Annotated in this window: 47 protein-coding genes (2 of these 47 running past the window's edge); 25 read left to right on the top strand and 22 right to left on the bottom strand. The window is 71.8% G+C overall.

Going from position 1 to position 57,671, the window contains the following annotated elements:
- The 5 genes from ABH941_RS02290 to ABH941_RS02270 form a co-directional block, all read right to left on the bottom strand.
- A protein-coding gene (locus ABH941_RS02290; RefSeq protein ID WP_370126818.1) for a hypothetical protein crosses the window boundary here: on the bottom strand, positions 1-178 show its 5' end (the start). It extends 437 nt beyond the left edge of the window; only the first 178 of its 615 coding nucleotides appear in the window; it begins with the start codon at positions 176-178; its stop codon lies off the left edge, out of view.
- 328 nt (positions 179-506) lie between these two features.
- Positions 507-2,210 (bottom strand): allophanate hydrolase, encoded by a 1,704-nt coding sequence (locus tag ABH941_RS02285; protein WP_370126817.1) that lies wholly within the window; start codon positions 2,208-2,210, stop codon positions 507-509.
- Complete coding sequence (locus ABH941_RS02280; protein WP_370126816.1) at positions 2,207-5,785, bottom strand: 5-oxoprolinase/urea amidolyase family protein; 3,579 nt, start codon at positions 5,783-5,785, stop codon at positions 2,207-2,209. The genes ABH941_RS02285 and ABH941_RS02280 overlap by 4 nt, the downstream gene beginning before the upstream one ends.
- Position 5,786: 1 nt before the next feature.
- Positions 5,787-6,404 carry an urea amidolyase associated protein UAAP2 gene (locus ABH941_RS02275; protein WP_370126815.1) on the bottom strand — a complete coding sequence of 206 codons (618 nt, stop codon included), beginning with the start codon at positions 6,402-6,404 and terminating at the stop codon, positions 5,787-5,789.
- Positions 6,405-7,208, bottom strand: a complete 804-nt coding sequence (locus ABH941_RS02270; RefSeq protein WP_370126814.1) for an urea amidolyase associated protein UAAP1 — start codon at positions 7,206-7,208, stop codon at positions 6,405-6,407.
- 214 nt (positions 7,209-7,422) lie between these two features.
- Here ABH941_RS02270 and ABH941_RS02265 point away from each other — a divergent pair, with 214 nt between their 5' ends.
- On the top strand, positions 7,423-8,142 hold the full coding sequence (locus tag ABH941_RS02265; protein ID WP_370126813.1) for a TetR/AcrR family transcriptional regulator: 720 nt from the start codon (positions 7,423-7,425) through the stop codon (positions 8,140-8,142).
- A gap of 9 nt (positions 8,143-8,151) precedes the next feature.
- On the opposite strand, the gene ABH941_RS02260 is transcribed toward ABH941_RS02265, so the two are convergent.
- The 5 genes from ABH941_RS02260 to ABH941_RS02240 form a co-directional block, all read right to left on the bottom strand.
- Positions 8,152-9,726, bottom strand: a complete 1,575-nt coding sequence (locus ABH941_RS02260) for an amino acid permease (RefSeq protein WP_370126812.1) — start codon at positions 9,724-9,726, stop codon at positions 8,152-8,154.
- Positions 9,727-10,098: 372 nt separating this feature from the next.
- Entirely contained in the window at positions 10,099-11,385 is a 1,287-nt protein-coding gene (locus ABH941_RS02255; RefSeq protein WP_370126811.1) for an FAD-binding protein, read from the bottom strand.
- Positions 11,386-11,478: 93 nt separating this feature from the next.
- Complete coding sequence (locus tag ABH941_RS02250; RefSeq protein ID WP_370126810.1) at positions 11,479-12,144, bottom strand: NAD(P)H-binding protein; 666 nt, start codon at positions 12,142-12,144, stop codon at positions 11,479-11,481.
- Positions 12,145-12,166: 22 nt separating this feature from the next.
- The gene (locus ABH941_RS02245) at positions 12,167-12,808 is read right to left on the bottom strand and encodes a pentapeptide repeat-containing protein (protein WP_370126809.1); all 642 of its coding nucleotides are present in this window, start codon (positions 12,806-12,808) and stop codon (positions 12,167-12,169) included.
- An 82-nt stretch (positions 12,809-12,890) separates the two neighbouring features.
- Positions 12,891-13,841, bottom strand: a complete 951-nt coding sequence (locus ABH941_RS02240) for a helix-turn-helix domain-containing protein (protein WP_370126808.1) — start codon at positions 13,839-13,841, stop codon at positions 12,891-12,893.
- Positions 13,842-13,927: 86 nt separating this feature from the next.
- Here ABH941_RS02240 and ABH941_RS02235 point away from each other — a divergent pair, with 86 nt between their 5' ends.
- From ABH941_RS02235 to ABH941_RS02180, 12 genes are all read left to right on the top strand, one after another.
- A complete protein-coding gene (locus ABH941_RS02235) occupies positions 13,928-14,116 on the top strand; it encodes a hypothetical protein (protein ID WP_370126807.1) in 189 nt (62 codons plus the stop codon).
- Between the two features lie 52 nt (positions 14,117-14,168).
- On the top strand, positions 14,169-15,173 hold the full coding sequence (locus ABH941_RS02230) for an alpha/beta fold hydrolase (protein WP_133997971.1): 1,005 nt from the start codon (positions 14,169-14,171) through the stop codon (positions 15,171-15,173).
- Between the two features lie 244 nt (positions 15,174-15,417).
- Entirely contained in the window at positions 15,418-15,621 is a 204-nt protein-coding gene (locus ABH941_RS02225; RefSeq protein ID WP_030252428.1) for a cold-shock protein, read from the top strand.
- A 245-nt stretch (positions 15,622-15,866) separates the two neighbouring features.
- On the top strand, positions 15,867-17,438 hold the full coding sequence (locus ABH941_RS02220; RefSeq protein ID WP_370126806.1) for an APC family permease: 1,572 nt from the start codon (positions 15,867-15,869) through the stop codon (positions 17,436-17,438).
- 125 nt (positions 17,439-17,563) lie between these two features.
- Entirely contained in the window at positions 17,564-19,324 is a 1,761-nt protein-coding gene (locus ABH941_RS02215) for a SpoIIE family protein phosphatase (protein WP_370126805.1), read from the top strand.
- 134 nt (positions 19,325-19,458) lie between these two features.
- Complete coding sequence (locus tag ABH941_RS02210; RefSeq protein WP_370126804.1) at positions 19,459-20,448, top strand: Ig-like domain-containing protein; 990 nt, start codon at positions 19,459-19,461, stop codon at positions 20,446-20,448.
- 821 nt (positions 20,449-21,269) lie between these two features.
- A complete protein-coding gene (locus tag ABH941_RS02205) occupies positions 21,270-22,115 on the top strand; it encodes a class I SAM-dependent methyltransferase (RefSeq protein ID WP_370126802.1) in 846 nt (281 codons plus the stop codon).
- A gap of 10 nt (positions 22,116-22,125) precedes the next feature.
- On the top strand, positions 22,126-22,899 hold the full coding sequence (locus ABH941_RS02200) for an alpha/beta fold hydrolase (RefSeq protein WP_370126801.1): 774 nt from the start codon (positions 22,126-22,128) through the stop codon (positions 22,897-22,899).
- A 90-nt stretch (positions 22,900-22,989) separates the two neighbouring features.
- Positions 22,990-23,373 (top strand): VOC family protein, encoded by a 384-nt coding sequence (locus ABH941_RS02195; protein WP_370126800.1) that lies wholly within the window; start codon positions 22,990-22,992, stop codon positions 23,371-23,373.
- A 57-nt stretch (positions 23,374-23,430) separates the two neighbouring features.
- Positions 23,431-24,030: an ArsR/SmtB family transcription factor gene (locus tag ABH941_RS02190; protein ID WP_370126799.1), complete on the top strand. Its 600-nt coding sequence runs from the start codon at positions 23,431-23,433 to the stop codon at positions 24,028-24,030.
- 2 nt (positions 24,031-24,032) lie between these two features.
- The gene (locus ABH941_RS02185) at positions 24,033-24,806 is read left to right on the top strand and encodes an SRPBCC domain-containing protein (RefSeq protein ID WP_370126798.1); all 774 of its coding nucleotides are present in this window, start codon (positions 24,033-24,035) and stop codon (positions 24,804-24,806) included.
- Entirely contained in the window at positions 24,803-25,645 is an 843-nt protein-coding gene (locus tag ABH941_RS02180) for an alpha/beta fold hydrolase (RefSeq protein WP_370126797.1), read from the top strand. Before ABH941_RS02185 ends, ABH941_RS02180 begins: the two co-directional genes overlap by 4 nt.
- A 78-nt stretch (positions 25,646-25,723) precedes the next feature.
- Here the strand turns inward: ABH941_RS02180 and ABH941_RS02175 are convergent, their stop codons facing one another.
- A complete protein-coding gene (locus tag ABH941_RS02175; RefSeq protein WP_370126796.1) occupies positions 25,724-27,508 on the bottom strand; it encodes an MFS transporter in 1,785 nt (594 codons plus the stop codon).
- Between the two features lie 232 nt (positions 27,509-27,740).
- On the opposite strand from ABH941_RS02175, the gene ABH941_RS02170 reads away from it, so the two are divergent.
- Entirely contained in the window at positions 27,741-28,148 is a 408-nt protein-coding gene (locus ABH941_RS02170; protein WP_370126795.1) for a YciI family protein, read from the top strand.
- Positions 28,149-28,181: 33 nt separating this feature from the next.
- Here ABH941_RS02170 and ABH941_RS02165 read toward each other — a convergent pair whose 3' ends face one another.
- The 3 genes from ABH941_RS02165 to ABH941_RS02155 form a co-directional block, all read right to left on the bottom strand.
- Entirely contained in the window at positions 28,182-29,273 is a 1,092-nt protein-coding gene (locus tag ABH941_RS02165; RefSeq protein ID WP_370126794.1) for a hypothetical protein, read from the bottom strand.
- An 84-nt stretch (positions 29,274-29,357) separates the two neighbouring features.
- Positions 29,358-30,551 (bottom strand): transglycosylase family protein, encoded by a 1,194-nt coding sequence (locus tag ABH941_RS02160; RefSeq protein WP_370126793.1) that lies wholly within the window; start codon positions 30,549-30,551, stop codon positions 29,358-29,360.
- Between the two features lie 27 nt (positions 30,552-30,578).
- The gene (locus ABH941_RS02155) at positions 30,579-33,854 is read right to left on the bottom strand and encodes a LysM peptidoglycan-binding domain-containing protein (protein WP_370126792.1); all 3,276 of its coding nucleotides are present in this window, start codon (positions 33,852-33,854) and stop codon (positions 30,579-30,581) included.
- A gap of 165 nt (positions 33,855-34,019) precedes the next feature.
- On the opposite strand from ABH941_RS02155, the gene ABH941_RS02150 reads away from it, so the two are divergent.
- Positions 34,020-34,652, top strand: a complete 633-nt coding sequence (locus tag ABH941_RS02150) for a pyridoxamine 5'-phosphate oxidase family protein (protein WP_370126791.1) — start codon at positions 34,020-34,022, stop codon at positions 34,650-34,652.
- 120 nt (positions 34,653-34,772) lie between these two features.
- A complete protein-coding gene (gene nagB / locus ABH941_RS02145) occupies positions 34,773-35,555 on the top strand; it encodes a glucosamine-6-phosphate deaminase (RefSeq protein ID WP_370126790.1) in 783 nt (260 codons plus the stop codon).
- A gap of 6 nt (positions 35,556-35,561) precedes the next feature.
- Here the strand turns inward: nagB and ABH941_RS02140 are convergent, their stop codons facing one another.
- Positions 35,562-35,834 (bottom strand): hypothetical protein, encoded by a 273-nt coding sequence (locus ABH941_RS02140; protein WP_370126789.1) that lies wholly within the window; start codon positions 35,832-35,834, stop codon positions 35,562-35,564.
- A 57-nt stretch (positions 35,835-35,891) separates the two neighbouring features.
- Entirely contained in the window at positions 35,892-36,809 is a 918-nt protein-coding gene (locus tag ABH941_RS02135) for a S41 family peptidase (RefSeq protein ID WP_370126788.1), read from the bottom strand.
- Positions 36,810-36,910: 101 nt separating this feature from the next.
- On the opposite strand from ABH941_RS02135, the gene ABH941_RS02130 reads away from it, so the two are divergent.
- Complete coding sequence (locus ABH941_RS02130) at positions 36,911-37,462, top strand: ArsR/SmtB family transcription factor (protein ID WP_370126787.1); 552 nt, start codon at positions 36,911-36,913, stop codon at positions 37,460-37,462.
- Positions 37,459-37,896: a protein-tyrosine phosphatase family protein gene (locus tag ABH941_RS02125; protein WP_370126786.1), complete on the top strand. Its 438-nt coding sequence runs from the start codon at positions 37,459-37,461 to the stop codon at positions 37,894-37,896. Before ABH941_RS02130 ends, ABH941_RS02125 begins: the two co-directional genes overlap by 4 nt.
- 589 nt (positions 37,897-38,485) lie before the next feature.
- Here ABH941_RS02125 and ABH941_RS02120 read toward each other — a convergent pair.
- From ABH941_RS02120 to ABH941_RS02100, 5 genes are all read right to left on the bottom strand, one after another.
- Positions 38,486-40,450, bottom strand: a complete 1,965-nt coding sequence (locus ABH941_RS02120) for a glycoside hydrolase family 9 protein (RefSeq protein ID WP_370126785.1) — start codon at positions 40,448-40,450, stop codon at positions 38,486-38,488.
- Positions 40,451-40,547: 97 nt separating this feature from the next.
- Positions 40,548-41,654 carry a glycerate kinase gene (locus ABH941_RS02115; RefSeq protein WP_370126784.1) on the bottom strand — a complete coding sequence of 369 codons (1,107 nt, stop codon included), beginning with the start codon at positions 41,652-41,654 and terminating at the stop codon, positions 40,548-40,550.
- Positions 41,651-42,499, bottom strand: a complete 849-nt coding sequence (locus ABH941_RS02110) for a sugar phosphate isomerase/epimerase family protein (RefSeq protein ID WP_370126783.1) — start codon at positions 42,497-42,499, stop codon at positions 41,651-41,653. The genes ABH941_RS02115 and ABH941_RS02110 overlap by 4 nt, the downstream gene beginning before the upstream one ends.
- Positions 42,496-43,599 (bottom strand): dihydrodipicolinate synthase family protein, encoded by a 1,104-nt coding sequence (locus tag ABH941_RS02105; RefSeq protein ID WP_370126782.1) that lies wholly within the window; start codon positions 43,597-43,599, stop codon positions 42,496-42,498. The genes ABH941_RS02110 and ABH941_RS02105 overlap by 4 nt, the downstream gene beginning before the upstream one ends.
- Positions 43,600-43,607: 8 nt before the next feature.
- Positions 43,608-44,759, bottom strand: coding sequence for a Gfo/Idh/MocA family protein (locus tag ABH941_RS02100; protein WP_370126781.1), 1,152 nt, complete (start codon positions 44,757-44,759; stop codon positions 43,608-43,610).
- Between the two features lie 187 nt (positions 44,760-44,946).
- Between ABH941_RS02100 and ABH941_RS02095 the strand changes: the two genes are divergently transcribed.
- The 7 genes from ABH941_RS02095 (at position 44,947) to ABH941_RS02065 (ending at position 56,634) form a co-directional block, all read left to right on the top strand.
- Positions 44,947-45,984 (top strand): LacI family DNA-binding transcriptional regulator, encoded by a 1,038-nt coding sequence (locus ABH941_RS02095; RefSeq protein WP_370126780.1) that lies wholly within the window; start codon positions 44,947-44,949, stop codon positions 45,982-45,984.
- Positions 45,985-46,080: 96 nt separating this feature from the next.
- Complete coding sequence (locus tag ABH941_RS02090) at positions 46,081-46,755, top strand: ThuA domain-containing protein (protein ID WP_370126779.1); 675 nt, start codon at positions 46,081-46,083, stop codon at positions 46,753-46,755.
- Between the two features lie 57 nt (positions 46,756-46,812).
- Positions 46,813-47,535 (top strand): peptidyl-tRNA hydrolase, encoded by a 723-nt coding sequence (locus ABH941_RS02085; RefSeq protein ID WP_370126778.1) that lies wholly within the window; start codon positions 46,813-46,815, stop codon positions 47,533-47,535.
- 388 nt (positions 47,536-47,923) lie between these two features.
- The gene (locus tag ABH941_RS02080) at positions 47,924-49,126 is read left to right on the top strand and encodes an FAD-dependent oxidoreductase (RefSeq protein WP_370126777.1); all 1,203 of its coding nucleotides are present in this window, start codon (positions 47,924-47,926) and stop codon (positions 49,124-49,126) included.
- Positions 49,127-50,019: 893 nt separating this feature from the next.
- Complete coding sequence (locus tag ABH941_RS02075) at positions 50,020-54,324, top strand: discoidin domain-containing protein (protein WP_370126776.1); 4,305 nt, start codon at positions 50,020-50,022, stop codon at positions 54,322-54,324.
- A gap of 93 nt (positions 54,325-54,417) precedes the next feature.
- On the top strand, positions 54,418-56,175 hold the full coding sequence (locus ABH941_RS02070) for an MFS transporter (protein ID WP_370126775.1): 1,758 nt from the start codon (positions 54,418-54,420) through the stop codon (positions 56,173-56,175).
- 39 nt (positions 56,176-56,214) lie between these two features.
- Complete coding sequence (locus ABH941_RS02065; RefSeq protein WP_370126774.1) at positions 56,215-56,634, top strand: DUF1003 domain-containing protein; 420 nt, start codon at positions 56,215-56,217, stop codon at positions 56,632-56,634.
- A gap of 28 nt (positions 56,635-56,662) precedes the next feature.
- Here ABH941_RS02065 and pgm read toward each other — a convergent pair whose 3' ends face one another.
- A protein-coding gene (gene pgm, locus ABH941_RS02060; RefSeq protein ID WP_370126773.1) for a phosphoglucomutase (alpha-D-glucose-1,6-bisphosphate-dependent) crosses the window boundary here: on the bottom strand, positions 56,663-57,671 show its 3' portion. 635 nt of this gene lie beyond the right edge of the window; 1,009 of the gene's 1,644 nt are visible here — the last part of the coding sequence; its start codon lies beyond the right edge, outside the window; its stop codon occupies positions 56,663-56,665.

The following is a 57,671-nucleotide window of genomic DNA, read 5'->3' as shown; positions in this document are numbered from 1 at the left end:
AGCACAGGCCCAGGCCCGCGAAGAAGGCCAGCATCGCGAAGGCGACCGCGGTCTCGCCGAGCCAGCGCTCGCGGAAGTCCGCGCCCCAACGGCGTCGGCGTGCCCGGAACCACTCGCCGTCGAACTCCATGATCACCGACCCGCCGGGCTCGGCCCGGACCCCCCGTATCTCCCGCATGAGCGGTGAGCATACCGACTGCCCGGTCAGGGCAACGATGCGGCCGGAGGCCGTGACTGCCCCCGGTCGCGTCGCTCCCCCGTGCCCCCTCGCCCTTCCCCCGCGGGGCGATTCAGCCGGCGTGACGGCCGGAGCGCCCCGTGACGCTCCAGGCTGTGCGGCGGCGCCCGCCGGGCCGGTCGCCGGCCGGTCCGGAACTCCCCGCCGCAGAAGCAAAGTTACGCGCGTCACGACCCCGGCCGCGTCAGACCGGGGTAGGAACACCGGCTAGCTGAGCCTGGCGAGCAGGGCCCAGGACGTTCTATGAGAACGGGCTGGTGACGCCGGGTCAGGACGAACCGGACGACCCACCGGGGCCGGCGGTCGCCGCCAGGTAGGCGCGCCAGCCGCCGTAGGCGGTGATGTCGGGGGCCTCGTCGGGCTTCCGGACAGCTGCGGGTTCGCAGAGGAAGCCGGCCACCGCGCTGCCGTCCGCGAGTCGCACGCTGCCGATGGCCATCGGCGCGGGCAGCCCCGCGACCAGCCGCCCCAGGCCCGCCGCGGGCAGCTCCCAGACCTCGGCCGCGACGGCGGCACCGCCCTCCGCTACCCGGACCAGGCCCGGCTTGGGCGGGCTGGTGGCCAGGGCATGCAGCCGGTACTCCGCCGCCGTGGTGGTGACGGACACCAGTCGTGCTCCCAGCTCCAGGAGTTGGCCGTTGAGCGGTTCACCGCTGAGGTGCGCGCCGACCACCGCGAGGCGTACCGGTGCGGCGGGGGCCGACTGCCGGGCGATGGCGCCGAGTCGAGCCTCGGTGTGCGGACGGCCGATCAGCATCACCCCGAACGGCAGTCGCGGTGTGCCGGGCACGGTTCCGGCCGGGACGGCCAGGGCGCACAGACCGAACAGGTTGGTCGAGTTGGTGAAGCGTCCCATCCGGGAGTTGGTGCCCACGGGGTCGGCGGCGACCTCGGCCAGGGTGGGGTGCCCGGGCGTGGTGGGCAGCAAAAGGGCGTCGGCGTCCCCCAGTTCGGCCAGCGCGGCGGCGCGCAGCCGGGCCAGCTCCTCCTGGTCGGCGAAGAGCCGGTGGGCGGGGATGTCGCGGGCGGCGCCGATGATGCCGGCGACGACCGGGTCGACGCCTGCGTCGGGGTCACCGGCGTGCTTGTCGATGAAGGCGCCGACGGCGGTGTAGCGCTCGGCGACGAAGGCGCCCTGGTAGAGCAGTTCCGCCGCGCGGCTGAAGGGCTCCAGGTCGATCGGCAGCAGTTCGACCCCGGCGGCGGCGAGGCCGGCCACCGCGGCGGCCCAGGCGGCATCCCAGCCCGGGTCGAGCTCGCCGAGCTGCGACGCGTCCGGCACCGCGACCCGCCAGGGCCCGGGACGGCGCACCGACGGCTCCGGCGGGCTGTCCAGCAGCAGCGCATGGGCCTGCTCGGCCTCGGCGATGCTGCGGGCGAAGACGCTGACGCAGTCCAGGCTGCGGCAGGCGGGCACGACACCGGCGGTGGGGACGGTCCCGTAGGTCGGCTTGAGGCCCACGATGCCGTTGAGGGCGGCGGGGACCCGTCCGCTGCCCGCGGTGTCGGTGCCCAGGGCGAGGTCGGCGATGCCCAGGGCGACGGCGACGGCGGAGCCGGAGCTGGAGCCGCCGGAGATCCGGTCGGGGGCGAGGGCGTTGCGGACCACGCCGTACGGGCTGCGGGTGCCGACCAGGCCGGTGGCGAACTGGTCCAGGTTGGTGCTGCCCAGCACGATCGCCCCGGCGGCACGCAGCCGGGCGACCGCGGCGGCGTCCTGCTCGGGTTGGTAGGCGTAGCCGGGGCAGCCGGCCGTGGTCGGCAGGCCCGCCACGTCGATGTTGCCCTTGACCGCGAGCACGGTCCCGGCCAACGGCAGCCGCTCCCCGGCGGCGGTCCGGGCGTCCAGCGCGCGGGCCTCGGCCTCGGCCTCAGGCTGCGGACGCAGGTCGATCCAGATCTCCGGGCGGTCCACCTCCGCGATGCGGCGGTAGGCAGCCCGGATCCGGGCGAGTGCGGGTCCCTCGGTCATGCGGCGTCTCCGATCGTGGCCTCGACTGTCTCCCTGACCTCGGCCGGGACGAGCAGCAGCAGCGGCGCCCCGGCCTCCACCTGGTCCCCGGCTCGCACCAGCAGCCGTTCCACCAGGCCGTCCTGAGGCGCCGTCAGTACGGACTCCATCTTCATGGCCTCCACCGCCATCAGCCGCTGACCCGCGGTGACCAGTTGCCCAGGCTCGACGTCCACCTTCCAGACGCAGGCCGTGAACTGGGCCTCGATCAGCCGTCCGCCCTCGGGGACGGTGATCTCCTCCGCAGGCGGAGCCGCGACCTGGGCCTGTTCGGCCCGGTCGAACTCCCCGGCCAGCTCCCAGGCCTGGCGTTCCGCTCCGAAGGCGGCGCCCTGCCGCTCCCGGAAGGCCGCGATGTCGGCGGCGTTGTCGTCCAGGAAGCGGAGATGGTCGGCGAGCGCGAACTCGCCCTCCTCCATGGTGACCGCGAGTCGGCCGGCCGCCATGTCGGCGCGCATCTCCAGCAGTTCGTCCGCCGCCACCGGGAACCACTTGATCCGGTCGAAGAAGCGCAGCAGCCAGGGCTTCCCGGCCTCGAACGGGCCGCGCTGCTGCCAGCCGGACCAGACCTGGACGGTGCGGCCGACGAACTGGTAGCCGCCCGGGCCCTCCATGCCGTAGACGCACAGGTAGGCGCCGCCGATACCGACGGAGTTCTCCGCGGTCCAGGTCCTGGCCGGGTTGTACTTGGTGGTGACCAGCCGGTGCCTGGGGTCCAGCGGGGTGGCCACCGGCGCGCCGAGGTAGACGTCACCGAGGCCGAGGACCAGGTACTCGGCGTCGAATACGGTGCGGTAGACATCCTCGACCGAGTCCAGTCCGTTGACCCGGCGGATGAACTCGATGTTCCACGGGCACCAGGGCGCGTCGTCGCGCACCCCGGCCATGTAGCGGGCGATGGCCTCACGGGTCGCCGGATCGTCCCAGGACAGCGGCAGATGGACGGTCCGCGAGGGAACCCGCAGCTCGCGGGTGGGCGGCAGCCGCCGTTCCGCCTCCTGCACCAGCGGCAGCAGTTCAGCGAGCGGCAGCACGGCCGGATCGGTGTGGATCTGCAGCGAGCGGATGCCCGGGGTGAGGTCGACCACACCGGCCAGGTCCAGCGCGGCGAGCGCCTCGGCCAGGGCGTGCACGCGCATCCGCAGGGCCAGGTCGAGCTGCATCGGACCGTACTCGACCAGCAGGTTGTCGTCGCCGCTGCGCCGGTAGCCGACGGCGGGCCGGTCGACCCCCTCGGGCGTGCGGGCGAGGATGCCGCCGTCCACGATGGCGGGCCGGTCCCGGCCGTCCACGGTGACCGGGCGGAAGGAGACGGTGTCCCCCGGGCGCAGCTGCCCCAACTTCCAGCGGTCGCCGGTGAGCACGGTCGCCGGGCAGACGAAGCCGCCCAGTGACGGGCCGTCAGGTCCCAGCAGCACCGGCATGTCGCCGGTGTAGTCGACCGCGCCGACGGAGTAGGGGGTGTCATGGATGTTGGACGGGTGCAGCCCCGCCTCCCCGCCGTCGCGGCGGGCCCAGGCGGGTTTGGGACCGACCAGCCGGACGCCGGTGCGGGCGCTGTTGAAGTGCACGCTCCACTTCGCGGCGTAGAACTCGGCGATGTCGTCCTCGGTGAAGAACTCCGGTGCGGCGTGCGGCCCTTCGGCGGCGTCCAGGGTCCAGTCGCGGGTGAGCACGGGGCGGTCGGCGAGCGGCACCTGGCTGGTCCCGGTGACGGTCCGGCCGCCGTGCAGGACGTCGCCGGCGCGCAGGGCGCGGCCGCCGTGGCCGCCGAACCGGCCCAGGGTGAAGGTGGCCGCGCTGCCGAGGAAGTCCGGCAGGTCCAGCCCACCGGCGACCAGCAGATAGCTGCGCAGCCCGGCCTCCTCCGGTGCTCCGACGGCCAGTTCGGAGCCGACGGGAACCGTCAGCGGCTCCCACTGCGGCACCGGCACCCCGTCCAGGGTGACCTCGACCGGTGCCCCGGTGACGCAGACGGTGGTGGCGGCGCTGAAACGGAGGGCCGGTCCCTCCAGGGTGCACTCCAGCCCGGCCGCGCCCTCGGGATTGCCCACCGCCCGGTTGCCGAGCCGGAACGACAGGTCGTCCATCGGCCCGCACGGGGGGACGCCGACATGCCAGTACCCGGTCCGCCCGGGCCAGTCCTGGACGGTGGTGAGGGTGCCGGCCCGGACCACCTCGATCCTGGGCAGCGGGTCGGTGATGCCGGCCAGAGTGGCGGTGGTGTGCACGGCCGCACGGACGGCGGGCGCGGCGGTGGCGGCGCGGAGCAGCCCCAGGTTGGTCTCGATGCCGTCGACCCGGCTGTCGGCCAGGGCCGCGTCCAGGCGGTCCAGGGCGTCGGCGCGGTCCTCGCCGTGGACGACGACCTTGGCGAGCATCGGGTCGTAGCTGGTGCCGACCTCGGTGCCGGTCTCCACCCAGGTGTCCACCCTGACGTCCGCAGGGAAGGCGACCCGGGTGAGCAGACCGGCGCTGGGCCGGTGGTCCCGGTTCGGGTCCTCGGCGTAGACCCGGGCCTCGACGGCGTGGCCGCGCGGCGGGCCGACCGGCCGGACGACGTCGCGGTCGCCCTGGGCCAGCCGGAGCATCCACTCGACCAGGTCCACCCCGTAGACCGCCTCGGTGACCGGATGCTCCACCTGCAGCCGGGTGTTGACCTCCAGGAAGGACGCCTCCTGGCGGGCCGCGTCATAGACGTACTCGACGGTTCCGGCGGAGCGGTAGCCGATGGAGGCGCAGAGCGCGGCGGCCGACTCGGCGAGCCCGGCCCGGACGGCGTCGGGGAGCCCCGGGGCGGGGGCCTCCTCGATCACCTTCTGGTTGCGCCGCTGCAGCGAGCAGTCTCGGTCGCCCAGGGTGACCACGCGACCGGTCCCGTCACCGAACACCTGCACCTCGACATGGCGGGCCTGCTCGACCAGCCGTTCCAGGAACAGGCCGGCGCCCGAGAAGCTGGCCGTCGCGACCCGGCGGACGCTGTCCCAGGCCTCGGCCAGCTCGTCCGGCCCGTGGCAGGCACGCATCCCTATGCCGCCGCCACCGCCGGTGGCCTTGAGCATCACCGGGTAGCCGAGGGCGTCCGCGGCCGTCAGGGCTGACGTGAGGTCAGGGAGCAGGCCGCTCCCGGGAAGCAGCGGCACTCCGGCGGCCTCGGCGGCGGCGCGGGCGGTGTGCTTGGCGCCGAACACCTCCAGTTGCTCGGGTGTCGGTCCGACGAACACCAGCCCGGCGTCCTCGACGCTGCGGGCGAACTCCGCGTCCTCGGACAGGAATCCGTAGCCGGGGTGGATCGCCCCGGCGCCGCTGTCCAGCGCCGCCTTGAGGACCAGGTCGGCGCGGAGATAGCTGTCCTTGGCGGGCGCGGGCCCGAGGCGGACGGCGTGGTCGGCGAGCCGGACGTGCGGCGCGCCGCGGTCCGGGTCGGAGAAGACCGCGACGGTGCGCAGGCCGAGGCGGCGGGCGGTGCGGATGACGCGGACCGCGATCTCGCCGCGGTTGGCGACCAGCAGGGTGTCGAAGGCGCGATCAGGCATCTCAGGGCGCTCCGTCGGTGATCGTCATCAGGACCGGGGTGGGGTCGAAGCCGTTGCAGGGGTTGTTCACCTGAGGGCAGTTGGAGACCAGCACCAGCACGTCGGTCTCGGCGCGCAGCGTCAGCGAGAGTCCGGGCGCGGACAGGCCGTCGACAATGCCGAGGGTACCGTCGGGCTCCACCGGGACGTTCATGTACCAGTTGACATTGCCCACCACGTCGCGCTTGCCGAGGCCCCAACGGGAGCCCTCGGCGAGGAAGTTGTCCACGCAGGCGTGCTGGGTCCAGGTGTGGTGGCCGTAGCGCAGGGTGTTGGACTCCCGGCTGCAGGCGCCGCCGATGGTGTCGTGCCGGCCGACCTGGTCGGCGCTGACGGTCATCAGCGGGGTGTGCTCGTTGGAGAGCAGCACGCTGCCGGCGGTGAGGAAGATGGAGCCCTGGGCCTGGATGGTGTCGGCGGCGCTGTAGCGGACCGAGAGGTCGTGCCGGTCGTACACCAGGAAGTCCACGGCCTGGTTGCCGGCCAGGTCCGTGATGGTCAGCGACTGTCCGGCGCGGAGCGCGGCGGACCAGGCGGCGCGGGCCGGGACGGTCGAGGTCGAAACATCGGTGGTGTTCATTCACAGCCCCCGTGCGGCGCAGAATTCGGCGGTGTTCAGAAAGGCGCGGTGGCCCTCGGGCGTCGCCTCCCACAGCGGGTCGCCCGGTCCGGTGGGCCGTCCGCGCCAGGCGGTGACCTCCAGCGGGCCGCAGTGGTAGTCGGTGCGCGGGTCCAGCGGATGCGGGACGTTGGCGATCAGCACGGTCAGCGGCTGTTCCGCGCGCAGCGTCACCGCCGTGCCGGGACCGGCCGAGCCGGTGTACTCCAGCGCGCCGTCGGCGGTGACCCGGACGCCTTGGAACAGCGAGAGCGAGGGGGCCAGGTCGCGCCGGTCGAGACCGTTCTTGGCGGCGGCGAGCAGCAGCAGCTCGCGCCCGGCCGGGGTGGCCGACTGCGGCGCGCCGTCGCCGTAGCGCGCGGTGTTGCGGGCCAGGGTGGAGGTGCCGCACAGCGCGTCGTGCCGGCCCGAGCCGTCCTCGGTGATGCTGGCCAGGACCCGGCCCTGGTCGGACAGGAGCAGACTGCCCGGGCCGAGGTAGGCGTTCCACTGGACCTTGGTGGTGTCGGCGACGTTCAGCCGTTCCCAGGGCCGGTCGGCGACATGGAGCAGCAGGTGGGCGCAGGCGTCGCCGAGCGGGTCGGCGAGCCGCAACGAGGTGCCCCGGGCCAGCACCTTGTGCGTGTAGTTGCCGCCCGGGACGGTCTCCGCCCAGACCACGTCCTCGGCGGGGATGCCCGGCGGTGCGGCGGGCCGGTCGACGGGGGCGGCCTGGGCGCGGGCGTGGTCCCGGGCGGCATAGGTGGTGTCGGTCGCCGAACGCACGGTCAGCCTCCTGGTGCGGGAGCGGATTGGCTAATTTCTGTCGCTTGACAGAAATTAAGCGAACCGCGCTTCCGGGCCGTTGCCCGGACGTTTCATGCGGGTAACGCACCCCCGGGCACGCCACCGCGGGGTTCCGCAGGGGTACGGGGAGTCGCTCCCCGGGAGGGTGCAGCAGGCCGGTAACACGACCCAGGCGGTGTGCGAGGATCACTCCATGCCCACCACCGCCCGCGCCTCCGGCCCGCACCGCGGACGGGTCGGCCGGCCACGGGTCCAGGGCCCCGTCGCCGACGGCCTGGCGCCCCGGGACGGCGTCCTGGCCGCCGCCGCCGAGCTCTTCACCCGCCTCGGCTACGCCGCGACGACCACCCGGGCCATCGCCGAACGCGCCGGGCTGCGCCAGGCGTCGATGTACCACTACTTCGCCGGCAAGGAGGACATCCTCGCCGAGCTGCTGGAGGGCACCGTCCAGCCCTCGCTGGACCTGGCCCGGGTGCTGGTGGCCCGTGCGGAGCCGAGCGCCGAGGCCCGGCTGTGGGCGCTGTGCCGCGCGGACGTGGCGCTGCTCTGCGGCGGGCCGCACAACCTGGGGGCGCTCTATCTGCTGCCCGAGGTGGGCGCGGAGCGGTTCGCCGCCTTCCACCAGGTACGCGCGGCGCTGAAGGCTTCGTACCGGGAGCTGCTGGCGGCGGGCACGGCGGGCGCCGCCCTCGGCGGTCCCGAGCTGGAACTCCGGGGCGATCTGCTCTTCGGCCTGATCGAGGGCGTCATCCTGATCCGGCGTCAGGCCCCCGCGGAGCCCGCCGAGGCGCTGGCCTCGGCTGCGGCCGACGCCGCCCTGCGCCTGTCCGGAGCGCCGGAGGCCACCGTCGCCGAAGCGGCCGTGCAGGGCGCCCGGTTGCTGGACACCCTGCACGGCCATTCCGACGGGTAGCCGGGAGCCTCAGCCCTCCAGCGCCTCCACCGCCTCCGGACGGCGCCGGGTCGCCCGGTATGAGACCACGCCGAGCAGCAGCGCCCCCGCCAGGAACAGCAGGGTGAAGTACTGCAGGTACCAGTGCCCGCCCTGGGGGTCGTAGACCGCCAGCCGCGGCCAGGCCAGGTTGACCGCCATCGCCAGCCCGTACACCACCGCCAGGACGTTGATCGGCAGACCCCAGCGGCCCAGTGAGAACACCGGCCGCCCGGTCTCGTCCGCGCCGTCCCGCCCGCCCAGCGGCACACCGCGCAGCCGGCGCAGCAGCATCGGTCCGGTGACCATGGCGTAGGCGATGTAGACCAGCACGATGCAGGTGGTGCCCAGGGCCAGGTACACCGACGGGGAGACCAGGCTCATCGCCATCGCCGCCGCCGCGAGCACGCCGACGACCACGGCGGGCGCCTTGGGGGTGCCGGTACGCGTCCCCACCGCCGCCAGCCGGCGGGAGGCCGGCAGCGCGCCGTCCCGGGCCATCGAGAAGACCATCCGCGCACCGGCCGTCTGGATCGCCAGCGTCGCCACGCACACCGCGACCGCGACGTCGGCGAGCAGCGCCCGGCCCAGGCCGCTGCCGAGTCTGCTGGTCAGCACATAGGAGAGCCCCTCACCGGCCAGGTGACCGTCGGTCAGGCTGGGCGCCGCGAGCACCCCGCCGAGCAGGATCAGGCCGCCGCCGAGGCCGGCCACGGCCACCGCGCCCAGGATGGTGCGCGGAGCGGTGCGCCGGGGCGAACGGGTCTCCTCGGACATCTCCCCGGCGCTGTCGAAGCCCACCAGGACGTAGGCGGCGCTGAACGAGGCGATCAGGAACACGCCCAGGTAGCCGCCGGAGACCTGACCGGTGTGCAGGGTGACCCCGGGGCCCCGCTCGGTGTGGGTGAACAGCAGCACCGCCATCAGTGCGATGCCGATCAGCTCGCAGGTCACCCCGACGCTGTTGATCACGGACATCACCCGGATGTCGACCACATTGACCACGGTGGTCAGCACCAGCAGTACCAGGCCCAGCAGCACCGCGTTCTGCGCGCCGGTGTGCGTGGTCGGCGAGGGGTCGCCGCCGACGATCTGGAAGCCGGACCAGATCGCCGGCAGGACCACCTGCAGCGCCAGGGCCGCCGCGGAGACCACCACGATCTGCCCGATGACCATCAGCCAGCCGGCGAACCAGCCGAAGGTGGGGGTGCTCAGCCGGGTCGCCCACTGGTAGACGGCCCCGGAGATGGGGTAGCGCGCCGCCAGTTCGGCGAAGCAGGCCGCGACGGCGAGCTGGCCGACCAGGACCAGCGGCCAGGTCCACACGAACGCGGCCCCGCCGAAGGAGAAGCCGAACGCGAAGAACTGGAAGACGGTGGTGAGCACCGAGATGAAGGAGAACCCCGCGGCGAAGGAGGCGTAACGGCCGAGCCTGCGGTGCAGTTCCTGCCGGTAGCCGAAGGCGGCGAGGGCGACCGCGTCGGTCGTCCCCTCGGCGCCGGGTGCGGGAGGCGCGTCGACGCCCAGAGTGGGGGTGGTGGTGCCGCTGAGAGCTGGATCGGACATGGCTGTCCCCTGTCGCTTCCGTGAGTGACTGGGACGCGGCGGCGGACGCCGGCGCGCCGCGACAGGCGGGCGCGGCCCGATGGCGGCGGGCTGTTGATGGGGCGGGCTGTTGATTGCGAGTCAGAGAACCGGCAGGTTGTTGCGGGAGCGCTAACAGCAGGTTACGAGCGTAGAAATCCCTGCTTCGGCCGACGCGCGGAAGCGCCCCTTACGGCGCCGACACGGGCGCGATACGGGGCGGAAACCTGCCGTCCCTAATTTCTGTCACGCGACAGGTATTACCGAGGTACCAGCTGTGGTCGTGAGAGCCCCCGGTGGCGGCCGGGGGCTCGGCACTGCTCGACCGCAGCACAAAGTGGAACTACCCAGCTGTCACATCTCCCCCGCGTACACGCTCTGCGTGAACGCGTTGCGGAACTTGCCGTCCGGGTCCTGCCGGTCCATCAGCTCGCGGAAGTCGGAGGCGCGCTCGTACAGGTCGGCGGCGGCCCCCGGGGTCGCGGTGAAGAGCTTGCCCCAGTGCGGGCGGGCGCCCAGCGGGGTCAGCGCGGACTCCACGGCGGCCAGCACCGGGGCGACGGCCTCCGGGGCCTTGTGCCAGGTGAAGTGGAGCGCGACGCAGTCGCGGCCGTAGGCCGGGCTGAGCCAGAGGTCGTCGGCGGCCACCGTGCGGATTTCGGAGACCTGCAGGACCGGGGCGATGACCGGTCCCAGCTCCCGCAGCGCGGCGAAGGCCGACCGCGCTGCGGCGCGCGGCAGCAGGAACTCGGACTGCAGCTCCTCCCCCGCGCTCGGGGTGAAGTCCGGGCGGAAGTGCGGCAGCCGCTCGTGCCACGGGCCGGGGACACCGAACTGCTCGGTGCAGTGGGTGGCCGGGACCCCGGGGACGGGGTGCTGCGGCCGGTCGGCCGGGACCGCGCCGAACCAGTCGAGCCGGGGCGCCGCAGCACCGGCGTCGACCCGGTGCTTCAGCCAGAGCTGCGCCTGGGGGGCGTGCCAGTCGGTGAAGACGCTGACGCTGTAGCAGGACGCGAGCATCGCCGACACCTCGTCGGCGTCACCCTGCGCGAGTGCGTCCAGCGGCAGGCCGGTCAGCACGTACTGCGCGATCCGGTACGTCGGCTCCACGTCCAGGGTCACCGCCGACAGCACGCCGAGCGCGCCCAGATGGACCGCCGCACCGGCGAAGTCGGCGCTGTCGCGGTCCAGCCCGACCAGGTCCCCGCCGGGGCCGACCAGTTCCAGCCCGGCCACCGAGGAGGCCAGGCCGCGGTTGCCGACGCCGGAGCCGTGCGTCGCCGTGGCGACCGCCCCGGCCACCGAGATGTGCGGCAGCGAGGCCAGGTTCGCCAGCGCCAGCCCCTCGGCCTGGAGCAGCTCGGCCACCTGCGCGTAGCGCATCCCCGCCGAGACGGTGACCGTCGACCGCTCGCGGTCGGTCTCGTAGCGCGGCGGCAGATCCGCCAGCGAGACCAGGGTCCCGGCGGTGTCGGCGATCCGGTTGAAGGAGTGCCCCGTGCCCAGGACCCGCACGGCGTCGCTCTCCGCGACCGTGCGGCGCAGCTCGTCGACCGACTCGGGTCGCGCGACGCGTGACGCCCCGAAGGTGACGTTGCCGGCCCAGTTGGTGCGACCCGCCTCGGTGGTAGTGCCCGACATTCCCGCTCCTCGACTAGCCCCGCCCCGTGTTAGCGATCACAACCCTAGTCCCGGCCCGGAACGGCCTCGCGGGCGCTACCGCTACCGGTCCGGTCAGGAACTCCCGGCCGCGGCCGCCACCGCCTCCTCCACCGGGACCTCCCCGCCGATGAGCTCCAGGGTGAGACCGCTGGTCGACGGGTTGTCCAGCAGGGCGGCGAGGACGGCGGCGACGTCGGCACGCGGGACGCTGCCGCGGCCGGTGCCCGCGGCGAGCCGGACCCGGCCGGTGGCCGGTGCGTCGGTGAGGGCGCCCGGGCGGAGGATCGTCCAGTCCAGGCCCTTGCGGGCGGCGATGTCGGCGTCGGCCGCGGCCTTGGCGCGCAGGTAGCCGGCGAACACCGGGTCGGTGCCGGGCGCGGGCTCGCGGTCGGCGCCCATCGAGGAGACCACCACGAAGCGGCGCACCCCGGCCAGTTCGGCGGCGTCCGCGAACAGCACGGCGGCGGCGCGGTCCACCGTCTCCTTGCGGCCGGCCCCGCTGCCGGGGCCCGCCCCGGCGGCGAAGACCGCGGCGTCGGCCCCGGCCAGGACCGCCGCCACCTCCTCGACCGTGGACGACTCCAGGTCGCGCACGACCGGCTCGGCTCCGGCGGCCCGCAGGTCGTCCGACTGGGCGGGATTGCGGATCAGGCCGACCGGCGTGTGGCCGCGGGCGGCGAGCAGGCGTTCCAGGTGCAGGGCGATCTGGCCGTGTCCTCCGGCGATGACAGTACGCATGCCTTCGACCCTACGACCGCCCTCAGCCGACCCGCAGCCCGAGCGCGGCGGCTATCACCGCGGCCTGCGGCAGGTCGATCATGGCCCCGTGCAGCTCCACGGTGAGCGGATCCAGCGCGGACAGGTCACTGCCGCGCAGGTCGGCGCCGGTGAGTTTGGCTCCGCCCAGCATCGCACCGGACAGGTCGGTGCCGGTGAGCACGGCCTTCTCCAGCCGGGCGGCGCTGAGATCGACCTCGCGCATCCGGACGTTCTCGATGGTCGCCTGCCGCAGGTCCGCCCCGGGCAGCCCGACATAGGACCAGTCGCCGCCGGAGACCTGGAAGAGGTTGAAGGTGCAGCGCTGGAACACGCTGCCGACCAGTTTGCAGTCGGTGAAGCGGGTGTCGAAGAAGGTGCAGTTGCGGAAGGTGCAGTTGGTGAAGGCCGCACCGGTGTGCCGGGAGGCGTTGAAGCGCACCCCGGCGAAGGTGCACTCGTCGAAGACCGTGCCGCTGCTGGCCACCTCGGTCCAGTCGGTGTCCAGGAAGCTGTAGCGGGTGAAACGGTCGTCGGCGGTCAGCTCTCGGGCGTACCAGTCCTCGTCGCGGACCACCAGCTCCGGATCGGGGACCGGGGGCCGGTGCGGGACGGGATCGTTGTTCGCGTGGGGACGGTTCGCCATGCGGCTCATTCAACACCGGGGGTCCGACAACGGCTCGGGAGAGCGGATCGGGTCGGCGCCGGGCGCCGGCTCGGCACCGGGCTCAGCACTGGGTGAACGTCCTGCGGTAGTCCATCGGGGTCACCCCGACCGCGCGGCGGAAGTGGTGCCGCAGCAGTGCCGCGCTGCCGAAGCCGCAGATCCTGGCGATCTCGTCGACGCCCCAGCCGGTGTCCTCCAGCAGCCTCCGGGCGTGCGACACCCGCTGCGATGCCAGCCAGCGCTGCGGCGTGGTGCCGGTCTCGGCGGCGAAGCGGCGGGCCAGGGTACGGGTGGACAGCTGCGCCCGGCGGGCCAGCGAGGCGACCGTGTGCTCGGTGTCCAGGGTCTCCAGCATCCAGCTGAGCAGCGGCTCCAGGCTGTCGGCCTCGCACTCGGGGATCGGGGCGGCGATGTACTGGCGCTGCCCGCCGTCCCGTTGCGGCGGGACCACCATCCGGCGGGCGATCGCGGTGGCCGCGGCGGTGCCCAGCTCCCGGCGGACCAGATGCAGGCAGGCGTCGATCCCGGCGGCCGTGCCGGCGCTGGTGATGATGTCGCCCTCGTCGACGAAGAGCACGTCCGGGTCGAGCTTGGCCTCCGGGAAGCGCTTGGCCAGCGCGTCCGCGTGCCGCCAGTGGGTGGTGCAGCGGAGGCCGTCGAGCAGCCCGGCCGCCCCCAGCACGAACGCGCCGCTGCAGACCGAGAGCAGCACCGCGCCCCTGGCATGGGCCGCGACCACCGCGTCCAGCACGGCCTGCGGGTACTCGTCCCGGATCAGGGCGGCCGGGAGCGCGACCAGGTCCGCGTCCTCCAGCGCCTCCAGCCCGTACTCGGGCACGAGCTGCGCGCCGACGTTGAGCCGTACCGGCTGGCCGGCCCGCTCACCGCAGACCCGGAAGTCGAACGGGGGGACTCCGTCGTCGGTGCGGTCGATCCCGAACACCTCGCAGACCACGCCGAACTCGAACGGGGCGGAGTCGTCGATCAGTATCACCGCGACGGTCTTCAGCATGCGGTCAGCATAGCTGGCGGGATTTTGTTGGTACAGGGCTCTCCTGCCACTTATGGCAGGAATCCGATGAGAGAACAATTACTGCCATGACCACAGCAGCCATCGCCCTCGTCCTGATCGCCCTCCTCGCCTACGCCCTGGAACGCAACCACCGCCGCCAGCAGGGCCCCGCCGCGCCGCTCGCCGGAAGCCGCGTCGGCCCCCCGGACCGGGACCTGCAGCGGGTCACGGCCGAACTGGCACACCGGCGTATCGACGCCGAAACCCACCGGTAATCCCCTGTGCTCCGAGCGGCTTACGCTCGAAGGAGCAGCAGGAGGTGGGCCCGTGTTCGACATCCCCAGGGAACTCCCGACCCGCACCGGGCGGCTCCGCCCGGTCGCCGACGCTGACGCGGAGCTCCACTACCACGTGGTGCACGGATATCGCCGGGCCTACCGGATCGCCGGTTCGGGTCCGGCCGTCCTGCTGATCCACGGGATCGGCGACTCCTCGGACACCTGGGCCGAGCTAATCCCCGGACTGGCCAGGAAGCACACCGTCATCGCCCCCGACCTGCTCGGCCACGGCGCCTCCGACAAGCCGCGCGCCGACTACTCGGTGGCCGCCTACGCCAACGGCATGCGGGACCTGCTCGGGGTGCTCGGCATCGAGCGGGCCACCCTGGTCGGACACTCGCTCGGCGGCGGGGTGGCGATGCAGTTCGCCTACCAGTTCCCGGAGCGCACCGAGCGGCTGGTGCTGGTCAGCACCGGCGGCGTGGGGCGCGAGGTCAATCCGGTGCTGCGGGCCGTGTCGCTGCCGGGCGCCGATCTGATGCTCTCCGCGTTGAAACTGCCCGGGATGCGGCTGCAGACCAACACGGTGATCCAGCTGATGCAACTGCTCGGCACCGACCTGGGCCTGGACGCCCCCGACCTGCTCAACCTGGTGGACGGACTCCCCGACGCGACCGCGCGCAGCGCCTTCATCCGCACCCTGCGCGCGGTGGTGGACTGGCGCGGGCAGGTCGTCACCATGCTCGACCGCTGCTACCTGGTGCAGGGCATGCCCACGCTGCTGCTCTGGGGCGCCCGCGACAGCGTGGTCCCGGTCGAGCACGCCCACCGCGCCCACGCCGCGATGCCCGGCAGCCGGCTGGAGGTCTTCAACGGCGCCGGGCACTTCCCCTTCCACAGCGACCCGCGCCGCTTCCTGGAACTGGTCGAGGACTTCATCGAGACCACCCCGCCCGGCAGTTGGAGCGCCGACCAGTGGCGCGAACTGCTCCGCAGCGGCCGCGACGGCGGGCTCCCCGACACCGCCGAGGCGAGCGAACGCAGCGCGACCTGACGATCCGCGGACACAATCCGGGGAAGATCACGGGCAGTTGTCCGATTTGCCGCCTGCGCACCGTAGCCAGGCGAACGCGCATCCGATACCTTTCCTGGCAGCAGTCGTGGTTCCGAAGTCTCATGTGCCCACGGTCAGAGCACCGTGGGCGCTGTGCTGTGCACCAGTCGGAGGACCAGGGCGATCACCTCAACCCTGAGGGCGGGCACCAGGCACGCCCCTTACTCCTGACAGAGGGAGCAGCATGGCCACCGGCACCGTCAAGTGGTTCAACTCGGAGAAGGGCTTCGGCTTCATCGCCCAGGACGGCGGCGGCGCCGACGTCTTCGCCCACTACTCCAACATCAACGCGACCGGCTACCGGGAGCTCCTCGAGGGCCAGGCCGTGGAGTTCGAGATCGCGCAGGGCCAGAAGGGCCCGCAGGCGGAGAACATCCGGGTGATCTGACGCCACCCGGCGCCTCTGTGCCCCGTACCGGATCCGTTCCGGCACGGGGCACAGCCATGAGCGAGGTCTTCGCCCGACCGGGTGAACCCGCGTCCACAGCTATTGAAGCTTTTACAAACTGACGCGCCGTCGATATCACCGGATGACTCCGCCGGGCTTTACCATCCGGCCATGACGGCGCATCAGTTCCTTTCCCGCCGTTTCGCAGCCAGTCACCACGACCGCGAGAGGCAGGGAACCCGCAGATGACCACACCACCCACCGCCGGCACCTTCCAAGCCACCGGCTCCGGAGCCGGGGAGAAAGGGCTCAAGGGCAACGCCCTCGGCCTGTTCTCCTCCGTCGCCATCGGCCTGGCCTCCACCGCCCCCGCCTACAGCCTGGCCGCCACCCTCGGCATCATCGTGGCCGGGGTCGGGCTCCAGGCGCCGATCATCACCATCCTCGCCTTCATCCCCATGCTGCTGATCGCGTACGCGTACAAGGAGCTCAACGAGGTCGACCCGGACTGCGGCACCACCTTCGTCTGGGCCGCCCGCGCCTTCGGGCCGCGCACCGGCTGGATGGGCGGCTGGGGCATCGTCATCGCCGACGTCATCGTGATGGCGAACCTGGCACAGATCGCCGGCTCCTACGGCTTCCAGCTCTTCGGCTTCGGCGGGCTGGCCGGAAGCACCCTGTGGACCACGGTCGCGGGGGTGATCTGGATCATCGTGATGACGGCGATCTGCTACGTCGGCATCGAGGTCTCGGCGACCCTGCAGCGCTGGCTGCTGTGCGTGGAGGTGGCGATGCTGGCGCTGTTCTCGGTAACCGCGCTGGTCAAGGTCTATTCCAGCAGTGCGCCCAGCGGCTCGCTGCACATCTCCGCCTCCTGGTTCAACCCCTTCAACGTCCCCTCGGCGAGCGCCCTCACCGCGGGCATCCTCTCCGCCGTCTTCATCTACTGGGGCTGGGACACCGCCGTCTCCGTGAACGAGGAGACCGCCGACAAGGAGCGCACCCCGGGCCGGGCCGCGGTCCTCTCGACCGTGCTGCTGCTGATCATCTACGCGCTGGTGACCACCTCGGCCCAGGCCTTCGCCGGGGTCGGCGACAAGGGCATCGGACTGGCCAACCCGGACAACTCCGGGGACGTGCTGTCCGGGCTCGGCAACGCCGTCTTCGGCGGCAAGGGGCTCGGCTGGTTCCTGGCCAAGCTGCTCATCTTCATGGTGCTGACCTCCTCGGCGGCCTCCACCCAGACCACCATCCTGCCGACCGCCAGGACCACCTTCTCGATGGCGGCGCACAAGGCGATCCCGGCGAAGTTCGGCCGGGTGCACCGCCGCTTCCTCACCCCGACCTGGTCCACCGTCGCGATGGGCCTGGCGTCCATCGCCTTCTACGTGCTGCTGGTGAAGATCAGCACCAATGTGCTCACCGACTCGATCGCCTCGGTCGGCCTGGGCATCGCCTTCTACTACGGCCTCACCGGCTTCGCCTGCGTCTGGTACTTCCGCAGGGTGCTCACCCGCAGCGCCAGGGACCTCTGGTTCAAGGGCATCCTGCCGGGCCTGGGCGGGCTGATGCTGCTGTTCTTCTTCTGCTACGCCGCCTTCGACGTCTACGCCGCGCCGGACTACGGCTTCACCTCGGTCAAGCTGCCGTGGGTCGGACGGGTCGGCGGGGTGACCGTGATCGGACTGGGCGCACTCGTCCTGGGCCTGGTGCTGATGCTGGTGCAGTGGGCGGCCCAGGGCAGCTGGTTCCGCGACCCCGACGTACCCGTCAGCGCGGCGTCACGCGAGCCGGTACCGACGGCGCCGGCGGAGTGAGGCGCGCCACAACCGGCCCTACCGTCCGAACATCCTACGTATGATTCACAGAAGGCACACAAAATGGTGCATACCGGCAGCAGCCCCTGATCGAGCCCCCGACCCCAGCGGAGAGTCACCCCGGCATGGAGTCCCAGCCCCAGCAGGAGCCCCAGCAGTGGGCAACCGTCGACCCGACCGAACCCCGTCTCGCCGTCGCCGCCCGCGCCGCCCGCGCCGGCGCCTACGAGTGGGACCTGGTCACCGGTGACATCCTCTGGGACGACGCCGCCTGCCGGATGGTCGGCACGGCCCCCGACGCGTTCGGGGGCCGTGCCGAGGCGTTCTTCGCCGCCCTGCACCCCGACGACGCCACCCGGCTCGCCGCCGCCACCGCCGAGGTCATCGAACGCGGGGGCACCTACCGCAACCGCTACGCGGTCGTCCACGCCGACGGCAGCGTCCGGCAGCTGGAGGAGCGCGGCGAGGTGCTGATCGGCCCGGACGGACGTCCGGACCGGGTCACCGGGCTGCTGCTGGACCGCACCGACGAGACCGGCGACCCCGGCCGACCGCTCTCACCCACCCCGGTGGTCCGACCGCGCACCCCCTGGTTCCGCAGCGCGCTGCCCTGGCGCGGCGGCAGCACCCCCGCGAGCTCCGCCGACTCCTTCCTGCTCACCCTCACCCGGGCGCTGTCCAGGGCGGCCAGCGTCGCCGAGGTGACCCGGGTCATGACCGACATCGCCCGTCCCGCGCTGAACGCGGACCACCTGCTCATCGAGGCCGACGCAGACAACCCGGAGCACCCCTGCGTCGTCGTCGGCGCCGCCGCGACCGAGGCGATGCGCCGCGCGGTCCAGGACGAGGAGCCGCTGTTCCTGGAGGGAGCCGCCGTACCCCCCGACGACGGCGGGCCCGCCGTCGTCCGCTCCTGGGCGGTGCTCCCGCTCACCGGCGCCGACGACGGCCGTGGCGCCTGCCTGTTCGACTTCGCCGGAGCCAGGACCTTCGACGACGGGCAGCGGACCCTGTTCACCGCCGTCGCCGGCATCCTCGCCCACGCGCTGGCCCGGGCCCGGCTCTTCGACCGCGAGCACCAGTGGGCGGCCGAGCTCCAGCGCGCCATGCTGCCGCGCGGAGTCCCGTCCGTCCCCGGCCACGCCACCGCCGTGCGCTACCTGCCCGGCACCACCGGGATGGCCGTCGGCGGCGACTGGTACGACGTGCTGCCGCTGCCGGACGGCCGGGTGGGCCTGGTCGTCGGCGACGTCCAGGGCCACAGCGTGGAGGCCTCCGCCGTGATGGGCCAGCTGCGGATCGCGCTGCGCGCCTACGCCGCCGAGGGCCACTCCCCCGGCACCGTCCTGGCCCGCACCGGACGGCTCCTCGCCGACCTGGACACCGACCTCTTCGCCACCTGCTGCTACCTCTCGCTGGACCCGGCCACCGGCGCGATCGAGGCAGCCAGGGCCGGCCACCCGCTCCCGGTCCGGATAGCCGGCGGCCCCGGCGCCGCCCCCGACACCGGCGACCTCGGCACTGGCGACCTCGGCACGGCCGTCGAGCTGGACCTGCCCGGCGGCCCGCCGCTCGGCGTGGACCCCCAGGCGCGCTACCCCGAGACGACCACCGTCCTGGCCCCCGGTGAGACCCTCCTCCTCTACACCGACGGCCTGATCGAATGCCGGGGCGAGTCCATCGACACCTCGCTGGACCGCCTGCTGGCCACCGTCACCGACTGGACCCGCGACGCGGCCCCCACCACCGACCCGGACCCGGACTCCGACCTGAACCTGGCCCTGGACCCGCTGGAACGCCTCGCCGACCACCTGGTCCGCCCCTGCCAGGCACAGAGCCCCCGCGCGGACGACGTCGCCGTCTTCCTCCTGCAGCGACGTTCATAACACGCGGATCCGGGAAGACACAGTCGGCGAGCAGATGACGGCGGCGCCGCGGCCCGGAACCACCCGCGCCCGGCCCGACGTCGTCAACACTGCCGGGAAACCACGACCTGACGATACGTGAGCGGAGCTGGCGCGTGAGTCGAACCAGGAACGGCATAGGCATAACCCTGCTGGCGGGCGTGGTACTCGCCGGAGCGGTCGCCTGCAGCGGCAAGTCGCCCCAGGCACAGTCCTCCAGCCCGATCGGCACCGCCAAGAGCGGTGGCCCAAGCGGCAGTTCATCGCCAAGCGCCAGCCCATCCCCCTCCGGCCCACCCATGGAGGTGGACTCGATCACCCCGGCCGTCGGCGCCACCGTCGGGGTGGCCATGCCGATCTCGATCGTCTTCACCAAGCCCGTCGCCGTCACCGCCCGCAAGGCGATCGAGCAGCACCTCGGCGTCACCACGTCCACCCCGGTCAGCGGCGCCTGGCACTGGTTCAGCGACCGCCGGGTCGACTGGCGGCCGCAGAGCTTCTGGAAGACCGGCACCGCCGTCACCGTGAAGGCCGACTTCACCGGAGTGCCCGACGGCAACGGCGACTTCGGCACCCATGCCTACACCCACAGCTTCACCATCGGCGCCGACGTCGAGACCACCATCTCGGCGACCGGCCACTCCATGCAGGTCACCAACGCCGGCACGGTCGTCCGGAAGCTGGCCATCGACGCCGGCAGCGCCAGCTTCCCGTCCTGGGACGGCACCATGGCGGTCATCGACAAGTCCAAGAACGTCCACATGACCTCCTGCAGCGCCGGCATCACCTGCAACAAGAGCAGTCCCGACTTCTACGACGAGAACCTCCCCTGGGACGTCCACCTCACCTTCTCCGGCACCTACGTCCACTACTCCGGCGCCGACCCCAACCCCGGCCACAGCTTCGGCTCCCACGGCTGCGTCCATCTCTCCCTGGCGGACGCCATCTGGTTCTACGACTACTCCAAGCAGGGCGACCCCATCACCATCACCGGCTCCCGCCGCGGCAAGGCCGACGGCGACAACGGCTACGCCGACTACGACCTCACCTGGCCCCAATGGCTCGCCACCAGCGCAACCGGCGCCGCAACCACCAAGACGGCCTGACGCCGCGGTAGCGCCCGCGCCCCGGTGAAGCGGGTCCGCTCCGGCACGGAACGTTCCGCGGTGGGCGGGGGCGGCGCCCCACGCATGCAACGGCAGCGTGTGGTGGGGCGTGTTGGCCGCCGTCTCCCGGGCTCGCGCCCGGAATGATGCGGCTCCGCCGCGCGACAAGGGCCGGGGGCGGCCCGGGTCCGGCGCGGAGCGCTCGCCCGGGGCGCGGGGCGGGGGGCGGGGGGCGGGGCCTTTCACGCCCACCATTGCGGGGGTTGGGGAAGTCCAGCCTCGCCTTGGGGAGTGCTGGACTCGCTCAGCGAGCCGGATTCACCCCAGGATGAGCCCGGACTTCCCCAACAACCCCATCCGTGGGCCATTCGAGCGGTTTGGCCGGCTGCTGGGGGGAGTTACACCCACGCTGGGTGCCGTAGCAACCATATATGGGTGTAATTCACCCCAGCGTGGTTGTAACTCCCCCCAGCACGGGCAATCCGGCCTGGAGAAACGTTTCTGCAGCCCCGGCACCGGCGCGCACCCGGCAACGCACGCCCCACCACCCGCCCCGCTCCTCGTGGTTGCCGCGAGGCGGAGCCGAGCCACCCCAGCCCGGGACCGACCATCGCGCCCCACGGAGGCGACGGAGGACCACCGGGAGCAAACGCGCACGTCAGAGACGGGGGCGGGACCGGGGCTCGGCCGCGAAACGGACCCCGCCGCAGCGACGGCGACGCCCCGCCTCCCCCGCCCTGTCAGCACCCCCAGCCACGCGGTGTAGCCTCACGCGCGAACCGGGGCGGGGGTGCCCGAGGTCTGCCGAGGAGGAGGATGTGATGGCGGAACAACAGTTGCTGCCCGACGGGGTGCAGCGCACCGCCGTCGGGGTGGCCCGGGTACGGGCGGCGGAGAGTCGACGCGAAGACCGGCTGTTCGAGGATCCGTACGCCAAGGCGTTCGTGCGGGCCGCGACCGGGTCTCGGTCGCAGGCGGAGTACGCGGCGCCGATGGAGCGCAGCGCTGCCGGGGCCGCGCTGGCTGCGCGGATCGTGCTGCGGACCCGGTTCTTCGACGACTACCTGCTGCAAGCGACCGCGGCGGGCTGCCGTCAGGTGGTACTGCTGGCAGCAGGGCTGGACAGCCGGGCGTTCCGGCTGGCCTGGCCCGAAGGGACCCGGGTGTTCGAGCTGGACCTGCCGCCCGTGATCGCCTTCAAGGAGCGGGTGCTGCGCGAGGAGGGCGCCGTACCGGCCTGCGAACGCTCGGTGCTTGCCGCCGACCTGCGCGAAGACTGGCCCCAGGCGCTCAAGAACGCCGGATTCGACCCGACGGCGCGGACCGCCTGGCTGATCGAGGGACTGCTGGTCTACCTGGAGGCTGAGCAGGCCGACACTATGCTCTCCACCGTGACCGAACTCTCCGCCGCAGGCAGCAGGCTCTCGCTGAGCGAAGGCCGCACTTCGCCGCGACCGATCTCCGACCACGGCGCAGACGAGCGCTTCCGGGCCCTGACCGACCTGTGGAAGGGCGGCCTGGGCGAGCCTGCGGCCGACTGGCTCGCCCGCCATGACTGGCAGGTGACCGTCCACGGCAAGGACGAACTGGAGCAAGCCTACGGCCGTCCCGTACCGGACACCCTCAGCGAGGGATTCCTGGTCGCCGAGCGCGGCCGTCCTGGCTAGGGTGCAGCAGATGACGATCTCTCATGATGTGGCCGGTGAAGGCCCTGCCGTGGTGCTGCTGCACTCCTCGGTGTGCGACCGCCGGATGTGGGAGCCGCAGTGGCGGCCCCTGGTCGAGGCCGGGTACCGGGTGGTCCGCTGCGACTTCCGGGGTTTCGGCGACACTCCGATGGCGGATCGCCCCTACAGCGACGCCGAGGATGTTGCTGAACTGCTGGGCACCCTCGGGATCGGTCCCGCCGTTCTGGTCGGCTCCTCGTACGGCGGGACCGTCGCCCTGGAGACTGCCGCCAGGCGGCCGGAACTGGTCGGCGCGCTGGTGCTGCTGTGCTCGGGCAGCCCGGGGCACGAGCCCAGCGACGCGCTGCGGTCCATCGGCGGGCAGGAGGACGCACTGCTCGCCGCCGGGGACATCACTGGCGCCGTCGAGCTGATGGTGGACACCTGGCTGGGCCCCGAGGCCGACGACGCGGCCCGCAACCAGCTCCGCCGGATGCAACGGCATGCCTTCGAAGTGCAGTCGACGGCCGACGCCGAGGAGTTCTGGCAGCCCGCGAGCGGAGTGGACCTGGCCCGGATCGAGGTCCCCTGCCTGGCCGTGTCCGGCCGGTACGACGTGGTCGACTTCCGCGAGATCGCAGCCCGGCTGCCCGAGCAGCTCACGTACGCCCGCCACCTGGAGCTCCCCTGGGCCGGCCACCTGCCTGGTCTGGAACGCCCGGATACGGTGAGCGCCCTGCTGACGGAGTTCCTGCGCGGACTCCGTCCCGCCACACATGGCTGAGCTGATCGAGACCTACACCAATGCTGAAGGACTGACGGGCTGACGGGCTGACGGGCTGACGGGCCATGCCGACTGCCCCACCATGAGTACATGCTCGATCACGTCTCAATCCAATGTGCCGACATCAAGGCCGGCATCGCGTTCTACGACACCGTGCTGGCGACGCTGGGCGGCTCCCGGTTGATGGACTTCGGGGAGGTCGTCGGCTACGGCAGCGGCTCCGGCAGCAATGCGATCCCGGACTTCTGGGTGGGGGCCCAGTCCACCGGTGAGGGCTTCCGCGAGTCGCACATCGCCTTCAGGGCCCCCGACCGCGCGTCGGTCACCGCATTCTTCGACGCCGCCGTCGCGGCCGGCGCCGAGGTGCTGCACGAGCCCCGGCTGTGGCGCGAGTACCACGAGAACTACTTCGGGGCCTTCGTCCGCGACCCTGACGGGAACAACGTGGAGGCCGTCTGCCATCGCCCGGAGTGACTTTCCGACATATCCAGTTGTCTTGACAAGAATATTTGTCGGTGCGACCCTGGAAGCATGCTTGATATAGCCGTGATCGACGACGCCGCGGCAGCGGCGTCGTCGCTCGATCCGATCAGGAGCCGCCTGCTGGCCGAACTGGCCGAGCCGGCCTCGGCGACAATGCTGGCCGCCCGGGTCGGACTGGCCCGGCAGAAGGTCAACTACCACCTGCGCGAGCTGGAGCTGCACGGGCTGGTGGAACTGGTCGAGGAACGCCGCAAGGGAAATGTCACCGAGCGGATGCTGCAGGCCACCGCCGCCTCCTATGTCATCTCGCCCCAGGCGCTGAGCGTGATGCAACCCGATCCCGACCGCTCCCCCGACCGGCTCTCCGGACGCTGGCTGCTGGCGCTGGCCGCACGAATGGTGCGCGAGGTGGGCGAACTGCTCACCGGCGCCTCCCGGGCCGGGAGGCCGCTGGCGACCTTCGCCATCGACACCGAGGTGCGCTTCGCCAGCGCCGCCGACCGGGCCGCCTTCGCCGAGGAGCTCTCCGGCGCGGTCACCGCACTGGTCGGCAGGTACCACGACGAGAGCGCTCCGGGCGGACGCAGCCACCGTTTCGTGGTCGCCGTCCATCCGAGCGCCGACAACCAGCCCATGAAGGAGGCCTGACCATGGGTCATGACTATGTGATCCGTCATCAGGCCGAGGTCCCGGCCGAACCGGAGCAGGTCTGGGAGGCTATCGCCTCGGGTCCCGGCATGGACTCGTGGTTCATGGGGAGCAACGAGGTCGAGCCCGAGCCGGGCGGGCTGGTCCGCACCCACACCAGGCGAGGTCCGCTTGACTCGACGGTGACCCGCTGGAACCCGCCGCGGCTGCTGGAGCACCGCAGCGCGACCGCGCCCGACGGTCGCTTCCTCGCCTATGAGTTCCTGGTCGAGGGGCGGGACGGCGGAAGCACCGTGCTACGGCTGGCGACCAGCGGATTCCTGCCCGGCGACGACTGGGAGGGTGAGTTCGAGGCGATGGGCGAGGGCATCACGCTGTTCTTTGGCACCCTGGTCGAGTACCTCACCCACTTCCCGGGCCGCACCGCCCGCCCGCTCACCCTCTTCGGCGGGCCGGACCTGCAGTGGTCCGGGGCCCGGGCGCGGCTCCTCCAGGAGTTCGGCCTTCGTGCCCCGGTTCGCCCGGGTGCGGTGACATCCGCGGCTTCCCCGAACTTCCCGGCCCGCACCGGAACCCTCTACCACGCCGAGCCCGCCGCATTGGCGGTGCGCACCGACGAGGGCCTGTTCCGCTTCCTGCGCCTGTTCCCCGAGAACGGCGTCATGCTGGCGCACCACCTGTTCGACCCTGCCGTCGACCTGGACCGGACCACCGCCGAGTGGCGTTCCTGGCTCGACACCGTCAACGATCGAACCATCTCCAGGGAGTCGTCATGACCTCCACCGACAAAACCGACAAGACCACCACCACCACCGCCACCGCCATCTCCAAGGACGGCACCGTCATCGCCTACGAGCGGACCGGCAGCGGCCCGGCCGTGATCCTGGTCGACGGCGCCCTCTGCTACCGCGGGTCGGGGCCGGCCCGTCCACTGGCCGCCGCGCTCGCCGGGCACTTCACCGTCTACACCTACGACCGGCGCGGCCGGGGCGAGAGCGGCAACACCCTCCCCTACGCGGTCGACCGCGAGGTCGAGGACCTCGCCGCCGTCCTGGAGGCGGCCGGGGGCACTGCCCATCTGTACGGGATCTCCTCCGGCGCGGCCCTGTCCCTGGAGGCGGCGAACGTCCTGTCAGGCTTCGTCTCGCTGGCGCTCTACGAGTTCCCGACGGCTGTGGACAGCAGCGGCCCGGTGCGTCCGGCCGACTACATCCCGACCATGGACGCCCTGATCGCGGCGGACAAGCGCGGTGCCACCCTGAAGATGTTCATGCGCACCGTCGGCGTACCGACGCCCGTCCTGCTGGTGATGCAACTGCTGCCGGTGTGGTCGAAGTTGAAGCGGGTGGCGCACACCTTGCCGTACGACATGAGGGTGCTCGGCGACACCGGTTCGGGCCGTCCGCTGCCGACCGACCGCTGGACCTCGGCAACGCTGCCGACGCTGGCCATGGACGGTGGCAAGAGCCCGCAGTCAATGCGCGACGGAATGCGCCAACTGGCCGACATCCTGCCGGACTCCGACTACCGGACCCTGCCGGGGCAGACGCACATGCTCAAGCCGGACGCGGTCGCGCCGGTGCTGACGGAGTTCTTCCAATCGCACCAGCGCTGACCCGGCACCGTGCACTCGGGACCCGCCGGCCGGCTGCGGATCGGCCGGCGGGTCCAGCAGCACATTCCGGACGGTGCGTCAGTTGTCGCCCCCAGTACCGGTTCCGGTACGCAGCGAATCGACCACGTCCGCCGCGGAGACCGGCTCATCGCCGACCGGGGAGGGCAGTTCGTGCTCCGCCGGCGCCCCGGCCCCCGGCGCCCCCGCCCTGACCGGCTTGACGCCGCCGGTGACCGCCGACGCCAGGGCCGCGATCAGGCAGGCCGCCAGGGCGAACCAGAACGCGACGCTGAGCCCGTCCTGGAAGGGCCCGGTGACCAGGTGCGGGAAGAAGCTGCGGCCGGTGAGATAGCCGGCCTTGTCCGCCGGGATCTGGTGCAGCACCGGGCCGAGCAACTGCTGCATCGGGTTGTAGCCCAGGAACGCCGCGAACAGCACGGCCAGCGGCGGCAGTTGCGAGATCGACTGCGCCGAGGCGCTCGGGACCCCCTGCGCGGTCAGCCCGCTGTACATCGCGGAGGGCAGGTTCTGCGACAGGCCGATCACGATCAGGCTGAAGAAGATGCCGATCGACAGCACCATCGCCGCGTTCTGGAAGGTCGCCGTCATGCCCGCGCCCACCCCGCGCTGGCGGCCCGGGATCGCGTTCATGATCTGCGCGCGGTTCGGGGACGCGAACAGCCCGGCCCCGAGCCCGTTCAGCACCAGGATCGCGGCGAAGGCCCAGTACGGGAAGTTCACCGGGAGCACCATCAGCAGCCCGAAGCTGAGCGCGTTGAGCAGCGCCCCGGCGACGGTGAAGATCCGCGAGCCGAAGCGGTCGGAGAGGATCCCGGAGATGGGCGCGGCGACCAGCAGACCCACCGTCATGGGGATCATGTAGATACCGGCCCACAGCGGGGTGTCCTGGAAGCTGTAGCCGTGCAGCGGGAGCCAGATGCCCTGGAGCCAGATGATCAGGATGAACTGCAGCCCGCCCCGCCCCAGCGCGGTCAGCAGGCTGGCCAGGTTGCCGGCGGTGAACGCCCGGATCCTGAACAGCGAGAGCCGGAACAGCGGGTCCTCGACCCGGGTCTCGATCCAGACGAACAGCAGCATCACGATCACGCCGCCGACCAGGGCGCCGATCACCCAGGGGTTGCCCCATCCGGTGGTGCTGCCGCCGTAGGGCTGGATGCCGTAGGTGATGCCGACCAGGATGGAGATCAGGCCGACGGCGAAGGTGAGGTTGCCCCACCAGTCGATGGTGGCGGGTTGGCGGGTGCCGGTGTCCTTGAGCTTGAGGTAGGCCCAGACGGTGCCGAAGATCCCGACCGGGACCGAGACCAGGAAGATCCAGCGCCAGCCGACCGGTCCGAGCACGCCGCCGAGGATCAGGCCGATGAAGCCGCCGGCGATACCGGCGATGACGTTGATGCCGAGCGCGGTGCCGCGCTGGTTGACCGGGAACGCGTCGGTGATGATCGCGGTGGAGTTGGCGAAGATCAGCGCGCTGCCGATGCCCTGGACGATGCGCCAGCCGATCAGCCACAGCGCCGCCTGGCTGCCACTGCCCCAGGTGAGGGAGAGCAGGATGGAGCAGACGGTGAACAGCAGGAAGCCCATGTTGTACATGCGGACCCGGCCGAACATGTCGCCGAGGCGGCCGAAGGAGACCACCAGCACCGCGGTGACCACCATGAAGCCCATCATCATCCACAACAGGTAGCTGGTGTTGTGGGGGTCCAGGGGGTTCAGCTTGATGCCGTCGAAGATATTGGGCAGGGCGATCAGCACGATCGACTGGTTGATCATCACCATCAGCATGCCGAGGGTGGTGTTGGACAGGGCGATCCACTTGTAGTGCGGGCCATCGCCGACCATGCGGAGAACTCCATTTCGGTGGTTGCTACCTACAACCTTCCCAGGCAGCGTATCGATTGTCACCTGATCGGATCAGTGCACCCCCACGAGTTGCAGCGTGCACGGGCACCCGCCGCTCCGGCGCACGCCGGATTTCTTCTCGGATTTCTTCCCCGGGGATGTAGAGAACCCCGGCCCGGCTCCGACTGGGGAGCAGGAGAGTGAGAACATTCGATCCGTCAGGGAGAACACCATGAAGTACATGCTGTTGATGCAGTTCAGCCAGGTCTCCGCCGGCTTCCCGTCCATGGACCAGTGGACGCAGGACGAGATCGCCGCGCACATCGCTTTCATGCGGGACGCGGACGAGGAGATCGCCGCCCGGGGCAAGCTGATCGACGGTCAGGGCCTCGCCACCCCCGACCAGGCCAGGATCGTCCGGGCCGGAGCGGACGGCGGCGCGGCGGTGATCACCGACGGCCCCTACCCGGAGACCAAGGAGTTCCTGGCCGGGTACTGGATCGTCGACTGCCCCACCGCCGACGCCGCCTACGACCTCGCCGCCTACCTCTCCACCGCCCCGGGCCCCGGCGGACGCCCGCTGAACATGCCGATCCACGTCCAGCCGGTGCTGGACTCGGCGCCGGTCAACGAGGGCTGAGGCATACGGATCGGCAGGCTCCTGGCCGCGTCGTCAGCGAGTCGCCGGCTGCCGGTCCTTCGGCGTCGTCGGGGTGAGGATGACCGAGGGGGTGCGGCGGGGGCCGGACCAGGCGGCGGGGACGGCGTCGATGTCGTAGGCGAGGCGGTAGGCGAGGTTCTCGTAGTTGACCCGCCAGCCGCGGAAGTGCGGCCAGGCCTCCTCGGGGCTGCGCTCCATCGGGAAGCCCTGATCGCGCATCCGGTCCACGCCCTGCAGGAAGGACGCGTAGTCGAGGTCGACCGGGTCCTCCGGCGTCGGGTCCGAGGTGTAGGCGATGCCCCGGACGTCGGCGAGATCGCGCAGGCAGACATAGCCGGCCCGCAAGGCCATCCGGGCCGGCGTCTGCGGCCGACGCGAGGGGTTGAAGGCCAGCTGCAGGGCGGCCGCGTCCAGGACGGACAGCATCGAGACCATCCAGTTGCGGGTGGCGCGGGCGGAGCGGAACTGGATCAGCACCGCATAGGTGGTGTGGCTCTCGTTGACCTGCGCGGCCCATCGCTCCCAGTTGCTGAACAGCTCGTCGAGCGAGTCCAGCAGTTCGGCCTGGGCGTAGCGGGCCAGGATCTCCGGCCCCCAGGGCGGGCTGCCGGAGCGTGACTGGAGCAGGGTCACCTCCGCCTCCCGGGCGGCGTAGGCGCTGTAGAGGGCGGGGAGGTAGCCGATCTGCAGGGCGATGACGATGGGGCCGGTGGCCGCCGCACAGAAGTCGACGGCGGTGAGCGCGCTGCGGTTGCTGCTGGCGAAGCCCAGGGTGAACAGCGAGGACCCGGCCTCGTCGATGGCCGCCTTGGCGCCGAGGTCGCTGACCGCGGCTTCGAGCAGGGCATAGCCGATCAGGAACGAGAACAGCCACAGCACCAGCGTGACCAGCAGCGACAGCGGTGCGACGGGCGCCAGCACCCTGTCCTTGCGCTCCACGCTGGAGCAGCGGTCGGCCACCAGCTGGAAGGGGACGAACAGTGCGGAGAGCACCACCCGGGTGAAGCCGGAGCTGGAGGGCCGGGGCATCACCAGGGTCCGCACCACCGACGAGAACACACCGAGGACGATGAGGACACCGATCACTCCGAGCAGGGGCCGCACGTGGTTTCCTTCCGTCCGCGCCGCAACACGGCGGCACCGGAGGTCACCCTACGCGGCCCCTGCGACGGATGCCGCTCCGTCGCCTCAGCCCAGCTGGACTCCGTGGGAGGCGAGCCAGCTGATCGGGTTGATGTCGGAGCCGTACTGCTCGGTGGTGTCGACCTCGAAGTGGAGGTGCGGGCCCGTCACATTGCCGGTGGCGCCCGAGAGACCGAGCTCGGTGCCGGCGGAGACGGTCTCCCCGACGTGGACGTCGATCTGCGAGAGGTGGGCATAGAGGCTGTAGCGGCCGTCGGCGTGTCGCACCACGACCATCCTCCCGTAGGCGCCGCCCCATTCCGCTTTCACCACGGTGCCCGCGCCGACCGCCTGGACCGTGGTGCCGACCGGGACGGCGAGGTCCACGCCGGTGTGGTGGCCGGCGGCCCAGGGTCCGGGGACGCCGTAGCCCTCGGAGATCACGTAGTGGGCGCTGATCGGTGCGACGAAGCCGCCGGCTGCGGGGGTGGCTTTGGCCGTGTGATGGACGACGCTGGTGGCGAAGGTGACCTCGGCGGCAGGCTTGGCGGTGCTGGCGGACCCTGTCCAGGTGAGGCGTTCGCCCGGAAGGATGAGGTTCGGGTCGCTGCCGACGACGGAGCGGTTGGCGGCGTAGAGGGCCTGCCAGCCACCGGTGAGGTGCAGGCTCTCGGCGATGCCGGACAGGGTCTCGCCGCTGCGGACCGTGTGCTCCTGGGTCTTTTTGGCAGCCGACGTGGTGGCGACGGGCTTCTTGGCCACCGGCTTGGCCACCGGCTGTTTCACCGCAGCCGGCTTCGCCGCGGGTTTCGCCGTCGCCGTCTTCGCCGTCTTCGCCGTCTTCGCCGCGATGGTCGTCGCCTGGGCGCCGTTGCTGCGGGTCAGTCCGGCCCGGACCGAGCAGACCGGCCAGGCGCCCGGCCCCTGGCCCTGCAGCACCCGCTGGGCGACGGTGATCTGCTCGGCCTCCGTCGCCCGGTTCGCGGTGCTCGCGTAGTGCTCGCCGCCGTAGGCCGCCCAGGTGGAGGCGGAGAACTGCAGCCCGCCGTAGTAGCCGTTGCCGGTGTTGATCTGCCAGTCGCCACCCGACTCGCAGGCGGCCACCTTGTCCCAGACCGAGGACGAGGCGGCATGTCCGGGTGCCGCCACGAGCACCGGGAGCGCGGCGCCGACGGCGGTCGCGCCTGCGGCCTTGGCCAGGGCGGTGCCTGCGCTGGTGGGCGGTTGCGGTCTGCGGTGACGTCCGTTCGAGGGGTTCATCCGTGGGCTCCTCACAGTGCTGACGGGTCAGTGGGACCGGGGGCCGGGTCTGCGACGGCGCGCAGGCCGCAGCCGCCGGCCGGTGATCGAGCTGAAGAGTTCGAGCGTCTCGGGTTCGTAGTCGAGGCATCCCAGAGCGTCGTTGACCTGGGCGAGCCGGGTGATGGTGGCGGCGACACGGTCGCCCATCCCGGAGGTGGCGTAGAGGCGGATCAGGCCGCGGTGCAGGATCTCGGCCTCGGGAACGGCCGCCAGCCCGCTGTGGAGTGCGGTCTCGCAGCCGGTGGGGTCGCCGGCCGCGAGACGGCGTTTGGCCAGCTCGTGGGAGGCGTCGATGATCGCCGAGACCATGTCCTGCCGGTACGGTTCGGCCCAGGGGTAGAGGTGGTGCGATCCGGCGAAGGGGCCGCCGCGCACCAGGTCCAGCGCGCGACGCAGCGCCGCGTCCTCGGCCGGGCCGCGGGCGTTCATGCCGTGCCGGTAGAGGTCCTGGAAATCGGTCCAGTCGCAGGTCACGGCCGGGTGCAAGCGTCTGGCGGCCGGGTCGAGATAGGGGGCACCGCCGGGGGCGACCCCCAGCCAGTCACGCAGCCGCGACAGCGCGGCGGTACGGATCTGCTGGGCCCTGCGGCCGACCGCGGCCGGTCGCTGGGCGGCGTAGGGGACGGGGTGGATCACCGCGTCCACAAGTCTGGGGTCGGGGTCCGGATGGGCCGCCAGCAGGGCGGCGAGGGCGGTCAGTTGGCTGGTGAGCGCGGGCTCGGCAAAGCCGGTGGTGCCGATCAGCCGCACCGGTCCGAGCAGCAGGATGCGCGGAGCCGGAGCCAGCGGCCAGCCGTCCTCGCCCAGGGGCGGTGGCCCCTCGTGCTGCTGCTCCTGACCGGGCGGCTCTTGTGCGTCCTGCGCGTCCTGCGCGTCCTGCGCGTCCTGCGCGTTCTGCGCGTCCGCGGCCCGATGCGCCCTCAGGCCGGTGCTCAGCGCCGGGATCAGCCCGCTGCGGTGGCGCGCGCCGGGCAGGTCCGGGTCGAGCAAGGGGACGGAGGTCGCCGAAGCGGGAGCACCGCCACCGGTGGCCCGGGAGCGGGTGGCCAGCACCGGGATGAGGAAGGGGTCGTCCCGGTCGGGTGCGGCCTCCGGGTCGTGGCCGGTCCAGTCCGGCGCCGGCTCGTCGGCGGGGCGTCGGCTGGTGGCCAGCAGGCTCAGCGCCGCCGCGTACTCGTCCTCCGTCAGCCGCTGCAGCTCGACGGCGAAGGGCAGCCCGTCGGGCGACCGGTGGTGGCCGGGACGGGCGTCGACGTGCAGCCCGGGGCCGGGCGTCCCCGGGGTGACCGCCGCGATGCAGCGGTGTTCCTCGCCGGACATGGCCCGTCCCAGCTCTGCCAGTTGACCCTCCGTCAGTCGACGGTCGGTGCAGAACAGGGTCGGCACCCAGAGCTCGGTGGCCACGCCCTGGGAGCGGGCCGCACGAGGATGGGTCACCTGACACTCCGTCAATGACGCTTCCATCGCTCTTCGGTGTTCGGCGAGGCCGGACAGGGCCTGGTCGACACTGTCGCAGACGGCCATCCGGTCGGCGCCGAAGGCCTCGTCGGCCCCGGTGGGCCCGGACCGGCCCGGACTGCCGACGGCGAACAGCCGCATCCGGTCCGCGAGCGGACTCGCCGCGAGCTCCGCCGCCAGGGCACGGCTGACGGCGGCGACCTCGTCCGGGCTGCCGTCCAGATGGAGCTGCCGCACGTTCTCCAGGTCCACCAGGACGTGCACGCCGTCGAGGGTCCGGCCGAGGGTGACCAGTGCCGGGTAGGGGGCCGGGACGTCGCGGGCCCGCTCGGGGGCGATCAGTTCGGCCTCGTCCGCGCGGCAGCGCCAGACCCGTCCGTCCCCGGAAGCCGCAAAGGGCGCGAGCGGCGGGGCCGGAGCCGGCAGGTGCAGATCGACGGTGCCGCCCGGGCGCAGGGTGACGGCGGTCAGCCGGGGCAGTTCGGCCCCGGTCTCCAGGCAGGTCATCCCGAGGGTGCGCAGCGTGCGGTCGAGCAGGTCCAGGCCGGTCGGGTCGGCCACGGCCCGGAGGAACGCCTCGTACTGCTGCTCCTCGACGCCCGGCATGGGGATGCGTCGGCGCGGGGGTCTGCGGCGCTGCTGACGCACGCGGTTGCGGACAAGCAGCCCCACCAGACCGGCGGCGAGGAGCGCGGCGGCGCCGAAGGCGGGCAGCCTGACCGGATCGCCGGTGTGCGGGGCGGCCGCCGGCGCGGTCGGCGCGGGGCCTCCGGAGGGCTGTGCCGGTGCCGCTGTCTCCTCGGGGACGGATCGGTGCGCGGCGGGGGCGGAGGGAGGGGCGGGGGGACGGGCGGGGATCGTCGAAGCCGGCGACGCGGCGGGGTGCGCAGGGGCCGTCCCCCCCGGGAGTCTGAGCTGCTCGCCGGGCTGGATCACATCCGGGTCGGCACCGACGACCTGCCGGTTGGCGGCATAGACGGACTCCCAGCCCCCGCCGACATGGTGCTCCTCGGCGATTCCGGTGAGCGTGTCGCCCTGCTGCACCGTCACCGTCACCGAAGCTGCAGGCATGGCCAGTTGCCAACCCGGCGAGAGCGGCGAGTCCACCTGGAAGACCGCTCCGGTCGCGTCCATCACCCGGCCCTGGTTGAGCCGGGCGATCTCCTGCCAGCGGTTGCCACTGCCGAGCCGGGCCTCGGCGATGGACCACAGCGTCTCGGCCGGGCGCACGGCCCGGACGGTGTGGACCGTGTAGGCGGTGGCTGCAGAAACGGTTCTTCCGGCGGCTCCGCTCGGCGCGAGAGCCGGCGGCGCCGTCGCCGAAACCGCCGCGACCGACGTCGGGAGCGCCGCCGCGAGGGCTCCCCCGGCCGGCAGCAGCGCGAACACCGCGCCGAGCAGCGCAGCGGCGGACCGCTGCGACCAGCCCAGCGCCGGGATCCGGCGCGGGACCCGCCCGCTGATCCGCGCCGCGAGTTCGACCAGGACGCCCAGCGCGAACGCCGCCCAGGCCAGCCAACCGATCGCGGCCAGCACCCAGACCAGCAGCTGCCCCTGGTCGGGGGCTCTCACCAGCGCGGCCGGCCCTCCCCCGGCGAACGGTCCGCCGTCCCGGGCCAGCGCCAGCGTCCCGTACAGCAGCGCCAGCGGCAGCCCTGCCAGCAGCGCCGGCAGCAGTACCAGCCCGGCGCAGCCGCGCACCAGCGCCGACCGCCATCCGGGCAGCGTGCCGTGCCGCCGCCGCATCGTCCGCCTGGCGGCGGATGCGGAGGCGGGAGCGGCGTCGCGCGACTGCGGGCCCATGGCCCTCCCCCTCGGGCGCACCGACGCGGCACGCCTGCACCTAGAGTGACGCCTCGTCACTGTGATCGGTAGGGGACATGGCAGATCCATAGGTCACAACCGACCGTTGAGCGATGTTCTAGGATCAGAAGAGCGATCAACCGGATCTTCGGGAGGGGCCCGCACATGGCGGACGACACCGGTCCGACAGAGGTCACCTCGGCGGATGAGCTGCGAAAACTGCTCGGCCCGCCCAGTGACCGCGACGCCGGAAAGGTACGCACCCGTCTGCACGAGCACGACCGGGCCTGGCTGGCGGCCTCACCGTTCTGCCTGCTCTCGACCTCGGGCGCGGACGGGAGTTGCGACACCTCGCCGAAGGGTGACCCGCCCGGCTTCACCCTGGTCCTGGACGACACCACCATCGCCGTCCCCGAGCGCAAGGGCAACCGCAGGGCTGACAGCTTCCACAACGTCCTGCAGAATCCGCACGTCGGACTGCTCTTCCTGATCCCGGGCCGCGGCGACACCCTGCGCATCAACGGGCGGGCCCGACTGGTGCGCGAGGCGCCGTTCTTCGACCGGATGGCGGTGAAGGGCCAACGGCCGGTGCTGGCCCTGGTGGTGGACATCGACGAGGTCTTCTACCACTGCTCGAAGTCGTTTCTGCGCTCCGCGCTGTGGCGGCCGGAGACCTGGGATCCGGAGTCCGCCCCGTCCCGGGCCAGGATCGCCAAGTCGATGGAGCGCCAGGACGAGTCGCTGGAGGAGCTGGAGCGCTACTACGGGCCGCAGTACGGCGGCGACCTCTACAGCTGATACCGCTGCGCACTCGCCCGTACGGATCCCCCTGGGGCGCGAGGCTGCCTGCCGTCTGCTAAAATTGGTCTATACCACGATGCCCTTGTGTGATTATGCCTCGACTGTGATGGGACCAGCATGGAAATTGTGATCGTTCCCGACGCCGCCGCCGGCGGCGAGCTCATCGCGGCGGCGATCGCCGACCTGCTGACCCGCAAGCCCGACGCCCTGCTCGGCGTGGCCACCGGCTCCACCCCGCTGCCGATCTACCAGGCGCTGGCGGGCAAGGTCCACAGCACCGGCCTGGACGTCAGCCGGGCCCGGATCTGCCAGCTGGACGAGTACGTCGGCCTGCCCAAGGGCCACCCCGAGTCCTACCGCTCGGTGGTGCTGCGCGAGGTCGTCGAGCCGCTGGGCCTGACCGAGTCCTCCTTCATGGGCCCGGACGGCAGCGCAGAGGACATCGCCGCCGCCTGCCTCGCCTACGACCAGGCGCTGACCGCGGCCGGCGGCGTCGACCTGCAGCTGCTCGGCATCGGCACCGACGGTCACATCGGCTTCAACGAGCCCTGCTCCTCGCTGGCCTCCCGCACCCGGATCAAGACGCTGACCGAGCAGACCAGGGTCGACAACGCACGCTTCTTCAACAACCTGGACGAGGTCCCGCACCACGTCATCACCCAGGGCATCGGCACCATCCTGGAGGCCCGCCACCTGGTGCTGCTGGCCACCGGTGAGGCCAAGGCCGACGCCGTCGCCCTCACCGTGGAGGGCCCGGTCTCCGCCCTGGTCCCCGCCTCGGCGCTGCAGCTGCACCCGCACGCGACCGTGGTCGTCGACGAGGCCGCCGCCTCCGGCCTCAAGCTGGCCGACTACTTCCGGGCGACCTGGGCGGCCAAGCCCAGCTGGCAGTCGATCTGACGGTGGTCAACTCGCCTTCGGGGAGCAGTGGTACAGCTCGCTGCCCGCCACGCCCCCGCCGTAGGCGGTGGGCGGGACGGCGGTGCAGCTGCCGGTGACCCAGCGCGTGGCCTGGTCGGCGACGGTCGTACCGACCGCGTCGCCGCTTTCGCTGCCACCGAAGCCGAACGGGTGGTCGCTCAGCAGGACGTAGACCAGTTCGTCCGCTCGAACCTGCTGTTTCAGCGAGGCGAGGGTCGGCGAGGGCCCCTGGTTGGTGAAGCCGCCGATGGGCAGCACCGGGGCGTCGGCAGCCAGGATGTAGGGGGAGGCCTGCGCCGCCCAGACTCGCCCGGTTCAGGCGGTGGCGTTCAGCGCGGTCAGCGCCTCGCGGTGGGCGCGCTCCAGGGCCTCGGCCGCCGGGACCTCGATGTCGGGCCGCACGCCGACGCCCTCCCAGTCCGTCCCGGACACCGGGTTGACGGAGCGTCCGGTGGGGACGGTCACCTCCAGGTGCGGATGGACGGTGTAGCCCTCGCGGGGATGGGCGCCGCCCCGGCTGCGCTCGCCGACCACGACGGCCCGGCCGAGCTGCTGCAGGTCGTAGGCCAGCTCCTCGGCGCCGGAGAAGCTGCTGCCGCTGGTCAGCACGTACAGGGGCTTGCTGCCACCGAAGCGGGGCCCGGGAACGTAGGCCGGCGACCACGACTGGGCGTAGCTGTCGCCATCGCGCCAGTAGGTGGTGTTGACGTGGGTGGACTCGTCCAGCAGGTAGCCGCAGATGCAGGCGACGGTGTCCGGGCTGCCGCCGCGGGTACGGCGCAGGTCGATGATCAGCGCCTCGGCGCAGGCGACCAGATTGAGCGCGGCACGCAGGGTCTCCCCGGTCGCGCCGTCCTTGAGCTGCATCGGGAAGATGATCGGCGCCAGCTCCAGCAGCGCCACCCCGCCGTCCAGCCGCCGCACCAGCGGCACGCCGTTCATGGAATCGTCGGCCTCCCGGGTGATCTCGGCCAGCACCGCACCGCCCGGCTCCGCCGGGACCGTCTCCGCGTGGTACTGCAGCCGCAGGTGACGGTCGCCGTTGACGGACTGCAGATCCTCGGTGACCAGCGCGCCCAACTCCTCGGCGGTGCCGGCGGCACCGTAGTGGCCCGCGGCGAGCCGGTCCGCGAGCAGCGCGGACAGCTGCTCGGCGATGTCGGGGAAGACGTAGTGATCGGCTATCAGCTTGGCGGTTTCGGTGACGATTCGATCGGTGTCGAGCGCTGTCATGGAGACTCCCCGTGTGTGTTCCCGCTGCATTCCTGCTGCTGTCAGCAGGAGTAGAGCACGCCTCTTGAAAAAGCGTCAAGAGACATAGACACTTAGGATCCATGGAGCCCTTGCAGTCACGCGATCTGCCGCCCCCTGAGGAACTGCTCGAGGTCGACAGCGCGGTCCAGTTCAAAGCCCTCTCCCATCCGCTGCGGCAGCGACTGCTCTTCGCCCTCGCCCGCCGCGCCACCATGAGCCAACTCGCCACCGCGCTCGGCGCCCAGAAGGGCAACGTCGCCCACCACCTCCGCGTCCTGCGCGACGCCGGGATGGTCCGCGTCGTGGAGACCCGCCAGGTCCGGGGCGGAACCGAGCAGTACTACCAACGCACGGCCCGCCGCATGACCTTCGCCGGCCACCAGGCCGCCGCGACCACCGCGATGTTCGGCGCAGTCGCCGAGGAACTCGACGAAGCCACCGGCGAGCCACTGCTGATTCTGCGCCACGTCCGCCTGACGGAAGCTCAGGCCAAGTGCCTGAGCGCCGAGTTGGAGCGCCTGGTGGAGAACGCCGAGGAGGCCGGAACCGACTCGGCCATCCACGGAGTGCTGGTCGCCCTGTACGCACAGGGACCGGCAGGGGACAGTCGGCGAGGTGGCCCGACCAGGTGAACGAGCCCGCCTCTGCCTGGAACCCCACCGCAGCCGGCGTACTCCGCCTGCCGTCGGGTCGGCTCGTCCGCGGTCGGGCCCTGCGCCAGCCCCTCCCGGACGGTCCCGTACCCCACTTCGCGCTCTACCTCCTGGGCCGTCGGCCACCCCAGGTCGACTGGGAGGCGAGGTGGCTCCGCTGGCCCGACTTCCGGCTGCCGACCGACCGCGAGGCAGCCACCGAAGCGCTGCGCGAGGCCTGGTCCCGAGCCGCGAAGGAACGCGTCGAGATCGCCTGTGGCGGCGGCCGCGGCCGCACCGGCACCGCCCTGGCCTGCCTCGCCGTCCTCGACGGAGTCCCCGGCGGTGAAGCGGTCGACTACGTCCGCACCCACTACGCCGCCGGCGCGGTGGAGACACCCTGGCAACGCGCCTTCGTCCGCCGCTTCGGCTAGGCAGCCGTCAGCCCTGGCCCGACTCGGCGCTCTCGACGGCTGGCGGGCCGGGGTGCCTCCCCAAACACTTCGTGCAGGGGATACCCCACCGCGGCCGAGCCCCCGTCCCGATGCCGTCTCTGACGTGCGCGTTTGCTCCCGGTGATCCTCCCCCCACCCTTCGGGCGGGAGGTGCCCCCTTCGCCTCCGTGGGGCGCGACGGTCCGTGCCGGGCAGGGGCCGCCCCCTGCCCTTGTCGCGCATGGGGTATCCCCTGTACGAAGTGCCTGGGGAGGAAGCCGCTTCTTTCCGGGCGGAGCCCGGGAGACGGCGGGCAACGCGCCCCACCGCACGCTGCCGTTGCACTCGCGGGCGCCCCCCGCCGGAGCCCAACGCGGCAACGCACGCCGCGCCTTCCCCCCTTCCTCGCAGTTGCCGCGAGGCGCAGCCGAGCCAGCCCAGCCCGGGACCGGCCGGCGTGCCCCACGGAGGCGACGGACGGTCAGCGGGAGCGAACGCGCACGTCGGAGACGGGGGCGGGACGGGGGCTCGGCCGTGGGACGGAGCCCGAGGCCCGCTACGGCGACCCCGCTCCCCCACCCGCTACGGGTTAGCGTCGCCTCCCCGGCAACGCGGCTGCGCCCGCTGAGGCGGCCGACTGCAAGGCCCCGGCCAGGACTGCGCTGCCGGTCATGTCGAGGGCCTGTTCGCTGGACTGCCAGGAGCGGACATCGTCCACGTACTCGCCGCCGTGGCCGGTGAAGGCGGTGAAGGAGTCGTGCTCGCACTTCTTCATGCCGGACTGCAGGCTGCCCAGACCTCCACTGAAGTTGGAAGTGCCGTTGGGACCGTTGACGACAGAGCCGGTGTCGATCGGGGCGGAGCCGTTGGTGGAGCCGGAGAGGTTGGGAATCTGCGAGCCGGTGCAGTCGGGGAAGGTGGTGCCGGCGCCGACCATGAAGCTGGTGCCCCAGGCGTTCCCGCCGAGCAGCCAGTCGCGCTGCGCACCGGCGAAGGCCGCGTACCGGGTGTCGGCGCTGGCCTTGCGGTAGAGGGCTTCGGTGGAGATGAAACCGAAGCTGTGCGCGTCGACGTCGAAGTTGGTGTAGTCGCCGCCCGCGCGGAAGATGTCGGCCGCGGAGGTCCTGGCGGCGGAGGTGACCTGGGCCTTGAGGTCGGCGACCAGGTCGGACTTGGCGACGGCCAGGCCGCTCGGGCTGCCTGCCGCCGCGATCGCGGTGACCAGGTCGGCGTGGGCGAGGGCGCTGACGTCGTAGAGGTTGAGGGTGTCCTTGCCCGAGTCGCTAGCGATGTAGTCCTTGGCCCAGGTCGCGGCCTTGGTGAGGTAAGGCAGATAGGTCGCACGGGGCCTGCCGAGAGCCTGCTGGGCGAGGGCGATCTCGGTCGCGCCCAGTTCCATGGCGTCGTGCCAGATGGACTCCGGGTAGTAGGCGTTGGGGGCGGCCGACTCCAGGGTGCTGCCCGGGCTGGTGTTGGCCTGCGCGTAGAGGGAGGTCGCGTCGGCGAGCTCGGTGGTGGCGCCCGCGGTGTCGCCGGAGGCGGCGTCGGCCTGGGCGGCGAGTGCGAAGGCGGCGGCGACCCGGCCCACGATGTCCGGGTCGATCCTGGCGCCGGGTGCCGCGGCCTCGAAGACCGGACGGTTCTTCGCTGCGTATTTGTCGGCGCTCGCGCTGTCGGAGTCGTCTGCCTGCGGCAGCCGCCAGAGGTCGTGGTCGCCGAGGAAGGAGCCCGAGGCGTTGCCGCTGCCGATGCCGACCTGGAGGTAGAGCGTCTTGGTGGACGGGTTCCACATCTTGTTCAGCCAGGTGGCGCCATACTTCGCCTCGGCCGGGAGCGAGGCCGGGGCGCTGCTGCCCAGCGCGCGGGCCGAAGCGTAGAGCAAGTCGTCGGCGTAGGCGGTGGTGAAGGTGAACTTGAGGTAGTCGCCCGCGTCGAACCAGCCGCCGGAGACGTCGACCGGGCCGCCGATCCTCGTCAGCGAGGCGTCCTTGATGATGTCGCCGTTGCCGCTGCTGGTGTCGAAGTTCGGTAGCTTGTAGACGGTCGCGGACTTGTCGTTGAGGTGCGACGGCTTCCGGTTGAGCGCTCCGGGGATGACGTCGGAGCCGTCCCGCTGGTTCCGGTAGAAGTTGACGCCGTCCGCGACCAGGGTGCCGTAGAGCGCGGAGGCGTTCTCGACCTTGAAGGTCGGGGAGGTCGCGGCTGCCGCGCCGCTGGTGACGAGGTGGTAGCTGCCGGCGGTGCGCACCGCGGAGAAGTCGATGGGGTAGACGTCGGGGTAGGCAGAGTTCCACTTGCCGCGGCTGGCACTGCCGACCGTTCCGCTGGCGACGGTGCGGCCGGAGGAGTTGAGGACCTTGTAGGTCTCCTTGGTCACGGCGGCGCCGGTCATCAGATAGGCGATCTTGGTGTCCCCGGGTGCGTAGCCGAGCTGGTCGACGCGCAGCAGGCCGGTGGTCGCCGCCTGCGCGGAGGTCAGCGGCACCAGGGCCGCGGTCAGGCCGGCCGTGGCGACGGCTGCCAGCAGGGCTCTTCTTCGGGTCGGCGATCCCATGCGGAGCTCCTCGGGGTGCGGGCAGCCTCTAGGCCAGGTCTAAGTTAGTTAACTTTCCTTACTTGTTTCGGAACGGTACTGAGCACATGCCAGACCGTCAAGAGAATCCCCTGAAGCCGGCGGCCAGCCCAGCACCGGCCTCGCGCAGCCAGCGGGCCGCCTCGACTCGGGCTCGTTCCGGCGACCCGGCTATCTGACTAAGCGTCAGTAGTACTGCGAGATCAGCGCTCTGCGCCACATCGGATGCGGCGGTCCCCGCCACCACCGCCAGCGGGACCCCAGCCGCCCCGGCCCGGCGGGAGACCTCGCCAACGACCTTGCCCTGCAGACTGGTCGCGTCGAAGCGGCCCTCACCGCTGATGACCAGGTCGGCCGAGGCCAACTCCTCCCCCAGGCCCAGCAGTTCGGCGACGGCCGCCGCTCCGGGAACCACCTCGGCACCCCAGGCGGCGCACAGCCCGTAGGCAGTGCCGCCCGCCGCGCCCGCGCCCGGGGCCGATGGATCGCCGCCCAGCAGGTCGGCCAGTCGGGCCAGACTCCGCTCCAACACCGCGATCTGCTTGGCGTCCGCGCCCTTCTGCGGACCGTAGACAGCGGCTGCCCCGTCCGGTCCGAGCAGCGGGTTGACCACATCGGTGAGCACCTGGACTCCGCCCGGCGGCACCGGCCGCAGCCGGGAGCGGTCGGCGCTCGCGGCCCCCGCCAGCGTTCCCCCGCCGTCGGGCAGCGGACGGCCCTTCCCGTCGTACAGTTCCAGGCCGAGGGCCCGGAGCAGGCCCGCGCCGCCGTCCGTGGACGCCGAGCCGCCGACGCCGACGACCAGGCGCTCGGCCCCGTGGTCGAGGGCGGCCGCGATGGTCTCGCCGGTGCCCCGGGTGGTGGCGCCCAGCGGATCGGGCGCGGAAAGCAGCGGAAGCCCGCTGGCGGTGGCGAGTTCGACCACCGCGGTGCCGTCGGGAAGCAGCGCGAAGCAGCCGGTGACCGGACGGCCGTCCGGTCCGGTGCAGCCCGGGACGGCGTGGGTGCGCGCACCGGGGCTTGCCCGGAGCACGGCGGCCAGGGTCCCCTCTCCGCCGTCCGCGAGCGGCAGCAGCCGCAGCGTGTCCTGCGGTCTGATCCGCCGCCAGCCCTCGGCCAGCGCCTCGGCCGCCTCGGCGGCGGTGACCGTACCCTTGAAGGAGTCAGGGGCGATGACCACCCTCACGGCAGTACCACATGGGCGAGATGACGCTCGATCATCCGACGCAGGGTCAGTTCACCGGGGGTGTCCCAGACTTCCTGGTTGAACAGCTCCACCTCGATCCAGCCGGTGTAGCCGGCGTCGGCCACGGCCCGACTGAGCGGCGGAAAGTCGATCACGCCGTCGCCTACATGGCCGCGGCCGAGCAGAGCATCTGCCGGCAGCGGCACGGTCCAGTCGCAGACCTGGTAGGACGTGATCCGCGCACCGGCGCGGGCGATCTGCCGGTACAGCTCCGGATCCCACCAGACGTGGTAACTGTCGACCACCACGCCGACCTGCGTCGGCGGGAACTGCTCGGCCAGGTCCAGGGCCTGGCCCAGGGTGGACACCACCGCCCGGTCGGCGCAGAACATCGGGTGCAGCGGCTCGACGGCCAGCCGTACGCCATGTTCCCCGGCGTAAGGAGCCAGCTCGCCGAGGGCGTCGCGGACCTGCTCGCGGGCGCCGACCAGGTCCCGGCTGCCCTTCGGCAGCCCACCGCAGACCAGCACCAGAGTGTCGGTGCCCAGCGCGGCGGCCTCCTCGATGGCACGGCGGTTGTCCTCGATCGCCCCCGGGCTGGTGAAGAACCCGCCCCGGCACAGGCTGCTGACGGTCAGTCCGGCATCGTGGACGAGCTTCGCCGCGGCGACGGCGCCGCCGGCCTCCTCGACCTTGTCACGCCAGACACCGATCCCGCCGATGCCCGCCTCGACACAGCCGTGGACGGCCTCGGCCAGACTCCAGCCCCGGGTGGTCATCTGGTTGAGCGACAGGCGCTCGATGCCCTCGGCCGCGCTCCCCGTTTCCGTCCTGCCCTCAGTCATCGGTTGACCCCCATCAGCTCGCAGTACTGCCGCAACCGGGCGGCGGCCAGGTCCTCGTCCGGGAGGATCCCGGCGGCCAGGGCGAGCCGGTGCAGTTCCAGCAGATGGATGGCGGACCGTCCGCTCTGCGCGCCGGCGACCATCCCGAAGTGGTCCTGGTGCCCGGCCAGCCAGGCCAGGAAGACGATGCCGGTCTTGTAGTGGAAGGTCGGCGCGGCGAAGAGGTGCCGGGCCAGCGGGACGGTGGGGGCGAGCAGCGCCTCGTAGCGCTCGGTGTCGCCCGCGTCGAGGGCCCGCAGGGCCGCGGCGGCCGGGACGGCGATCGGGTCGAACACGCCGAGCAGGGCGTCGCTGCCACCCAGGATCAGCTCCGGGTAGTGGAAATCGTCGCCGGTGTAGAGGCGGACGCCCGCGGGCAGAGCGGCCCGCAGGGCGATCTCGCGGTCGGCGTCCAGCAGCGAGACCTTGATGCCGTCGATCCGGTCGGCGTGCTCCTTGATCAGCGTGAGCACGCTGTCGGTCGCGGCGTCGAGGCCGGCACCGGGTCCGCCCCAGTAGCCGTCGAGGGCCGGGTCGAACATGGTGCCGAGCCAGTGCAGAATCACCGGCTGCCGGGTCTGCCGCAGCAGCGCGCCGTAGACCTGCTGGTAGTCCTCGGATCCGCGTGCGGTGGCCGCGAGTTGACGGCTCGCCATCAGGATCACCCGGGCCCCGGCGGCCTCGACCGCCTCGATCTGCTGCTCGTAGCCTGCCTGGACGGCAGCGAGGTCGTCGGCCGGGCCGGCCGGGAGCTGGTCGGTGCCGGCACCGCAGGCGAGCAGGCCGCCGACGGCCCTGGCCTCGGCGCCGCTGCGGGCGATCAGCTCGCTGGTGGCGGCCCAGTCCAGGCCCATGCCGCGCTGGGCGGTGTCCATGGCGTCGGCGACGCCGAGGCCCAGCGACCAGAGGTGGCGGCGGAAGGCGAGGGTGGCGTCCCAGTCGACGGCGGCGGGCGCGCCCGGCGCGTTGCCGCCGTAGGGGTCGGCCACCACATGGGCGGCGGCGTAGGCCGTACGGGAGGCGAAGGAACTGGAGGCGAAGGAATCGGAGGAGTGGGTCATCGCGGGCCTCACAGCTCCAGCGCGGGGACGTCGAGGCGGCGGCCCTCGCGGGCGGAGCGCAGGCCCAGCTCGGCGAGCTGGACGCCCTTGGCGCCCTCCAGGAGGTCCCAGCGGTAGTCGGAGCCGGTGACGACATGGCGCAGGAACAGCTCCCACTGCACCTTGAAGCCGTTGTCGAACACCTCGTTGTCCGGCACCTGGTGCCACTGCGAGCGGAAGTCCTCGGTGGCCGGGAGGTCGGGGTTCCACACCGGCTTGGGGGTGCCGACCCGGTGCTGGTAGCGGCAGTTGCGCAGCCCGGCGACGGCGCTGCCCTCGGTCCCGTCCACCTGGAACTCGACCAGCTCGTCGCGGTCCACCCGGACCGCCCAGGAGGAGTTGATCTGGGCGACGATCCCGCCCTCCAGCTCGAAGATGCCGTAGGCGGCGTCGTCGGCGGTGGCCCGGTAGGCGGCGCCCTGCTCGTCGCGGCGCTCCGGGATGTGGGTGCTGCTGTGCGCGTACACCGAGCGGACCGGGGCGACGATCTCGTCCAGCACGTAGCGCCAGTGCGGGAACATGTCGAGGATCATGCCGCCGCCGTCCTCGGCGCGGTAGTTCCAGGACGGGCGCTGAGCCGACTGCCAGTCGCCCTCGAACACCCAGTAGCCGAACTCGCCCCGCACCGAGAGGATCCGGCCGAAGAAGCCGCTGTCGACCAGGCGCTTGAGCTTCAGCAGGCCCGGCAGGAAGAGCTTGTCCTGCACCACTCCGTTGCGGACCCCGGCCTCGCGGGCCAGCCGGGCCAGGTCGAGTGCACCCTCCAGGGACTCGGCGGTGGGCTTCTCGGTGTAGATGTGCTTCCCGGCCGCGATGGCGGTGCGCAGCGCCTTCTCACGGGCCGGGGTGACCTGCGCGTCGAAGTAGACCTCGGTGGTCGGGTCGGCGAGGGCCTCGTCCAGCGAGGTGGTCCAGCGTTCCAGACCGTGGCGCTCGGCGAGGGCCCGCAGCCGGGCCTCGCTACGCCCGACCAGCACCGGCTCGGGCCAGAGCAAGGTGCCGTCGTCGAGCGGCAGACCGCCCTGCTCCCGGATGGCCAGGATCGAGCGCAGCAGGTGCTGCCGGTAACCCATCCTCCCGGTCACGCCGTTCATCACGATGCCGATCGTCCTACGGGTCATCTCTGTCCTTCCGCATGTCCGGATGCTGGAAAGCGCTCTGCCAAGCTCCTGCCAAGCGTTCTGCCAAGCACCATGGAAAGCGCTTTCCACACGCTGAACCTAGAGCGGAGAGCCGCAGAGGTCAAGGGCCCCCGAACCGGTAGCCTTCCCCTCACACAGCGATTCGTCGGATCGGAGAGGTGGGACCATGGCGGTGACTCTGGGGCAGGTGGCCCGCCATGCCGGGGTCTCCCTGGCGACGGCCTCCCGCGCCCTGAACGGCTCCGCCCGCACCGTGGGCGACGGGCTCGCCGCCCGGGTCCGGGCCAGCGCCGAGGAGCTCGGCTACCTCCCCAACGCCCCGGCCCAGGCCCTGGCCAGGGCCAGCACCGCGACCATCGGGGTGCTGCTGCACGACATCGCCGACCCCTACTTCGGCGCACTCGCCAAGGGCGCCACGGACACGGCCGCCGACGCCGGGCTGCTCACCATGGTCCTGAACACCGGGGGCGACCCCGAGGTCGAACTGCGCTGCATCCGGATGCTGCACGCCCAGCGGGTACGGGCGATCGTGCTGGCCGGCTCCGGCTACACCGACCCGGCCGCCACCGCCGCGATCGACGCTGCGCTGTCGCTCTACCGCGCCGAGGGCGGGGCGGTCACCGCCGTGACCGACCACGGCGACGGGTACGACACCGTCCTGCCCGACAACCGCGGCGGCGCGGCGGCGCTCACCCGGGCACTGCTCGGTCAGGGCTACCGCCGACTGGCCGTGATCGCCGGGCCCGCGCGGTTCCGGGTCTCGGCGGAGCGGCTCGCCGGGGTCACCGACGCGCTGGCGGAGTTCGGCCTGACCCTTGGTCAGATCTTGCTGGAACAGGCCGAGTTCAGCCGAACCGGAGGCCGGGAGGCGGTCGGCCGACTGCTGGCGGCGACCGGCCCCGGCCGGGAGCGGCCGGAAGCGGTCCTGGCCCTGTCGGACGTCTGCGCCGTCGGCGTCCTCGCGGAGCTGCGCGAGCGCGGGATCGACGTCCCGGGCGAGATCGCCGTCGCCGGATTCGACGACATCCCGCTGGCCGCCGACCTCGCCCCGGCGCTGACCACGGTGCGGATGCCGCTGCTGGAGATGGGCGCCGAGGCGGTCGGCCTGGCCCTCAGCCGCCAGGCCGCGGCCCGGTCCGAGCCGGTGCGGGTACTGCGGCTGCCAGTCGAACCGACCCTGCGGGCGAGCACGGGGACGCCTTGACCACCCGGTTGACCACCCGGCCGGGCGCTGCCTAGCCTGAGGCTCCGGAAAGCGCTTCCCTGCCGAACCGCTCGACCACCTGGAGCCGTCCCCGCCATGCCGCCCCTCCCCCGTGTCCTGCTGTTCACCCGCACCGCCGGCTTCCGCCACGACTCCATCCCCGCCGGGATCGCCGCGCTCGGTGAGCTGGCCGCCGGGCAGGGGCTGGAGCTGACCGCGACGGAGGACCCGGAAGCCTTCACCGAGGCGGAGCTGGCCGGTACCGGAGCCGTGGTCTTCCTCTCGACCACCGGCGAGGTGCTCACCGACGCGGGTCGCCGGGCCCTGGAGCAGTTCCACTCGGCCGGCGGCGGCTTCCTCGGCATCCACTCGGCCGCCGGCACGGAGTACGACTGGCCCTACTACGGCGAGCTCCTCGGCTCGCGCTTCCACAGCCACCCGGCGCCGCAGCCGGCCACGGTCACCGTCGAGGACCGGGACCACCCGGCCACCGGGCACCTGCCCGAGCAGTGGGCGTGGACCGACGAGTGGTACGACTTCCGCAGCCCGCCCCGGACCGCCGGGGTGCGGGTGCTGGCGACGGTCGACGAGAGCGGGTACCAGGGCGGGCGGATGGGCGCGGACCACCCGCTGGTCTGGTGCCGGGAGCCCGAGGGGCGGGGCCGCAGCTTCTACACCGCCCTGGGCCACTTCGACGACGCCTACGCCGACCCGGCTTTCCGGGCGCATCTGCTGGGGGCGCTGCTCTGGGTCTGCCGGCTCAAGGACTGAGGCGTCCTCCGCTTCGGACGCTTCGGACACTTCGGACCGACCGCTTAGGGTGGACCCGTGACCAGCAGCCCCGCCTCCAGCTCCAGCCCCTTCGCCGATCAGGTGGTCGACCGCGACGCCGCACCGCAGTTCGTCCTGCCCCTGGTGGTCCGGATCGAGCGCACCGACCCGCCCGCCCACACCGACGCGCTGGAGACCGCCGCCCGCGCCGTTCTGACGCTGCTCTCGGACGAGCGCACCACCGCGGCGGACGGCGAGTGGGCCGAGCGCGTGCACGCCTGGGAGGACGCCAGGATCCGCAAGGTGGTCCGCCGGGCCAGGGGCGGCGAGTGGCGCAAGGCGCAGGAGCTGGACGGGATCACGGTGACCGGCAAGTCCGCCGAGGTGCGGGTGTTCGTGCCGGTCCCGCTGGACGGCTGGCCGAAGGAGCTGGCGAAGCTCCAGGTCTCCGGAACCGAGCTAGAGGATCCCGAGCCGCCGGCCCCGGCCGACCCCGGGGTGCCGGTGCTGTGGTTCAACCCCGAGGTGGAGATGTCCACCGGCAAGTCCATGGCCCAGGCCGGCCACGGCGCGCAGCTCACCTGGTGGGCGCTGACCGCCGAGCAGCGCGCGGAGTGGCGCGCGGCCGGCTTCCCCCTCGCCGTCCGCACCGCCACCCCGGAGCAGTGGGCCGGCCTGGCCGCCACGGACCTGCCGATGGTGCGCGACGCGGGCTTCACCGAGGTCGCCCCGGGCTCCTGCACGGTGATCGCCGACCACCCGGCGCTGCACCGGAACTGACGGGCACACGGCTGCCTGGATCAGCACTCGGCGACAACAGTCAGTCGGTAGCCCATGGTTGAGGCTGCTGCGTCAGACTCTGCCCGTTGGTAGCCGGCCCGCCGATAGCCCTCACGGAGCCGGGCCGGCGCCCGCGCCGACGCGCCGAGACGGTCCAGGCCGAACAGCGCGGCACCGGCCAGCCGCCGGGGGGAACATCGGCGTAACGGGGCAGTGCCGAGGGGGCGTACCGGCGGAGCCGGGATTAGACGCCCTCGGTGATCGGCGGATGGCGGCTCAGGTGAGCGCGCCCAACGGCAACCGTCCGCTTCCCGCGACGAAACCTCGACGCAACACCACGGTCGTCCAATGGCAACTGACAGACACTCAGAGCCGTTTGGAGGCAGGCATGATGACTCCATCGGCGGACTCCGAGAGCTATTCCGACGGCTACGAGGTCGCGGTCGTCGGCGCGGGACTGGTCGGCGCGGCCACCGCCTGGGAGCTCGCCCGGCGCGGTGTCTCCACGCTCCTGGTCGAGGCGTTCCGCCCCGGCCACCGGCAGGGCAGCTCACACGGCAGTGCCCGGATCTTCCGGCGCAGCTACGCCGACCCGCTGTACGTCGAGCTCACCGGGCAGGCGGCGGCCTGCTGGGACGAGCTGGAGTCCGACGCGGGGACGCGGCTGCGCCACCACGTCGGCATGCTGGACTTCGGCGCCCGCCGCGACCCGGCTCGGCTGGCCGAGCAGCTGGCCGCCGCAGGCGTGCCGCACGAGCTGCTGTCCGCCCGGGAGGCCGCCGAACGCTGGCCGCAGCTGCGCTACGACGGCGGCCCGGTCCTGCACCACCCCGACGCCGGCCGGCTGGACGCGGACGCGACCGTCGCCGCCTGCGTGGAGCGCGCGATCACCTACGGGGCGGAGCTGCGCGGCGGCACCAGGGTCAGCCACCTGGAGCGGCTGCCGTCCGGGCAGGTACGGCTGCACGGCCCCGGCCTCGACAACGCCGCGGTGCACGCCGAGCGGGTGGTCGTCGCGGCGGGGGCGTGGCTCCCTGGGTTCGGGCTGCCGTTCCGGCTACCGCCATTGACGGTCAGTCAGCACGAGGTCTTCCACTTCCGACGGCGGGGCGAAGGGGGTCGGGGCTCTGGCCCGTACTCCGGCCCGGATTGGCCGGCCTTCATCCACGCCGCGGGGCCGTTGGAGGCGTACGGGGTGCCGTCGGGCGCGGATGGCGGCGGCAGCGGGACTGGGGGCTCGTTCAAGGTCGGACTGATCGGCCGTGGCCGGACCACCACGCCGGGGATGCGCAGCGGCGTCGTGGAGCCGCTGGTCCGCCATGCGGTGAGCGAGTACGTCCGGCACCGCCTCCCCGAGCTGGACCCGGTGCCGATCGCGGAGTCGTCCTGCCTGGTCACGTCCACCCCCACAAGGGACTTCGTGCTGGACCGGGCAGGCTCACTGGTGATCGTCTCGGCCTGCTCGGGCCACGGCGCCAAGTTCGCCCCGCTGCTGGGCCGCATGGCGGCCGACCTCGCCCTGGGCAAGGCCGAGGCCCACCCGCGCTTCGCCCTGTCCGGATCGCGAGTGGCCGCCCAGTACCAGACGTAGCCCCGCCGCCGTGGGCCTGGGGCGGGGTACGTCACGCGGCCGAGCCCCCGACCAGCGGCCGGGTTTCCGGTGCGCGTTCGCTCCCGATGACCGTCCGTCGCCTCCGTGGGGCACGCCGGTCGGTCCCGGGCTGGGGTGGCTCGCTCCGCTCGCTGGCCAACCACGAGGAGCGGGGCGGTCGGTGGGGCGTGCGTTGCCGGGTGGCGCGCCGGTGCTGGGGTGAAGAAACGATTCCCCGGCCAGGTTTGCCAGGTTTGGGGTCACTCACCCTACTTTTGGGTCACTTGTCCAACAGATTCTGCCCGCTATGTCCGATTCTGCGTCAGATCAGTGACCCAAAAGTAGGGTGAGTGACCCCTAAAACCGTGATCTCGGCTATCACGCGCCTCCGGCGGATCGCTTCTGCAGCAGGCGGCAGCCCCGCGCCCACCCGCCGCCCGGCAACGGAGCCCCACCAGGCCGCCCCCTCCGCGCAGTTGGCCCGCGAGGCGGAGCCGAGCAAGAGCAACAAGGCACGGGTGGTCGGTCGGCATCGGTGGGCAACTTAAGCCCACCCAGGGACCCCGATCCCAGCGGCTACGGCGCCCCGCCTCCCCCGCCTCGCAAAAAGGCGACCGCCTGTAGCCCGATCTGCGAATGAGCATCGCAACACTCCGATCACCCCTCAACTCCCGCCCCCTCCCCCGCCACAGATGTCCGTGATGCGCTTCCCGGAACCCTGTGCGATCCATTGACGGAGCCATGGCGTCTCTGTAACTTCCTGCTCGTTAGCTGCAAAATCCTGTCACTACTACTTCAGGCATCAGGACAGGCTCTGCAAATTCCGATTGGCCGGTCCCGGTCCTGCACCCTCCTCCCCCACCCATGTGCGACTGCACAAGCAGAGGACGAGCATGCGCAGAAGAGGAAGATCCCTGCGGTTCAGGACTGTGGTCCTGACCCTGATCGGGCTGCTGGTGTCCATGGTTCCGGTGCTGAACCTGGTGCCGGCATCGGCTGCGGGCAGCAATCTGGCCCTCGGGAAGACCGCCACCGCCAGCAGTGCCAACGGCCAGTACGTCGCCGGCAACCTCAATGACGGCAACCAGGACAGCTACTGGGAGAGCTCCGGCTCGTTCCCGCAGTGGGCCCAGATCGACCTGGGTTCAGCGACCTCCGTCAACCAGGTGGTGCTGAAGCTGCCGAGCAGCTGGGGTGCCAGGAGCGAGACGCTGTCCGTGCAGGGCAGTACGGACGGGTCCACCTTCGCCACGGTCGTGGCCTCGACGGGGTACACCTTCGACCCGTCCAGCTCGAACGTGGTGACCATCAACTTCGGTGCCACCAGCACCCGTTACCTGCGGATCAACATCACCGCCAACACCGGCTGGGCGGCCGCGCAGCTCTCCGAGGTGGAGGTCTACGGCAGCGGTACGGGTGGGACCTCGGCGAACCTGGCGCTCGGGAAGACGATGAGCTCCAGCGGGGTCAGCCAGACCTACGTTGCGAGCAACGCCAACGACGGCAACCAGGCGACCTACTGGGAGAGCACCAACAACGCCTTCCCGCAGTGGCTCCAGGTGGACCTCGGCGCGTCCGTCAGCGTCAACCAGGTCGTGCTCAAGGTTCCGGCCGACACCAGTTGGGCGACCAGGACGCAGACCCTGACGGTTCAGGGCAGCAGCGACGGGTCGACCTTCTCCACCCTGGTCCCCTCCGCCGGCTACACCTTCAACCCCAGCACCGGGAACACGTCGACGATCAGCTTCACAGCGACGACCACCCGCTATGTGCGGATCACCATCACCGCCAACACCGGCTGGCCGGCCGGGCAGATATCCGAGTTCGAGGTGTACGGGCCGACGAGTGGCGACACCACGCCGCCGAGCGCGCCGACCAATCTCGCGTACACGCAGCCGCAGAGCGGGCAGATCGCGCTGAGCTGGGGCGCGGCCACCGACAACGTCGGGGTCACCGGGTACGACATCTATGCCAACAACAGCCTGCTGACGAGTGTTGCGGGCACTGTGCTCGCCTACACCGACACCCAGCCGGCCAGCGCGACGGTCAGCTACTTCGTGCGGGCGCACGACGCGGCCGGGAACCAGTCGGCCAACAGCAACACCGTCACCCGGGCCGGGCAGAGCGGTGACACCACGCCGCCGACCGCCCCGACCAACCTGGCCTACACCCAGCCGCAGAGCGGGCAGATCGCGCTGAGCTGGGGCGCGGCCACCGACAACGTCGGGGTCACCGGGTACGACATCTACCGCAACGGAGCCCTGGCGACCACGGTCGGCGGCTCCACGCTGACCTACACCGACGCGCAGCCGGACACCGCCACCGTCTCCTACTACGTGAAGGCGCACGACGCGGCCGGGAACCAGTCCTCCGCGTCCAACACGGTCACCCGTACCGGGAGCGGCGGCGGGACCGGCAGCAATCTGGCGGTGGGCAAGCCGATCACCGGTACCGCCAACACCTTCACCTATGCCCCCGCCAACGCCAACGACAATGACCTGACCACCTACTTCGAGGGCTCCACCTACCCGAGCCAGCTCACCGTCAGCCTCGGCGCCAACGCCGATGTGTCGTCGGTGGTGGTCAAGCTCAATCCGGCCGCCGCCTGGTCGACGCGTACCCAGACCATCGCGGTCCTGGGGCGCGAGCAGAGCGCGACCGGCTTCACCACCATCGCCGCGGCGCAGACGTACACCTTTGACCCGAGCACCGGGAACAGCGTCTCCATCCCGGTCAGTGCGCGGGTCTCGGACGTCGAGCTGAGCATCACCAGCAACAGCGGCGCCCCGGGTGGGCAGGTCGCCGAGTTCCAGGTCATCGGAGTCCCGGCGCCCAACCCCGACCTGGTGGTCAGCTCCTCCTCCTGGACGCCGACCGCCCCGGTGGAGACCGACCCGGTCACCGTGTCCGCCACGGTGGCGAACTCCGGTACGGCCGCCTCGGGTGCGACCAACGTCAACTTCTACCTGGGCAGCACCAAGGTCGGCACCGCCGCCGTCGGCGCGCTGGCGGCCGGCGCCTCCAGCACCGTCTCGGCGAACATCGGCACCCAGACCGCCGGCAGTTATCAGTTGACGGCCAAGGTGAACGAGGGCAACAGCGTCATCGAGCTCAACTACGGGAACAACAGCTACACCAACCCGACCAGCCTGGTCGTAGCTCCGGTGCAGTCCTCGGACCTGGTCGCCTCGTCGGTCAGTTCCAGCCCGGGCACACCGTCCGCCGGAAACACCGTCACCTTCTCGGTGACGCTGAAGAACCAGGGCACGGTGGCCACCGCCTCCGGCGCCCATGGCATCACGCTGACCCTGCTGGACAGCAACAACAGCGTGGTCAAGACGCTGAGCGGCTCCTACAGCGGCAGCCTGGCCCCCGGGGCGACCGGTTCGCCGGTGTCGATGGGCACCTGGTCCGCCGTCAACGGGAAGTACACGCTGCACACCGTCATCGCCATTGACGCCAATGAGCTGCCGGTGAAGCAGGGCAACAACATCAGCGACACCCCGTTCTTCGTCGGCCGCGGCGCCAACATGCCGTACGACGTGTACGAGGCCGAGAACGGGATGATCGGCGGGGGCGCGGCCGTCGTCGGCCCCAACCGGACCATCGGCGACCTCGCGGGCGAGGCGTCCGGCCGTAAGGCCGTCACCCTCGACACCACCGGCGCCTACGTCCAGTGGAACACCACCGACCCGACGAACACCCTGGTCACCCGGTTCAACATCCCGGACGCACCCGGCGGTGGCGGCAGCACGGCCACCCTGGACGTCTACGTCAACGGAACGTTCCTGCAGACCATCACCCTCAACTCCAAGTACGAGTGGCTGTACGGAGCCGAGACCGGCCCCGGCAACGACCCGAGCGCCGGATCGCCGCGTCACATCTACGACGAGGCGCACATCGTGCTCAACCAGACGGTGCCCGCCGACAGCGTGATCAAGCTGCAGAAGGACGCCGCCAACACCTCCCAGTACGCGATCGACTACATCAACACCGAGATGGTCGCCCCGGTGGCCGACCCCAACCCGGCCACCTACGTCACCCCGGCCGGCTTCGGGCAGCAGGACGTCCAGAACGCCCTGTCCCAGGTCGCCAACGACACCACCGGCAAGCTGGTGGGCGTCTACCTGCCCGCCGGGCAGTACCAGACCACCAGCAAGTTCCAGGTCAGCGGCAAGGCGGTCAAGGTCGTCGGCGCCGGCCCCTGGTACACCCAGTTCAACGCCCCGACCACGCAGGACAACACGGACGTCGGCTGGTCCGTGCAGTCCAGCGCCAACGGGTCCTCGTTCACCGGATTCGGCTGGTTCGGCGACTACACCTCCCGCATCGACGGGCCGGGCAAGGTCTTCGACCTGACCGACGTCGCCAACCTCACCATCGACAACATCTGGATCGAGCACCAGGTGGTCGCGATCTGGGGCACCCATGTCACCGGCCTGACCGCCACCAACATGCGGATCCGCGACACCTTCGCCGACGGCATCAACCTCACCAACGGCAGCTCCGGCAACCTGGTCAGCAATGACGAGGCGCGGTCCACCGGCGACGACAGCTTCGCGCTGTTCGCGGCCCAGGACCACAACTCCTCGGACCTGACCAACAACACCTTCCAGAACCTGACCGCGGTCACTCCGTGGCGCGCGGCCGGCATCGCCGTCTACGGCGGCGAGAACAACACCATGCAGAACCTGTACGTGGCCGACACGCTCACCTACGCGGGCATCACCATCAGCTCGCTGAACTTCGGTTACCCGTTCCAGGGCTTCGGCACCCAGCCGACGACCATCCAGAACGTCTCGCTGGTGCGCGACGGCGGGCACTTCTGGAACGGCCAGGTGTTCCCGGCGATCTGGGTCTTCTCCGCGACCCAGCCGTTCCGGGGGATCAGGGTGAACAGCGTCGACATCACCGACCCGACGTACTCCGGGATCATGTTCCAGACGGACTACTCGGGCGGCACCGCGCTGAACCCGGTGACCGACACGATCTTCACCGACGTGTCCATCACCGGCGCCCAGCAGAGCGGTGACGCCTACAACGCCAAGTCCGGCTACGGGATCTGGGCCAACCAGCTGCCCGAGACGGGGCAGGGCCCGGCGGTGGGCACGGCGGTGTTCAACCACCTCACCGAGAGCAACAACTTCGTCAACATCCAGAACACCACGTCCACGTTCACCATCACCGTGAACCCGTAGGCGCCACCGCGCCATGGCCGGTGCAGGGGTACCTCCTTCCTGGGGTGCCCCTGCACCATTGCTTATGCCAACTAAGATTCATAGGATGATCGGATGCGTGTATCCGACACCCTTCCCCTGAGCCCCCGTTACAAGTGGGTCGCGCTGTCCAACACCACCCTCGGCGTCTTCATGGCCACCCTGGACGCCTCGATCGTGATCATCGCCATGCCGGCCATCTTCCGGGGCATCGGGCTGGACCCGCTCGCCCCCGGCAACATCAGCTACCTGCTCTGGCTGATCATGGGGTATCTGCTGGTCACAGCGGTGCTGGTGGTGGCGCTCGGCCGACTCGGGGACATCTACGGGCGGGTCAGGATCTACAACCTCGGCTTCGCGGTGTTCAGCGCCACCTCGCTGGCGCTCTCGCTGGACCCGCTGAACGGCGCCGGGGGCGCGCTGTGGCTGATCGGCTTCCGCATCCTGCAGGCCGTCGGCGGCGCCATGCTGATGGCCAACTCCGCCGCGATCCTCACCGACGCCTTCCCCACCGAGCAGCGCGGCATGGCCCTGGGCGTCAACCAGATCGCCGGGCTGTCCGGACAGTTCCTCGGCCTGGTCGCCGGCGGGCTGCTGGCCACCGTGGACTGGCGGGCGGTCTTCTGGGTGAACGTCCCTATCGGCGTCGTCGGCACCCTCTGGTCCTATCGCAGCCTGCGCGAGATCGGCGCCAGGCGCTCGGCCCGGATCGACTGGGCCGGGAACCTGACCTTCACCTGCGGCGCGCTGGCCCTGCTGGCCGGGATCACCTACGGCATCCAGCCCTACGGCGGCCACCCGACCGGCTGGACCAACCCGCTGGTGCTCGGCATGCTGGGCGGCGGCGTCCTGCTGCTGGTGGTGTTCGGGCTGGTGGAGACCCGGGTGGCCGAGCCGATGTTCCATCTGGGGCTGTTCCGGATCCGGGCCTTCGCGGCCGGGAACGCCGCCTCGCTGCTGACCGCGATCGCCCGCGGCGGGCTGCAGTTCATCGTGATCATCTGGCTGCAGGGGGTGTGGCTGCCGCTGCACGGCTACGCCTACGAGTCCACCCCGCTGTGGGCCGGGATCGCGCTGATCCCGCTCACCGTCGGCTTCCTGATCTCCGGGCCGATCAGCGGCTACCTGTCCGACCGCTTCGGCGCGCGCACCTTCGCCAGCAGCGGCCTGCTGCTGATGGCCGGCTCCTTCGTCGGACTGCTGTTCCTGCCGGTCGACTTCTCCTATCCGGTGTTCGCCGTCATCGTCTTCGCCAACGGCATCGGCCAGGGCATGTTCTCCGCGCCCAACACCTCCGCCATCATGGGCAGCGTGCCGCCCGAGCGGCGCGGCGCGGCCTCCGGGATGCGGGCCACCTTCCAGAACTCGGGAGTGTCGCTGTCCATCGGCATCTTCTTCTCGCTGATGGTCACCGGGCTGGCCGGATCCCTGCCGCAGACCCTGAGTTCGGGCCTGCAGGCGCAGGGCGTGCCGGCCTCGGTGGCCGGCCCGGTCGCCTCGCTGCCGCCGGTCTCCACCCTTTTCGCGGCCTTCCTCGGCCAGAACCCGATCGGCCATCTGCTGGCTCCCTCGGGGGTGCTGAGGACCCTCCCCCGGCACAACGCCGACACCCTGACGGGCACTCAGTTCTTCCCCCACCTGATCTCGGGGCCGCTGCACCACGGACTGACGGTCGTCTTCATCGCGGCCGCGACCATGGCCGTGGTCGCCGCCACCGCGTCGCTGCTGCGCGGCCGTGACACCCAGCGGAACGGCGGACGTGACGGGCGGCACGGCACGGACGGATCCCCACGACCGGCGCCGATCCGGGATGATGCTGCGCACCAGGCCTGACGGCCTGACCGCACGCATCAGCAGGAAGGGCCCTCAGCGATGTACACCCCCCACATCCCACCCGACCCGGCGACCGAGCACCATCCCGTGGTACTCGCCCACGAGGCCCGGCGCGCCTCCGATCTGCAGGTGCGGATCGCCGACGGGATCACCAGATTCGCCGGGTCGATGCTGTTCGTCTACCTCCATGCGGTGATCTTCACGGTGTGGATGCTGTGGGTGGAGCGCAGCCCCTGGCCGACGCTGACGCTGGTGGTCTCGCTGGAGGCGATCTTCCTGTCGACCTTTGTGATGATCGGTCAGAACCGGCAGGCCGCCTTCCAGCAGGCCAAGGCCGACCACGACTTCGTCGAGCAGGAGCTGGAGCTCAAGACCAACACCGAGCTCACCCGCGCCATCCACGCCATGACCACCGAGCTGCACCGCCGCCTGGTGGACCAGCAGTCGGACGGCGGGTGACCCGCCGTCCGCCGCGCCGGCCCCGGGATCAGCCCTGGCCGAGGACGGAACCGACCAGGTCCCGGGCCTCCTGCTGGACCCGGGCCAGGTGGTCCGGGCCCTGGAAGCTCTCGGCGTAGATCTTGTAGACGTCCTCGGTGCCGGAGGGACGGGCGGCGAACCAGGCGGACTCGGTGCAGACCTTGAGGCCGCCGATGGCGGCGTCGTTGCCGGGAGCGCGGGTGAGCACCGCGGTGATCGGCTCGCCGGCCAGCTCGGCGGCGGTGACCTGGTCGGAGGAGAGCGCGGCCAGAGCGGCCTTCTGGTCGCGGGTCGCCGGGGCGTCCACCCGGGCGTAGGCGGGGGCGCCGAAGCGGCCGGTGAGGGCGGCGTAGTGCTCGGAGGGGGTGCTGCCGGTGACCGCCGTGATCTCGGAGGCGAGCAGCGCCAGCAGGATGCCGTCCTTGTCGGTGGTCCAGGTGGAGCCGTCGCGGCGGAGGAAGGACGCGCCCGCCGACTCCTCGCCGCCGAAGGCGACACTGCCGTCGGTCAGCCCGTCGACGAACCACTTGAAGCCGACCGGGACCTCGTCCAGCCGGCGGCCGAGGTCGGCGGCCACCCGGTCGATCATCGAGGAGGAGACCAGGGTCTTCCCGATGCCCGCGCCCTGCGGCCAGCCCTCGCGGTGACGGTAGAGGTAGGAGATGGCGACGGCCAGATAGTGGTTGGGGTTCATCAGCCCGGCGTCCGGGGTGACGATGCCGTGCCGGTCGGCGTCCGCGTCGTTGCCGGTGGCGATGCGGTACTCGTCCCGCTTGGAGATCAGCGAGGCCATGGCGTACGGGGAGGAGCAGTCCATCCGGATCTTTCCGTCCCAGTCCAGGGTCATGAACCGCCAGGTCGGGTCGGTCTCCGGGTTGACCACGGTGAGGTCGAGCCGGTGCTGCTCGGCGATCCGGCCCCAGTAGGCCACCGAGGCCCCGCCGAGCGGGTCGGCGCCGATGCGGATGCCGGCGTCGCGGACCGCGTCCAGGTCCAGGACCGAGGGCAGGTCGGCG

Source organism: Streptacidiphilus sp. EB103A, from assembly GCF_041261405.1.
Lineage (GTDB): Bacteria > Actinomycetota > Actinomycetes > Streptomycetales > Streptomycetaceae > Streptacidiphilus.
Note: the sequence above shows the minus strand (reverse complement) of the source record. Positions and strands in the feature narration are given on the sequence as shown.

Excerpts from the sequence above, each read along its gene's own strand:
- ABH941_RS02205 (WP_370126802.1), top strand. The coding sequence starts at position 21,270 with ATGGCGGAACAACAGTTGCTGCCCGACGGGGTGCAGCGCACCGCCGTC.
- ABH941_RS02275 (WP_370126815.1), bottom strand. The coding sequence starts at position 6,404 with ATGAACACCACCGATGTTTCGACCTCGACCGTCCCGGCCCGCGCCGCC.
- ABH941_RS02190 (WP_370126799.1), top strand. The coding sequence starts at position 23,431 with ATGCTTGATATAGCCGTGATCGACGACGCCGCGGCAGCGGCGTCGTCG.
- ABH941_RS02100 (WP_370126781.1), bottom strand. The coding sequence starts at position 44,759 with ATGACCCGTAGGACGATCGGCATCGTGATGAACGGCGTGACCGGGAGG.
- ABH941_RS02235 (WP_370126807.1), top strand. The coding sequence starts at position 13,928 with ATGACCACAGCAGCCATCGCCCTCGTCCTGATCGCCCTCCTCGCCTAC.
- ABH941_RS02185 (WP_370126798.1), top strand. The coding sequence starts at position 24,033 with ATGGGTCATGACTATGTGATCCGTCATCAGGCCGAGGTCCCGGCCGAA.
- ABH941_RS02220 (WP_370126806.1), top strand. The coding sequence starts at position 15,867 with ATGACCACACCACCCACCGCCGGCACCTTCCAAGCCACCGGCTCCGGA.
- ABH941_RS02245 (WP_370126809.1), bottom strand. The coding sequence starts at position 12,808 with ATGGCGAACCGTCCCCACGCGAACAACGATCCCGTCCCGCACCGGCCC.
- ABH941_RS02200 (WP_370126801.1), top strand. The coding sequence starts at position 22,126 with ATGACGATCTCTCATGATGTGGCCGGTGAAGGCCCTGCCGTGGTGCTG.
- ABH941_RS02160 (WP_370126793.1), bottom strand. The coding sequence starts at position 30,551 with ATGAACCCCTCGAACGGACGTCACCGCAGACCGCAACCGCCCACCAGC.
- ABH941_RS02260 (WP_370126812.1), bottom strand. The coding sequence starts at position 9,726 with ATGTCCGATCCAGCTCTCAGCGGCACCACCACCCCCACTCTGGGCGTC.
- ABH941_RS02215 (WP_370126805.1), top strand. The coding sequence starts at position 17,564 with ATGGAGTCCCAGCCCCAGCAGGAGCCCCAGCAGTGGGCAACCGTCGAC.
- ABH941_RS02180 (WP_370126797.1), top strand. The coding sequence starts at position 24,803 with ATGACCTCCACCGACAAAACCGACAAGACCACCACCACCACCGCCACC.
- ABH941_RS02095 (WP_370126780.1), top strand. The coding sequence starts at position 44,947 with ATGGCGGTGACTCTGGGGCAGGTGGCCCGCCATGCCGGGGTCTCCCTG.
- ABH941_RS02105 (WP_370126782.1), bottom strand. The coding sequence starts at position 43,599 with ATGACCCACTCCTCCGATTCCTTCGCCTCCAGTTCCTTCGCCTCCCGT.
- ABH941_RS02265 (WP_370126813.1), top strand. The coding sequence starts at position 7,423 with ATGCCCACCACCGCCCGCGCCTCCGGCCCGCACCGCGGACGGGTCGGC.
- ABH941_RS02195 (WP_370126800.1), top strand. The coding sequence starts at position 22,990 with ATGCTCGATCACGTCTCAATCCAATGTGCCGACATCAAGGCCGGCATC.
- ABH941_RS02080 (WP_370126777.1), top strand. The coding sequence starts at position 47,924 with ATGATGACTCCATCGGCGGACTCCGAGAGCTATTCCGACGGCTACGAG.
- ABH941_RS02135 (WP_370126788.1), bottom strand. The coding sequence starts at position 36,809 with ATGACAGCGCTCGACACCGATCGAATCGTCACCGAAACCGCCAAGCTG.
- ABH941_RS02110 (WP_370126783.1), bottom strand. The coding sequence starts at position 42,499 with ATGACTGAGGGCAGGACGGAAACGGGGAGCGCGGCCGAGGGCATCGAG.
- ABH941_RS02240 (WP_370126808.1), bottom strand. The coding sequence starts at position 13,841 with ATGCTGAAGACCGTCGCGGTGATACTGATCGACGACTCCGCCCCGTTC.
- ABH941_RS02225 (WP_030252428.1), top strand. The coding sequence starts at position 15,418 with ATGGCCACCGGCACCGTCAAGTGGTTCAACTCGGAGAAGGGCTTCGGC.
- ABH941_RS02130 (WP_370126787.1), top strand. The coding sequence starts at position 36,911 with ATGGAGCCCTTGCAGTCACGCGATCTGCCGCCCCCTGAGGAACTGCTC.
- ABH941_RS02175 (WP_370126796.1), bottom strand. The coding sequence starts at position 27,508 with ATGGTCGGCGATGGCCCGCACTACAAGTGGATCGCCCTGTCCAACACC.
- ABH941_RS02120 (WP_370126785.1), bottom strand. The coding sequence starts at position 40,450 with ATGGGATCGCCGACCCGAAGAAGAGCCCTGCTGGCAGCCGTCGCCACG.
- ABH941_RS02285 (WP_370126817.1), bottom strand. The coding sequence starts at position 2,210 with ATGACCGAGGGACCCGCACTCGCCCGGATCCGGGCTGCCTACCGCCGC.
- ABH941_RS02280 (WP_370126816.1), bottom strand. The coding sequence starts at position 5,785 with ATGCCTGATCGCGCCTTCGACACCCTGCTGGTCGCCAACCGCGGCGAG.
- ABH941_RS02170 (WP_370126795.1), top strand. The coding sequence starts at position 27,741 with ATGAAGTACATGCTGTTGATGCAGTTCAGCCAGGTCTCCGCCGGCTTC.
- ABH941_RS02250 (WP_370126810.1), bottom strand. The coding sequence starts at position 12,144 with ATGCGTACTGTCATCGCCGGAGGACACGGCCAGATCGCCCTGCACCTG.
- ABH941_RS02255 (WP_370126811.1), bottom strand. The coding sequence starts at position 11,385 with ATGTCGGGCACTACCACCGAGGCGGGTCGCACCAACTGGGCCGGCAAC.
- ABH941_RS02075 (WP_370126776.1), top strand. The coding sequence starts at position 50,020 with ATGCGCAGAAGAGGAAGATCCCTGCGGTTCAGGACTGTGGTCCTGACC.
- nagB (WP_370126790.1), top strand. The coding sequence starts at position 34,773 with ATGGAAATTGTGATCGTTCCCGACGCCGCCGCCGGCGGCGAGCTCATC.
- ABH941_RS02150 (WP_370126791.1), top strand. The coding sequence starts at position 34,020 with ATGGCGGACGACACCGGTCCGACAGAGGTCACCTCGGCGGATGAGCTG.
- ABH941_RS02155 (WP_370126792.1), bottom strand. The coding sequence starts at position 33,854 with ATGGGCCCGCAGTCGCGCGACGCCGCTCCCGCCTCCGCATCCGCCGCC.
- ABH941_RS02065 (WP_370126774.1), top strand. The coding sequence starts at position 56,215 with ATGTACACCCCCCACATCCCACCCGACCCGGCGACCGAGCACCATCCC.
- ABH941_RS02070 (WP_370126775.1), top strand. The coding sequence starts at position 54,418 with ATGCGTGTATCCGACACCCTTCCCCTGAGCCCCCGTTACAAGTGGGTC.
- ABH941_RS02090 (WP_370126779.1), top strand. The coding sequence starts at position 46,081 with ATGCCGCCCCTCCCCCGTGTCCTGCTGTTCACCCGCACCGCCGGCTTC.